The organism is Candidatus Microthrix parvicella Bio17-1 (genome assembly GCF_000299415.1).
In the GTDB taxonomy this organism is placed as follows: Bacteria; Actinomycetota; Acidimicrobiia; order Acidimicrobiales; family Microtrichaceae; genus Microthrix; species Microthrix parvicella.
The window spans coordinates 1-57189 of the sequence record NZ_AMPG01000003.1 but is presented as its reverse complement, the minus strand read 5'-3'; the positions used below and the strand labels follow the sequence as shown (position 1 = coordinate 57189).

The 57189-nt window shown below is 66.9% G+C and carries 53 protein-coding genes and 1 pseudogene (1 of these 54 only partly in view); 25 read left to right on the top strand and 29 right to left on the bottom strand.

All coding sequences use genetic code 11. The annotated features are described in order from the left end of the window. The 4 genes from MPARV_RS22865 to MPARV_RS21390 form a co-directional block, all read left to right on the top strand. Positions 1-1588, top strand: the 3' portion of a protein-coding gene (locus tag MPARV_RS22865; protein ID WP_020378646.1) for a hypothetical protein. It extends 71 nt beyond the left edge of the window; only the last 1588 of its 1659 coding nucleotides appear in the window; the start codon falls outside the window, past its left edge; the stop codon is at positions 1586-1588. Between the two features lie 12 nt (positions 1589-1600). Continuing rightward, positions 1601-2575: an AAA family ATPase gene (locus MPARV_RS0113525; protein ID WP_020378645.1), complete on the top strand. Its 975-nt coding sequence runs from the start codon at positions 1601-1603 to the stop codon at positions 2573-2575. 5 nt (positions 2576-2580) lie between these two features. Then, on the top strand, positions 2581-3456 hold the full coding sequence (locus tag MPARV_RS0113520) for a DUF58 domain-containing protein (RefSeq protein ID WP_012228085.1): 876 nt from the start codon (positions 2581-2583) through the stop codon (positions 3454-3456). Positions 3457-3523: 67 nt separating this feature from the next. After that, positions 3524-8164: a VWA domain-containing protein gene (locus MPARV_RS21390; protein WP_020378644.1), complete on the top strand. Its 4641-nt coding sequence runs from the start codon at positions 3524-3526 to the stop codon at positions 8162-8164. A gap of 99 nt (positions 8165-8263) precedes the next feature. On the opposite strand, the gene MPARV_RS23750 is transcribed toward MPARV_RS21390, so the two are convergent. From MPARV_RS23750 to MPARV_RS21385, 4 genes are all read right to left on the bottom strand, one after another. After that, positions 8264-8539, bottom strand: coding sequence for a type II toxin-antitoxin system RelE family toxin (locus MPARV_RS23750; protein WP_012228082.1), 276 nt, complete (start codon positions 8537-8539; stop codon positions 8264-8266). Continuing rightward, positions 8536-8820, bottom strand: a complete 285-nt coding sequence (locus MPARV_RS0113500) for a type II toxin-antitoxin system Phd/YefM family antitoxin (RefSeq protein WP_238538872.1) — start codon at positions 8818-8820, stop codon at positions 8536-8538. Before MPARV_RS0113500 ends, MPARV_RS23750 begins: the two co-directional genes overlap by 4 nt. Before the next feature lie 221 nt (positions 8821-9041). Beyond that, the gene (gene ccsA / locus MPARV_RS0113495) at positions 9042-10886 is read right to left on the bottom strand and encodes a cytochrome c biogenesis protein CcsA (RefSeq protein WP_020378642.1); all 1845 of its coding nucleotides are present in this window, start codon (positions 10884-10886) and stop codon (positions 9042-9044) included. Between the two features lie 262 nt (positions 10887-11148). After that, positions 11149-13350 (bottom strand): DEAD/DEAH box helicase, encoded by a 2202-nt coding sequence (locus MPARV_RS21385; RefSeq protein WP_081582353.1) that lies wholly within the window; start codon positions 13348-13350, stop codon positions 11149-11151. A gap of 502 nt (positions 13351-13852) precedes the next feature. On the opposite strand from MPARV_RS21385, the gene MPARV_RS24830 reads away from it, so the two are divergent. Together MPARV_RS24830 and MPARV_RS0113470 are read left to right on the top strand one after the other, a co-directional pair. Continuing rightward, a complete protein-coding gene (locus MPARV_RS24830) occupies positions 13853-14212 on the top strand; it encodes a hypothetical protein (RefSeq protein WP_020378639.1) in 360 nt (119 codons plus the stop codon). Further along, positions 14205-15425, top strand: a complete 1221-nt coding sequence (locus MPARV_RS0113470) for an AI-2E family transporter (RefSeq protein WP_020378638.1) — start codon at positions 14205-14207, stop codon at positions 15423-15425. Before MPARV_RS24830 ends, MPARV_RS0113470 begins: the two co-directional genes overlap by 8 nt. Before the next feature lie 53 nt (positions 15426-15478). On the opposite strand, the gene MPARV_RS0113465 is transcribed toward MPARV_RS0113470, so the two are convergent. Continuing rightward, complete coding sequence (locus MPARV_RS0113465; RefSeq protein ID WP_031278603.1) at positions 15479-16315, bottom strand: dienelactone hydrolase family protein; 837 nt, start codon at positions 16313-16315, stop codon at positions 15479-15481. A 101-nt stretch (positions 16316-16416) separates the two neighbouring features. Here MPARV_RS0113465 and MPARV_RS0113460 point away from each other — a divergent pair, with 101 nt between their 5' ends. Next, positions 16417-17619: a cytochrome P450 gene (locus MPARV_RS0113460; protein ID WP_012228069.1), complete on the top strand. Its 1203-nt coding sequence runs from the start codon at positions 16417-16419 to the stop codon at positions 17617-17619. A gap of 19 nt (positions 17620-17638) precedes the next feature. Here MPARV_RS0113460 and MPARV_RS0113455 read toward each other — a convergent pair whose 3' ends face one another. From MPARV_RS0113455 to MPARV_RS0113440, 4 genes are all read right to left on the bottom strand, one after another. Next, a complete protein-coding gene (locus tag MPARV_RS0113455; protein ID WP_012228067.1) occupies positions 17639-18373 on the bottom strand; it encodes a sulfite exporter TauE/SafE family protein in 735 nt (244 codons plus the stop codon). A gap of 38 nt (positions 18374-18411) precedes the next feature. Further along, complete coding sequence (locus MPARV_RS0113450; protein WP_012228065.1) at positions 18412-19911, bottom strand: carboxylesterase/lipase family protein; 1500 nt, start codon at positions 19909-19911, stop codon at positions 18412-18414. 131 nt (positions 19912-20042) lie between these two features. After that, entirely contained in the window at positions 20043-20612 is a 570-nt protein-coding gene (locus tag MPARV_RS0113445) for a TlpA family protein disulfide reductase (RefSeq protein WP_012228063.1), read from the bottom strand. 60 nt (positions 20613-20672) lie between these two features. Continuing rightward, complete coding sequence (locus MPARV_RS0113440) at positions 20673-21077, bottom strand: hypothetical protein (protein ID WP_020378636.1); 405 nt, start codon at positions 21075-21077, stop codon at positions 20673-20675. A gap of 98 nt (positions 21078-21175) precedes the next feature. Here MPARV_RS0113440 and MPARV_RS0113435 point away from each other — a divergent pair, with 98 nt between their 5' ends. The 4 genes from MPARV_RS0113435 (at position 21176) to MPARV_RS0113420 (ending at position 24121) form a co-directional block, all read left to right on the top strand. After that, positions 21176-21631 (top strand): RNA pyrophosphohydrolase, encoded by a 456-nt coding sequence (locus MPARV_RS0113435; RefSeq protein WP_020378635.1) that lies wholly within the window; start codon positions 21176-21178, stop codon positions 21629-21631. A gap of 143 nt (positions 21632-21774) precedes the next feature. Continuing rightward, a complete protein-coding gene (locus MPARV_RS0113430; RefSeq protein WP_012228054.1) occupies positions 21775-22179 on the top strand; it encodes an SHOCT domain-containing protein in 405 nt (134 codons plus the stop codon). Positions 22180-22309: 130 nt separating this feature from the next. Then, positions 22310-23215, top strand: a complete 906-nt coding sequence (gene surE / locus MPARV_RS0113425; RefSeq protein WP_012228052.1) for a 5'/3'-nucleotidase SurE — start codon at positions 22310-22312, stop codon at positions 23213-23215. A gap of 42 nt (positions 23216-23257) precedes the next feature. Then, complete coding sequence (locus MPARV_RS0113420; protein WP_020378634.1) at positions 23258-24121, top strand: mycofactocin-coupled SDR family oxidoreductase; 864 nt, start codon at positions 23258-23260, stop codon at positions 24119-24121. 32 nt (positions 24122-24153) lie between these two features. On the opposite strand, the gene MPARV_RS0113415 is transcribed toward MPARV_RS0113420, so the two are convergent. Beyond that, a complete protein-coding gene (locus MPARV_RS0113415; protein WP_012228048.1) occupies positions 24154-25020 on the bottom strand; it encodes an ABC transporter permease in 867 nt (288 codons plus the stop codon). After that, entirely contained in the window at positions 25017-26009 is a 993-nt protein-coding gene (locus tag MPARV_RS0113410; RefSeq protein ID WP_012228046.1) for an ABC transporter ATP-binding protein, read from the bottom strand. Before MPARV_RS0113410 ends, MPARV_RS0113415 begins: the two co-directional genes overlap by 4 nt. Positions 26010-26399: 390 nt before the next feature. Between MPARV_RS0113410 and MPARV_RS0113405 the strand changes: the two genes are divergently transcribed. Beyond that, positions 26400-26612, top strand: coding sequence for a hypothetical protein (locus MPARV_RS0113405; protein WP_020378633.1), 213 nt, complete (start codon positions 26400-26402; stop codon positions 26610-26612). Positions 26613-26900: 288 nt separating this feature from the next. Here MPARV_RS0113405 and MPARV_RS0113400 read toward each other — a convergent pair whose 3' ends face one another. Together MPARV_RS0113400 and MPARV_RS0113395 are read right to left on the bottom strand one after the other, a co-directional pair. Next, on the bottom strand, positions 26901-27218 hold the full coding sequence (locus tag MPARV_RS0113400) for a type II toxin-antitoxin system PemK/MazF family toxin (protein ID WP_020378632.1): 318 nt from the start codon (positions 27216-27218) through the stop codon (positions 26901-26903). Further along, positions 27215-27466: a ribbon-helix-helix domain-containing protein gene (locus tag MPARV_RS0113395; protein WP_012228038.1), complete on the bottom strand. Its 252-nt coding sequence runs from the start codon at positions 27464-27466 to the stop codon at positions 27215-27217. The genes MPARV_RS0113400 and MPARV_RS0113395 overlap by 4 nt, the downstream gene beginning before the upstream one ends. Positions 27467-27931: 465 nt before the next feature. Between MPARV_RS0113395 and MPARV_RS0113390 the strand changes: the two genes are divergently transcribed. Next, positions 27932-28258 (top strand): alkylphosphonate utilization protein, encoded by a 327-nt coding sequence (locus MPARV_RS0113390; protein WP_012228034.1) that lies wholly within the window; start codon positions 27932-27934, stop codon positions 28256-28258. Positions 28259-28575: 317 nt separating this feature from the next. Here the strand turns inward: MPARV_RS0113390 and MPARV_RS0113385 are convergent, their stop codons facing one another. Further along, complete coding sequence (locus MPARV_RS0113385; protein ID WP_020378631.1) at positions 28576-29694, bottom strand: IS1380 family transposase; 1119 nt, start codon at positions 29692-29694, stop codon at positions 28576-28578. Between the two features lie 772 nt (positions 29695-30466). Between MPARV_RS0113385 and MPARV_RS25390 the strand changes: the two genes are divergently transcribed. Together MPARV_RS25390 and MPARV_RS0113375 are read left to right on the top strand one after the other, a co-directional pair. Continuing rightward, positions 30467-30868 carry an amino acid permease gene (locus MPARV_RS25390; protein ID WP_202948841.1) on the top strand — a complete coding sequence of 134 codons (402 nt, stop codon included), beginning with the start codon at positions 30467-30469 and terminating at the stop codon, positions 30866-30868. A 172-nt stretch (positions 30869-31040) separates the two neighbouring features. Then, positions 31041-31940: an SMP-30/gluconolactonase/LRE family protein gene (locus MPARV_RS0113375; RefSeq protein ID WP_020378630.1), complete on the top strand. Its 900-nt coding sequence runs from the start codon at positions 31041-31043 to the stop codon at positions 31938-31940. 40 nt (positions 31941-31980) lie between these two features. Here the strand turns inward: MPARV_RS0113375 and MPARV_RS0113370 are convergent, their stop codons facing one another. The 3 genes from MPARV_RS0113370 to MPARV_RS0113360 all read right to left on the bottom strand — a co-directional run bounded on the left by MPARV_RS0113370 (position 31981) and on the right by MPARV_RS0113360 (position 35349). After that, positions 31981-32940 (bottom strand): FKBP-type peptidyl-prolyl cis-trans isomerase, encoded by a 960-nt coding sequence (locus tag MPARV_RS0113370; RefSeq protein WP_202948840.1) that lies wholly within the window; start codon positions 32938-32940, stop codon positions 31981-31983. Positions 32941-33006: 66 nt separating this feature from the next. Further along, on the bottom strand, positions 33007-34110 hold the full coding sequence (selD, locus tag MPARV_RS21375; protein WP_081582308.1) for a selenide, water dikinase SelD: 1104 nt from the start codon (positions 34108-34110) through the stop codon (positions 33007-33009). A gap of 54 nt (positions 34111-34164) precedes the next feature. Beyond that, positions 34165-35349, bottom strand: coding sequence for a phosphotransferase family protein (locus tag MPARV_RS0113360; RefSeq protein ID WP_020378627.1), 1185 nt, complete (start codon positions 35347-35349; stop codon positions 34165-34167). Between the two features lie 164 nt (positions 35350-35513). Between MPARV_RS0113360 and MPARV_RS0113355 the strand changes: the two genes are divergently transcribed. Next, positions 35514-35885 (top strand): glutaredoxin domain-containing protein, encoded by a 372-nt coding sequence (locus MPARV_RS0113355; RefSeq protein WP_012228023.1) that lies wholly within the window; start codon positions 35514-35516, stop codon positions 35883-35885. 183 nt (positions 35886-36068) lie between these two features. Then, the gene (locus tag MPARV_RS25385) at positions 36069-36710 is read left to right on the top strand and encodes a hypothetical protein (RefSeq protein WP_020378626.1); all 642 of its coding nucleotides are present in this window, start codon (positions 36069-36071) and stop codon (positions 36708-36710) included. Positions 36711-36723: 13 nt separating this feature from the next. On the opposite strand, the gene MPARV_RS0113345 is transcribed toward MPARV_RS25385, so the two are convergent. Next, entirely contained in the window at positions 36724-37635 is a 912-nt protein-coding gene (locus MPARV_RS0113345) for an SDR family oxidoreductase (RefSeq protein ID WP_031278592.1), read from the bottom strand. 116 nt (positions 37636-37751) lie between these two features. Between MPARV_RS0113345 and MPARV_RS0113340 the strand changes: the two genes are divergently transcribed. Both MPARV_RS0113340 and MPARV_RS0113335 read left to right on the top strand, forming a co-directional pair. Beyond that, on the top strand, positions 37752-38090 hold the full coding sequence (locus MPARV_RS0113340; RefSeq protein ID WP_012228017.1) for a hypothetical protein: 339 nt from the start codon (positions 37752-37754) through the stop codon (positions 38088-38090). Continuing rightward, positions 38083-38595: a hypothetical protein gene (locus MPARV_RS0113335; RefSeq protein WP_020378624.1), complete on the top strand. Its 513-nt coding sequence runs from the start codon at positions 38083-38085 to the stop codon at positions 38593-38595. Before MPARV_RS0113340 ends, MPARV_RS0113335 begins: the two co-directional genes overlap by 8 nt. Before the next feature lie 4 nt (positions 38596-38599). Here the strand turns inward: MPARV_RS0113335 and MPARV_RS0113330 are convergent, their stop codons facing one another. The 4 genes from MPARV_RS0113330 to MPARV_RS0113315 all read right to left on the bottom strand — a co-directional run bounded on the left by MPARV_RS0113330 (position 38600) and on the right by MPARV_RS0113315 (position 43037). Then, entirely contained in the window at positions 38600-39412 is an 813-nt protein-coding gene (locus tag MPARV_RS0113330; protein WP_012228013.1) for an SDR family oxidoreductase, read from the bottom strand. 109 nt (positions 39413-39521) lie between these two features. Further along, on the bottom strand, positions 39522-40757 hold the full coding sequence (locus tag MPARV_RS0113325) for an acyl-CoA dehydrogenase family protein (protein WP_012228011.1): 1236 nt from the start codon (positions 40755-40757) through the stop codon (positions 39522-39524). Between the two features lie 30 nt (positions 40758-40787). Next, positions 40788-42068 (bottom strand): S-layer homology domain-containing protein, encoded by a 1281-nt coding sequence (locus tag MPARV_RS0113320; protein WP_172636585.1) that lies wholly within the window; start codon positions 42066-42068, stop codon positions 40788-40790. Between the two features lie 129 nt (positions 42069-42197). Continuing rightward, positions 42198-43037, bottom strand: a complete 840-nt coding sequence (locus MPARV_RS0113315; protein ID WP_012228006.1) for an enoyl-CoA hydratase/isomerase family protein — start codon at positions 43035-43037, stop codon at positions 42198-42200. Positions 43038-43048: 11 nt separating this feature from the next. Between MPARV_RS0113315 and MPARV_RS0113310 the strand changes: the two genes are divergently transcribed. Next, complete coding sequence (locus MPARV_RS0113310) at positions 43049-44596, top strand: phytoene desaturase family protein (protein ID WP_202948839.1); 1548 nt, start codon at positions 43049-43051, stop codon at positions 44594-44596. 15 nt (positions 44597-44611) lie between these two features. Here the strand turns inward: MPARV_RS0113310 and MPARV_RS0113305 are convergent, their stop codons facing one another. Next, positions 44612-47053 (bottom strand): CocE/NonD family hydrolase, encoded by a 2442-nt coding sequence (locus tag MPARV_RS0113305; protein WP_238538871.1) that lies wholly within the window; start codon positions 47051-47053, stop codon positions 44612-44614. A gap of 67 nt (positions 47054-47120) precedes the next feature. On the opposite strand from MPARV_RS0113305, the gene MPARV_RS0113300 reads away from it, so the two are divergent. Next, entirely contained in the window at positions 47121-47882 is a 762-nt protein-coding gene (locus tag MPARV_RS0113300) for a DsbA family oxidoreductase (RefSeq protein ID WP_020378620.1), read from the top strand. A 448-nt stretch (positions 47883-48330) separates the two neighbouring features. Here MPARV_RS0113300 and MPARV_RS0113295 read toward each other — a convergent pair whose 3' ends face one another. From MPARV_RS0113295 to MPARV_RS0113270, 6 genes are all read right to left on the bottom strand, one after another. Further along, on the bottom strand, positions 48331-49062 hold the full coding sequence (locus MPARV_RS0113295; protein WP_012227991.1) for a TlpA family protein disulfide reductase: 732 nt from the start codon (positions 49060-49062) through the stop codon (positions 48331-48333). Continuing rightward, a complete protein-coding gene (locus tag MPARV_RS0113290; protein ID WP_012227990.1) occupies positions 49055-49648 on the bottom strand; it encodes a disulfide bond formation protein B in 594 nt (197 codons plus the stop codon). The genes MPARV_RS0113295 and MPARV_RS0113290 overlap by 8 nt, the downstream gene beginning before the upstream one ends. Positions 49649-49766: 118 nt before the next feature. After that, on the bottom strand, positions 49767-50921 hold the full coding sequence (locus tag MPARV_RS0113285; protein WP_031278587.1) for an acetyl-CoA C-acetyltransferase: 1155 nt from the start codon (positions 50919-50921) through the stop codon (positions 49767-49769). Positions 50922-51047: 126 nt separating this feature from the next. Further along, the gene (locus MPARV_RS0113280) at positions 51048-51434 is read right to left on the bottom strand and encodes a nuclear transport factor 2 family protein (protein WP_020378619.1); all 387 of its coding nucleotides are present in this window, start codon (positions 51432-51434) and stop codon (positions 51048-51050) included. Between the two features lie 195 nt (positions 51435-51629). Further along, positions 51630-51980: a type II toxin-antitoxin system PemK/MazF family toxin gene (locus MPARV_RS0113275; RefSeq protein WP_031278585.1), complete on the bottom strand. Its 351-nt coding sequence runs from the start codon at positions 51978-51980 to the stop codon at positions 51630-51632. Further along, entirely contained in the window at positions 51977-52195 is a 219-nt protein-coding gene (locus tag MPARV_RS0113270; protein WP_012227986.1) for a ribbon-helix-helix domain-containing protein, read from the bottom strand. Before MPARV_RS0113270 ends, MPARV_RS0113275 begins: the two co-directional genes overlap by 4 nt. 328 nt (positions 52196-52523) lie before the next feature. Here MPARV_RS0113270 and cysD point away from each other — a divergent pair, with 328 nt between their 5' ends. The 4 genes and pseudogenes from cysD to MPARV_RS25600 all read left to right on the top strand — a co-directional run. Then, a complete protein-coding gene (gene cysD, locus MPARV_RS0113260; RefSeq protein ID WP_012227976.1) occupies positions 52524-53519 on the top strand; it encodes a sulfate adenylyltransferase subunit CysD in 996 nt (331 codons plus the stop codon). Beyond that, on the top strand, positions 53519-55438 hold the full coding sequence (gene cysN / locus MPARV_RS0113255; protein ID WP_020378616.1) for a sulfate adenylyltransferase subunit CysN: 1920 nt from the start codon (positions 53519-53521) through the stop codon (positions 55436-55438). Before cysD ends, cysN begins: the two co-directional genes overlap by 1 nt. Before the next feature lie 148 nt (positions 55439-55586). Next, positions 55587-56891: an HNH endonuclease signature motif containing protein gene (locus tag MPARV_RS22855; RefSeq protein WP_081582352.1), complete on the top strand. Its 1305-nt coding sequence runs from the start codon at positions 55587-55589 to the stop codon at positions 56889-56891. Positions 56892-56943: 52 nt separating this feature from the next. Then, positions 56944-57189, top strand: a pseudogene (locus MPARV_RS25600) (site-specific integrase); the annotation flags it as partial.

Below are 57189 nucleotides of genomic sequence, written 5' to 3'. Positions count from 1 at the left end.
CCGGCTCGCCTGGGTGGCGGCGCTCTGCACGCTGGCCGGGGTGCTGACAGCCCGCTGGGTGGCGTGGCAGCCGATTGAGTTGCTGGCCCTGCTGGTGCCCGTGGTGGTGCTGGCGGCCTGGGTCGCCTGGGCGGCGACCCGTCCGATGCCCGAGGCCGCCGTTGCCCACGTGGCCGATCACGGCCTGGGCAGCCACGACGCCCTGGCCGCCTACCTCGAATTCGCAGAGGGTTCACCGCAGTTCAGCGAGCGGATTTCCGAGCGGGCCTCGAGGGTGGCCGGGTCGGCCGAGCTGAAGCGCGCGGTGCCGGCGAGCCTCATCGGTCCCCGACACGAGGTGGGGCGGTACCTCGGCGTCGCCGGGCTGACCGTGCTGTGTGCGGCCGGGCTGGCATTCCTCGACAATCCTCAGGATTCGGCCCGGGAGCAGCGCCGACGGGAGACGGCTGCGGTGGAGCGCGCCCAGGACGACCTGGAGGCCGCAGCCGACAAGCTGGGCGACGATGCTGCGGCAGCCGACAAGCTGAATGCCCTGGCCCAGGACCTTGACGGCCTCGATGCTGCAGCTGCCACCGAGGCGCTGGTCGACGCCGAAGCCAAGCTGCAGACCGACGCCGGAGCAAACCTCGACTCGGCGCTGGCCGCGACGGCCGGGCTGGACGCCTCGCTGGCCGCCCGCCCGTTGCCCGGAGCCCAAAAGCCTGGTGACGGGGCCCCGCCCGGTGAGACGCCGAGCGATGCTGCCGGCCGGCTGGCGGAATCGGCCGGCTCGTTGGCCTCGCTCAACGCAGACCAGAAGGCCGAGCTGGCGAAGCGGCTGGAAGACCTGGCGGCCACGCAGGCAGCCGGGGCGCCCGAGGTGGCCGAGGCCATGAAAGCGGCGGAGGAGGCCGTCAAGGCGGACGACCCCGGCGCCGCCGCGACGTTGGAGGCTGCGGCTGCGGCTCAGGCGGCACAGGCCAAGTCGGTGGGTCAACGTGGCGAGGCCCGGCAGGCCGCCGGTGCCACCGGAGCGGCGCGGGCCGATGTGGCTTCGGCCGCCAACCCCAGCGCCAACTCCGGTGATGCCCGCGCACAGGCGGCACCCGGCGAGGACCAAGGCAAGGGCCAAGGCAAGGGCCAAGGCAAGGGCCAAGGCCAAGGCCAAGGCAAGGGCAAGGGAGGCGCCGGCAAGGGCGCCGGCGCGGACGGCAGCCCGTCCGGCACGGTGGGCGCCGGCAAGCGCAACGGCGGCGGTTCAGGCAAGGGCGGGAAGGGCCGGCCGGGTGATGCAGGCCAGGGCCTGGGCACCGACGCCAACAAGGTCGAGGCCACAGTCTCCGACGTCTTTGCCCCCGAACCGTCCGGATCGAGCGATGCCGAGGGTGCCCAGCAGGGCAACGGCGGCGACCTCGACCAGGACGTCGGCAAGGGCCAGGCACCCTCCCAACGAGGCGCGGCCCGGCTGCCGCTGAGCGACGCGGTTGCCCGCTACAACGACGCGGCCACCCGGGCCCTCGACGACCCACAGCTGCCGCCCGCCTCCCGTCAGGTGATGGCCGACTATTTCGAACAGCTCTCGGGGTCGCCGACGATCCCCTCCAACTAAGAGGAACGCCAGATGGATCCCGATCACTTCGCCCACGTCGCCAAACTGCTGCACGAGCAAATCGGCACGGTGATCGTCGGCCAGAAGGAGCTGGTGCATCAGGCGATGTTGTGCCTGTTCACCGAGGGCCACCTGCTGATCGAGGGCGTTCCCGGCCTGGGTAAGACCCAGCTGGTGACCGTGCTGGCCAAGGTGGTCGGCCTGGATTGGAGGCGCATCCAGTTCACCCCCGACCTGATGCCCGCCGACATCGTGGGCACCCAGGTGCTGATCAGCGATCAGGCCGGCGGACGGTCGTTCGAGTACCAGCCGGGTCCGGTGTTCACCAGCCTGCTGCTGGCCGACGAGATCAACCGTGCCACGCCCAAGACCCAGTCTGCCTTGCTGGAGGCCATGCAGGAACGTCACGTCACCGCGGGCGGCGAGACCCGGCCGTTACCCCGCCCGTTTTTCGTGCTGGCGACGCAGAACCCGATCGAGCAGGAGGGCACCTATCCCCTCCCCGAGGCACAACTCGACCGCTTCATGTTGAAGGCCCAGGTGGGCATGCCGCCCGCCGAGGAACTGGCGGCGATCATCGAGCGCACCACCGGCGACTCGCCGCCCCAGGCGCAGGCGGTGACCGACACCGACGAGGTCCGTTCGATGATCGAGCTCACCCGTGCTGTGCCGGTGCCCTCCCACGTGGTGCGCTACGCCGCCGAGCTGGTGACCGCCACCCACCCCGGTGTGGGCACGCCCGACCTGGTCACACAGTACGTGCGGGCGGGGTCGAGCCCCCGCGGCGCCCAGGCGTTGATCCTGGCCGCCAAGGCCACCGCGTTGATGGACGGCCGCCCGTCGGTATCGATCGACGACGTGTCCGCCGTGGCACGCCCGGCGCTGCGCCACCGCCTGGCCATGGGGTTCGAATCCGTCATCGACTCGATCGACCCCGACATCGTGGTCGACGCGGTGGTCCAGTCGGCGCCCACGGGGGAGATCTAACCCCCGTGGCGACCGCCGCCGCCCCGTTGGTGCTCGCCCCCGACGAACTGGCGCGGGTCGAGCGCCTGGCGATGCACCTCGACCGGCCGGTGAGCGACGGGTTCGCCGGCGCGCACCGGTCGCGCCGGCGGGGCCGGTCGCTCGACTTCGCCGACTGGCGGGAGTACCAACCCGGCGACGACCCACGATCGATCGACCAGCAGGCGTGGGCCCGGCTCGACCAGGTGTTGATCCGCCTCTACGAGGCCGACGTGGACCTCAGCGTGCAACTGGTGATCGACACGTCGGCCTCGATGAAGTTGGGCGACAAGTTCGCCCAGGCGCTGCGCACTGGCGCCGCCATCGCAGCGATGGCCCTGGTGCGCAACGAGTCGGTCAGCGTTGCCACCCTGGCCGACCGCACGCCCCGCCGCTACCGGGGCCGCGGCGCCATCCCCCTGCTGCTGCGGACGATGGCGGGATGGACCCCGGCCGGACCCACTCCTCTGGCCGAGCTGGCCCGACATCTGATGGTGATGCCCCGGCGGGCAGGCCTGCTGGTGGTGATCTCCGACTTTCTCACTCCCGATTGGTCCGCCGCCCTCGACCAGTTGACCGCCCGCCGGGAGCAGCTGATCGCCATCGGCGTCTCCTCCGTCGAGGACGATCACCCCGACCTGGCCGGCGAGGTACAGCTGGTTGATGTCGAGACCGGCCATCGGGTGGATGTGGACGTCAACCCCCGGCAGGTGGCGGCATTCACCCAGCGGCGGCTGGATCGGCGGGCGGCGCTGGAGCGTCACGTGCTGCGCAACGACGGCCGATGGGTGCACGTCGACGCCGCCGACGACCTGCTCGGCGCCGTGATCCCGGCCCTGATGGGCACCGGGGTGGCCCGATGAGGGTACCGGTGCTGTCGCTCCCCTTCCGCGGAGTCATGCTGAGCGTCGGTACCGCAGAGGTTTCGCAGTGAGCTTTGCCAACCCGGCGGGATGGTGGCTGGCCACCCTGGTGATCCCGATCATCGCCCTGCACATCCTGAAGGCCCAGCGCACGCAGGTGGAGGTGGCCTCCACCCTGGAATGGGAGTCGATCGACCGGCCGGTAGCCGCCGCCAGGCCCTGGCAGCGGCTGCGCTGGTCGATCCCGCTGCTGCTGCAACTACTGGCGGTGGCGCTGCTGGCCGCCGCCCTGGCCGGACCCGCCCTGAACACCGGCCGAACGTCGGCCGAACATGTCGTCATCATGGTGGACACGTCGTCCTCGATGGGCGGCACCGACGGCAGCCCGACCCGCGTGGACGAGGCTCGCGGCCAGGTGTCCAAGGTGGTCGACGGGCTGGGGGCAACCACCCGGGTGTCGCTGATCTCCACCGGTGCACCCGCTCAGATCCTCGCCGGCGAGACTCCGGCGACCGACATCGGCGGTCGCCTGGACGCCATCAGGGCATCCGAAGGCGGTTTTGACGCCGCTGCCACCGGGTCGCTGGCCACCAGTCTGGAGCGTCCCGACCAGTCCGTGGAGCACGTGCTGATCTCCGACGGGGGCCTCGACGACTCGGCGATCCGGCAGCTACCGGCAGGCACCCGTCTGGTCGGGGTGGGGCGATCGGACGTGAACGTCGGCGTCACCAACGTGGTCGTCACGCCCCGGGGCGCCTCGCTGCATGTGCAGGCGACGCTGACCAACTCAGGCGACCGGGACGCCACACGGGTGGCCCGCTTCGACGTCGATGGGCGCACCCGGGGCACCACCTCCACCAAGGTGACCAAACGGGGCAGCGTCGAGACGGCGCTGGACGTCCCGGTCGGCAAACGCATCGAGGTGCTGCTCGATGGCGACGATGTGTTGCGTCTCGACGATCACGCGTATGCGGCCGGACCATCGGAATCGTCGCTCGACGTACTGGTGGTCGGGGCAGCCAACCCGTTCGTCGACGCCCTGCTGTCGTCCAACCCGCAGGTGAAGGCCACGCGGACCAGCCCGGAGAAGTTTGCAGCGGCCACCGCTGCTGCCGGTGCCGACCCCAAGGCCGGGGGCCCGCTGGCCGGGATCGACCTGGCGGTGTTCGACCAGGCGCCGGTACCCGCCAACATCGCCGTGCCCTACCTGGCCATCGCCCCGCCCGGCGGCACACAAGCGGTCCGCGTCGGCGACACCGTCGAGGACCCGGTGCCAACCCTGATTCGTAGCGACGTCGACCTGCTGGCCGACCTCGACCTGCGGGGCCTGGCATTCGCCTCGGCCCAGCGCATCGACGCCCCGGCCGCCTCCACCCTGATCGCCGCCGAGGGTGCACCGCTGCTGGTCCAGGGCCGCGACGCCAACGTCGGGTTCGTGTATCTCGCCGCCCCGCTTTCGCAGACCAACCTGGGACTTCTGCCCGCCTTCCCGGTGCTGGGCGACCGCGTCATCGCCACCCTGGGTCGCACCGACCTGGTGGGCGGCGACCTACACGTCGGGGACGCACTCAACCTGGCCGTGGGCGCCGACGCGGCGGTGACCTCACCGTCGGGCAGCGAGACCACCGTGCGGCCTGGCAACCCGGCGCCGATGGTGGATCGCACCGGTTTCTGGACGGTGCGCACCGAGGACCAGGGCGAGCGCACCGTGGTGGTCAATGCCGACCCGGTCGAGACCCAGGTGGCCCCGACCGACCAGTTGGCGATCCCCGGCATCCGAGGCGACCGGGGCGGCGAGGGCGAGCCGGTCACGAAGTCGCTCGTCGGAGCGTTGATCCTGACGGCGCTCCTGGTGATCGCCGTGGAATGGTTGATCGGTCGACGTCGGCGTGGCGTTCCACAGCGCCAGTGGCGCCGCTCGGAATACCTGCGCATCGCCATTGTGGTGCTGTTGTTGGCGGCACTCTGGGCGCCATCGTTCCACCGCTCGTCCGACGCGGTGGCAACGGTGTTCGTCGTCGACACCTCCGACTCGCTGGCAGCCAGCCGGGACGACGTCGTTGGCACCGTGCGGGAGGCCCTGGCCAAACAACCGTCGGGATCGGTGGCGGGCGTCGTGGTAGTCGGCGCCCAGGCCCGGGTGGACGCTGCGGTGAAGGCCGACCTGGCTTGGGGCGCGCCCCGCACCGAGGTAGATGGTTCGGCTACCGACCTGGCATCGGGCCTGCGGGTCGCCGGGGCGATGGCCCCGCCCGACCATGCCCGGCGCATCGTGGTGATCTCCGACGGACGCCAGACCACCGGCGAGGACCTCGGCATCGAGACCGCCCGCCTGAAGCGGGCCGAGGTGGCAGTCGACTCGGTGGAGATCGACCCGGCGTTCGGCGCCGATGTGTCGGTCGTGTCGGTCGACGTGCCGTCACGGGCCCGGGCCACCGACCAGCTCACGATCGACGTCAACGTCAACGTCACCGTGGCACAGCAGGCCAACGTCACGCTGCTGCGCGACGGCAAGGAGGTCGACTCCAAGCTTTCCGACCTGTCGGCGGGAAACTCGTTGGTCAGCTTCACGCAACCGGCCGGCGACGAGGCCAACATCGAATGGACCGCCCGGGTGGCCGGGCCCAACAACGGCGTGTTCGAGAACGACGAGTCCCGGGCATCCACCCGGGTGGAGGGGCGGCCGTCGGTGCTGCTGGTGGAGGGCTCCCCCGGCGGCGCCAACACCCTGGCAGCTGCACTCAACGCGGCCGGAACGGCCACCAAGGTGACATCCCCTGAACAGCTCGGTGGCCTGTCCGACCTCGCCGGTGTGGACGCGGTCGTGCTGGTCAACGTGGCTGCCAAGCGACTGAGCAGCGAGCAGACCGATGCGATCAGCTCCTCCGTTCGCCAGTTGGGCACCGGACTGCTGGTGATGGGCGGCACGTCGAGCTACGGCGCAGGCGATTACCTGGGCAGCCGCCTGGAGGAGTTGCTGCCGGTGACGTCGGAGGCCAAGGATCCCAAGCGGCGCTCCAAGGTGGCGCAGGTGTTCGCCGTGGACGTGTCCGGATCGATGGGCGCCTGCCACTGCGCCGACGACGCTGACGGCAGCAACTCTCGCCTGGAGGGAGGTGTCACCAAAACCGACATCGCCCGCGACTCGGCGGTTCGATCGTTGGAGGCGTTCAAGCCGGAGGACGAGGTCGGCGTGCTGGCGCTGGACGACCGGCAGCGATGGCTGCTCGACCTCGGCCCGGTGGGTGACGGGACCAAGGCCAAGAAGCAGATGAACGACATCACGCACTCCGAGCAGCTCACCAACCTCGACCCCAGCCTGACCATGTCGGCAGAGCGACTGCGAAACTCCGATGCCTCGCTGCGCCACATCGTGCTGTTCACCGACGGCTTCACCGATACCACCAAGCTGCGGGCCCTGGCCGCTCAGGCCAAGCATCTCCGCGACGAGGGCATCACCGTGTCGGTGATGGGCACGGGCGAGGGTGCCGCCGAGGCGCTGCGTGGCATCGCCGACGCCGGGGGCGGCCGCTACTACGCCGGACGCGACCTGAAGGAGCTGCCCGACCTGCTGTTGGAGGAGACCAAGGTGGTGGCCCGCCGGCTGATCGTGGAGGGCAACTTTCTTCCCGAGATCTCCTCCAATGCCCCGGTGGTCGCCAACCTCACGTCGGCCCCGCCCATCAGCGGGTACCTGGCCACCACGCCCAGACCGAGCGCCACCCAACACCTCCGCATCGGCGACGAGAAGGACCCGTTGCTGGCCACCTGGCGGGTGGGACTGGGCCAGGTGTCCTCATGGACGTCGGACTCCGGTGAGCGCTGGTCCAGCGCGTGGAAAGGGTGGGACGGTTCCAGCCGGTTCTACTCCGACGTGATTCGCGCCATCCTTCCCGCCCCCGCCGGATCGGCCCAGATGCGCTTCGACGGCGCCTCGGCCACCATCGAGGCCGCCTTCGACGAGCCGGTGCCCGATGGCGCCACCGTGACCGCTCAGGTGGTCGACCCCGCCGGGAAGGAGCAAGCCGTCACGATGGTGCGCAACGACGACCGCACGTTCACCGGCACCGCCGAGACTGGCGCCGCCGGCACCTACGGCGTTGGTGTCACGGCCGCTGCCAACGGCACAACCAACGGGAAGAGCGACGCCGCCATCTCCACCACCGCCGAGTTGGGCTACTCACGCGAGTATCTGTCCCAAGGCGCCGACACCGAGACGCTGAAGTCGCTGTCCACCCAAACCGGCGGACGCGGACTCATCCGGGCCACCCAGGCGTTCGACGCCGACGGCCTTACCCCCGGGAACCACCGGGTCGATCTGCGGCGCCGGCTGCTGCTGGCCGCCGCGCTGCTGTGGCCGATGACGATCGCCATGTCCCGTCTGCGTCGATCCGGCGCCGCAACCGTCGTGGAGTCGCTGCGTCAGCGCACCGGCCTGGACGAAGTCACCTCGTTCATCACCGCCCGCCGAGCCAAGGGGGCAGTGCCTCCGGCGGCCACCGCCAATCCGGGCCCACCCAGACCCGATCCAATGAGTCCCGGCGCTCCAGCCAAGTCACCACCGCCCGCTGCGCCGTCTGACCGCGCCGTGGCGCCGCCCCGTCCGGAGGCCAAACCGAAGGCACCGAAACCTCAGGCCGGCTCCGGGTCCGACTCGACCCTCGACTCGCTGCTGGCCGCCAAGCGCCGCCGCCGGGATCACAACTGACTCAGGAGTCTTCAGTGAGGAGAGATTCCAAATGGGCGGCTGCCGGCGGAGTCCCCAGACACTGAGCCCTCCCACCTGGTGCTGCCGGTCTGCGGTCACCTACTGAGGTCGATATACGTCACTTCGGTGCTGAATGATCGCGACCCTGACTCGACGTTCCTCGTCATCAATCTCGTAGATGACCCGGAAGTCGCCGCGGCGGGCGCTGTAGGAACCCTCCAAGTCGAATCGGAGTGGCTTACCAACCCGGTGGGGATTGTCCAACAAGCCACCATGGACGAACCCCACACATGCAGCCACGACCTTCTCAGGAAGTCGATTGAGTGACCGCTTGGCGCGGGGGGACCACTCCACCTCAAATCGACGCTCACTCATTCAGGCGTGACCTGAGCGAGAACCTCTTCGTGGGTGAGCACTTCGCCCCGGCCAGCGGCAAGTTCGGCACGGCCTTCCCGAATTTCGTCCATCAGCTGCTGATCGCTCATGATCTCTAAGGTCTCCTCCAGCGACTCAAGGTCCTCAACACTCAGCATTACGACTGCGGGTCGGCCATGCTTCGTGACGACGACGCGCCCATGCTCCCGTTCCAGCTGGTCCACGACTTCGGAGAGCCGGTTCTTCACGTCCGCTAGAGCAAGGTGTTCCTGAGCCATCATGGCCATAAGTATGGCCATATTTGAGCGAGGGTTCAACCCGTTCTCCGGATCGAATGAGGCTTCATCGCTGAAGCGCTGGCCACAAGCCCGGCTGCGTAGCACCGGTGGCGAGTCGTTGGTCAGGGATGAGCGAGGCCCGCATGGAACACGTCGGGGCTGTGCGTGACTCAGCGGTCGCGCCGAAACCCTGGCTGCCCTGTTGCCTGGGACATCCTCGACTGTCAGAGTTCCGACGAAGGCTGAGCCGTTGAGCCGCGACGACCCGAAACCAAAGGCGTACGCGCCCTTCGTGTCAGTGCGCTGATACCAGGTTGCTCACCATCATTTGGACCATCGCCTTCCGTCCGACGCCGACGGAGGGCGGTCGCTGCGGTGACCGCCAGGCCGGTCGCCGCGAGTAGGCCGCCGGCCCACACCTGACCCAGGCCTGGGTGCCGACGCACCTCCAAGCCCACCCGATCGTCGTCGATGTAGGCGGCCACCACCTCGGTCTCTCCTCGCCAGTCCAGCGTTCGGCTTGGCCGGGCACGGGTTCGGTCGAGGTCGGGATACCGGTCGATGCGCGACCGATAGGTCGAACCGCCAAGGGTCACCGTCACCTCGACGCGCTGCAGGTCCAGCCGATCGTCGCTCACCCGTGGGCTGCCCACCCTGACCCGCTCCCCACGGAGTTCGGTCTGCCCATCAACCGGTACCACGGCGAACTCGCGCCAGTCCCCCAGCGACGCGATCACGCCTACCGCGAATACAACCACACCCACGTGGGCCAGCACCATGCCAACCCATCGGGGGGCACGCCAGCCGTACGCCATCAGCCCCACCAGCAGCGTCATACCCGCCGGGATCATCAACCGACCGACCAACCCGCCATCCAACGCCACTCGGCCGGCGTTCGCCCCCGACGGGCCCGCCCCCAGCCACCCGGCTCCCAACGACATCGCAGCCAGTTCGCCGGTGACCACCACCATCACCACCCACATCGTGGCAGCACCCACGATCATCCCCACTTGGCGTCGAGCGAGATCGCCCGGTGCAACCTCATGCTCGAACCCGGGTGTGGACCCGTGGCCCCGGGCACGGTTGGCCACCCCGGTTTCGGTGTCGGACAACACCGCCCGCAAGGTCAGCCCCAACACGGCGACTCCGGCTAGGCCGATGAACACTGCGGGGCCCGCGTTCGAAGCGAAGGCGTGCACCGAAGAGGCAAGGCCGGATCGCGCCGCCGCCACGCCAAGCAGCACCAACCCGGCGGCCGCCTGCACCCAGCGGAGCCGAGCTACGACCGAGGAGGCGTGCAGCGAGGCGATCAGCGCCGCCAACGGTGCCAAAGCGGTGTTCTCTACCGGATCCCAGGCCCACCATCCGCCCCAGCCCAACTCGTCATGAGCCCACCAGGCCCCAATCAGCGTGGCGAGCACCAGTAGTGCCGCCGCACCCGCCACTGGCGCCCGGCCAGGCCACTGCCTCCGCCCGTTGTTGGCGCCCAAGGTGGCCCAGAGCGCGGCGAAGATCACGGAGGCCTGGGCCAAGTACAGCAGCGGCGGGTGAATCAACATCGCCGGGTGCTCCAAAACCGGGGACAGCCCGCGGCCGTTGACCGGAACAGCCGTAGCCAGTCGGAACGGGTTGGCGAAGACCGCCAGAACGATCGCCCCAACGACGCTGACCAGCCCGGCCAACCTGGCGGCCAAGTCGCGGCCCACCCAATCGGGCCCGGGACGAGACTGCCGTTCCTGGGCGGCAGGTCGGTCCCGAGTTGCCGGGCCGCCACGCGGGGATGCAAGCACGACAGCGGTGACCATCAGGGTCATCCACAGGAGGAGCGAGCCGGACGGGCCCGCCCAGGCACCGGCGCCGCGCAGCCACGATGGCAGTTCGGCGCGTGAGTACGCCGCCACCTCGGCCAGACCAAGATCGAGGGCCACAAACCGGGTGATGAGGTAGGCCGTCGCCAGCCACCAGACGGTCACCATCACCAGGCGGGCAGCGCGAAGATCGGTGCGCCACGCCGACACGGCACCGGCCACCGCTGCCATGCCCAGCAGGCCGAGCGCCACGACGTTCACGTTGAGAGCGTAGGGCCGATCAGGTCACGACCAGCACCGGCCAGGATCGGCATCCCGAGGCACCAAACTTGCTGAGGACGCGACAGCACGCGCCCATCGACCGGCTTGAGGGCAACACAGCGATCGCACCCAAGGTGGATCTGGGTGTGATCGCTGTGACCCGGTCCGCAGTGATCACACCCAGATGTGGCATGGGTGCGATCACTGTGAGGTTCGACTGAGGCGAGGCCGGGCTGGGACGCCCGCTCCGGTGCCGAACGGCTTAGGAGTCCCGTCGACCGCCGCCGCGATCGTCGCGACCTTTGTACCCGCCACGATCGGGACGATCGCCACCGCCACCGCGGCCCTGGTAGCCACCACGGGAGTCGCCACCGCCGCCGCGGCCCTGGTAGCCACCGCGGGAGTCGCCGCCACCCCGATCGGAGCGACCCTGGTAGCCGCCGCGGTCAGGACGGTCGCCACCCCGGTCATCGCGACCACCACCTCGGCCCTGGTACCCGCCTCCGCCCGAGCGGCCGCCGCTGTCGTCACCGCGGCGGTCCTCCCACTCATCGGAGCCCGCCTTGTCGAAGCGCACCGTCGGGGTCTCGCCCCTGATGGTGGTGGCCCGCAGCGCGGTGATCACCTCGCGTGCGTTGCGGTCGGGCACCTCCACGATGGTGAAGTTGGGAGCGACGTTGATCTTGCCGATATCGGGGCCGTCCACGCGTGTCTCGTTGGCGATAGCACCCACCAGGTCGCCCGGTCGCACCCCTTGGTTCTTTCCCACGCCGACGAAGATGCGGGCCATGTCGCCATCCGGCTTGCCCCGTGAAGCGCCCCGATCATCTCGGCCGCGGTCATCACGGCCACGCGGGCCACCGCGTTCTCCTCGCTCGTCGGCGCGCGATCCCCTGTAGCTGCGCTCGCCGGACCCACGCTCGCCCGAACCTCGGGAATCGCGGTCACGGCCACGGGGGCCATCGCCCCGCTGGTTGCGGCCGCCCTGATCGCGCTTGACCTTGGTGCCGCGGGCGGCGACGTCGGGGATCTCTTGGTCGTCAGCGACCACCCCGCTGACCTCCTGCACCAGCTTGAGCGCCGCAAGGAGCACCAGGCGCTCGGAGTAGTCGGCCTCAAGAGCCTCCACCACCGGAGCAAACGCCTCCAGCTCGGGGGTGTCAAGCTCGCTGCCTTCCAGCCCGGTTTCGACCCCGGCGTTCTCCAGGGTTGACCGCAGCGTCTGCGCCAGTTGCTCCAACTGGCGGGACCGGCGCTGGGCGGCGCTGGGCACCTTGGCCATCTCCATGCGGCGCCCGGTGAGGCGCTCAATATTGTCCAGCTGGCGGCGCTCGCGGGGCTCGGACAGCGTAATGGCCACACCCTCGCGGCCGGCACGACCGACGCGGCCGATGCGGTGCACGTACGTCTCCGGTGCCGACGGCACGTCGTAGTTGACGACGTGGGTGAGGTGGTCGACATCGAGACCACGAGCGGCCACGTCGGTGGCCACCAACAGGTCGGCGATTCCACCGCGCAGGCGGCCCATCACCTTGTCGCGCTCCTGCTGGTTCAGACCGCCGTGCAGAGCCTCGGCCCGGTAGCCACGGCCGTTCATCGTCTCGGTCAGCTGGTCAACCTCCACACGGGTTCGGCAGAACACCAGCGCCGCCTCGGGCGACTCGACGTCGAGAATCCGGCCGAGCGCAGCCGCCTTGTGTGCCCGGTGCACCACGTACACCCGCTGCGACACCAGCGGGGCCCCGCTCTCCGAAGGTGCGGCATCGCCGATGCTGATGCGCACCGGGTTACTGAGGTGACGTCCAGCCAGACCCTTGATGCGAGCCGGCACGGTCGCCGAGAACAACACCGTCTGGCGGTTGCCGGCGCTGCCGCCCAGCAACTCGTCGAGGTCGTCGGCGAAACCCATGTCGAGCATCTCGTCGGCCTCGTCGAGCACCACCATCTTGAGGTCATCAAGCGCAAGGGAACCGCGATGCAGGTGATCGACCGCTCGGCCGGGCGTCGCCACCACCACGTCGATGCCACGGTTCAGACGCGACAGCTGCCGCCCGATGGGCTGGCCCCCGTAGACCGGCAGCACTCGCACACCCAGACCACGGCCGTACTTGTAGATCGCCTCGGATACCTGCACCGCCAGCTCGCGGGTGGGGCACAACACCAGGGCCTGCGGCGTCTTGCGGGCCCCATCGGACAGGTCGATGCGGCTGAGGATCGGCAGGGCGAACGCTGCAGTCTTGCCGGTACCTGTGGCCGCCTGACCGATCAGGTCGTTGCCGGCCATGATGGGGGGGATCGCCTCCGCCTGAATCGGGGTGGGTTCCTCGTAGCCGAGTTCGCTCAGCGACTTGAGGAGTTCCCGAGGAAGATCGAGGGCCTCGAAGCCCGTCAGCTCGGGCTCGGGCTCGGGCTCGGGCTCGGGCTCGGCGGCAACCTCGGGCTCAGGTTCGGGCGCAGCCTCCAGCTCGGGCTCAGCCTCTGGTTCGGGCTGCACTACCGCTTCGGGCTCGGCGGCAACCTCGGGCTCGGGCTCAGGCTCCACAACCGCTTCGGGCTCGGGCTCGGCGGCAACCTCAGGCTCGGGCTCCACAACCGCTTCGGGCACAGCCTCCAGCTCGGTAATCGGTTCGGGTTCGGGGTTGGGGTCCGCGGTCAGCACCAACTGCCGCTGGCCGGCGGGCTCGGGCTCGGGCGGGGCGGGCTCGACCGGAGCCGATTCGACCGGAGTCGGCTCAGTCGCCTCGGCGACGTCGGCATCCGGGTCGACGGCAGCATCATGTCCGGCGGTTTCGGGGGTCACAGGATCGTTCAACACAGCTCTCTCCATACGGGGCGACGAGCAGCGGCATCGCCCCAACGGCGAGAGGTGGCTCGGTTCGCGTGAGCGACCATGATAACCGCCCGTCATGACTTGACGCGAGGCGGGCCCCGGCTGCTTCGTTCACCCTCCGGTAACGTGCGCACCCATGAGCCATCCCGTGGAACTCGAAGAACTCGCCGTTGCACTGGATCGATACGGTAACCATGCCTTCCTGTTAACCACGAGCGACGACCTACGGCCACACATCAGCCACGTCACCCTGAAGCTGTCCAACGGAGCGCTGACCTGTGCGGCAGGCCGGACAACCGGTGCCAACGCCACCGCTCGTTCGAACGTCAGCCTGCTGTGGCCTGCGCCGACCGAGGGCGAATTCAGCCTGATCGTCGACGGCGATGCAACGTTGCACGGAGAGACCCTGCGTGTCGCCCCCACCGGCGCCATCCGCCACCGCCCGGCATCCAACCCGGACTGCACCGTTGACTGCGAGCCCCTCGCCAATGGATAAGGGCACGACCCAGCCGATCGAAAGCGAAGACGAGCGGCTGACCCCTCGGTGGCTACGCCGCTCGTCCGCCTGGGCGTGGCAACTTGGGCTGTTGTTGTTGGGCATGATCGCCGTGTACTGGCTGGTCACACACTTCCTGGTGGTCACGTTGCCCTTGATGACGGTGGCGGTGCTGTCCACGCTGACCATTCCGCCGCGCGACGCGCTGGTACGCCGCGGCATGAAGCCCAGCATCGCGGCGTCAATCGTGGTGCTGGGATCGATCGCAGTACTCATGCTGGGCGTCGCAGCATTGGCGCCCAGCTTTGCCAACCAGTTGGGCGATCTGGGCCCCAAGATGGAAGACGGCTACGAGTCGGTCCTGGACTGGGTGGAATCGGGACCGATCGGCTACGACCGCGACGAGCTCAAAGACTTTGGATCGCGCCTGGGCGACTCACTGAGCTCGGGCAATACCGGCGTGGTGGAAAGCGTGGTCAAGGGTGCCTCGACCGCATTTGAGTTCTTCGCCGGGCTTGCCCTGTTGGTGGTGGTGCTGTTCTTCGTGACGAAGGACTCCGAGGATCTGATGGCCTGGGCGGACGATCGGTTACCGGCGAGCTACCGCTCGACCGCCACGGCGTTGGGATCGAGGGCGTGGACCGCACTGTCGGGTTATGTGCGGGGCACCGCAACCATTGCGCTCATCGATGCCCTCGGCATCGGCCTGGCTCTGCTGGTGCTTGGCGTCCCGCTGGTGATCCCGCTGACCATGCTGGTGTTTCTCGGCGGATTCCTCCCGGTGATCGGCGCCACGGTGGCCGGCCTCGTGGCGGTTCTGGTGGCACTCGCCGATGGCGGCCCCTTGACCGCCCTGTTGGTGCTGGCCGCGGTGATCGCCGTGCAGCAGTTGGAGGGCCACATCCTGCAGCCGGTGATCATGCGCCGGGCCGTGTCGCTTCATCCAATCGTGATTCTGGTGGCCCTCGCCACCGGGTCGGCGATGCTGGGCATCGTCGGCGCGTTCCTGTCGGTTCCCGCGGCTGCGGTGATCTCGGCGGTTGGAAACGAGCTGCGGCTGCGTTCCGAACGCAATCTGTTGTCGGACGACACCCGCACCGATGCGCCGCCGGAACCACTCGGCGGTCCTGGCAAGGCCGAGGTGCCCCTGGCCGAGGTTTGCGCTGACGGCGCCAACGAGCCCACGGACGACGCGGCGGACGAGCCCGGGTGACCTGCCGGGCTACCCACTGAACCCTCGGCTACGGGCCAACCCTGCCAGGTTGCTCAGGCCAGGTTGCTCAGGCCGGCGGCTTCTCGGCCCGCAGCGGGCAGCAAACGATCGGCGAGGAAGTCCAACACCCGGTCGAGCGCATCCCTGGTGGGGTGGCCCGGCTCATCGACGAGGTGCTCGGTGAGCACCGAGTGCGCGCCGTGATCGATGCCGTACGGGTTGCCTTTCGACGAGTCGATCTCGATCCCAATGAAGTTGTCGCCCAAGAGCTTCTTCATCGCGTCGAAGCGACGCTTTGGCACCAGAGGATCGTCGGTGAAGCGGGCCGCCATGACGCACACTCCGGCGTCGGCCCGGGCCTTCACGGCAAGACGATCCTGTGGGCTGAGGTGAAGGCCCGCCCGCCGCTTCCTGCCGAACCCCAGCGGCAGCGACGGCTGGCTGAGCACCGGTGCGACGACCGATTCCTCCACCATCATGCCCAACGCAAACCCACCGGTGAAACACATGCCCACGGCGCCCACACCGGGCCCGCCGCAACGCTCGTGCTCGGCAGCAGCCAGCGCACGCAACCACGATGAGATCGGTGCGGTTCGCTTGGCGGCGAAGGCGGCGAACTCGGAGGCCACACACGCCTTGGTCACCGACTTGGTGATGTAGCCGGGGCTGGGTGCTCGGCCCGGGTCACCGAACAACACGGGCAACGTCACCGAACAGCCAAGCTCACGAACACGTCGAGCGAAGTCGGCCACGAGCGGCGTGATGCCTGGTATCTCGGCCATCACGATGCAGTTGGGCCCCTCCCCGCTGCGGTACACCTCCCGGGTGACGCCCTCATCGGTAAACGGGCTTCTGTCGAAGTCGTAGAGCGGGTCGTTTGACGATGCCATGCCTGCCAGTCTGCCAGGCACTCCGCCAGATTGGGCGTTACCATGCCGACCTCTTGACCAAACGGTCAAGTTCTTGCCGACAGGTACCAGTTGGAGCGCTCATGACCACCGCAACCGGCCCGCTCCAAAACCTGAATCTGCTCGATCCTGAGTTGTACCAAACCGATCCACAGGCTTTGTGGGCCGAACTGCTGGCCACCGATGAACTCGCTCGGGATGTCAACGGGCTGTGGGTGGTGGCGCAGCACGCTCACCTGAGGGAGGCCGAGCGACGAAACGAGGACTTCACGTCCGGGCCCGGGTACCGCTCGCTGTTATCGCCGGGCGAGAACAACATGATCGCCCTCGATGACCCCGAGCACCTGCGCCAACGCCATCTGGTGTCGAGCCGATTCACCCCCAAAGCCGTGCGCAGGCACGAGGACTGGCTGCGGGCCACCATCGGCGAACTGCTCGATGCGGCGCTGACCGGCGGGACGGACGGCCGGGGTGACCTTGAGGTGATCGACGAGTTGGCGTCGCAGCTGCCGTGCCGCCTCACCGCCCGGCTGCTGGGCTTTCCCGAGGAGTCCTGGCGGGACATCAAGGAGTGGTCCGAGGCACTGATGCGTATCGACGCCGTCGAACACGACCAGGTCGCCGCACAGGACCTGTTCAACGCCATCGTGGCCTTCAACGGGGTGCTCCAGCCGCTGGCGAAGCAGCGCAGAACGCAACCGGCGGACGACCTGGTGTCGGTGTGGGCCAACGCCGACATCGACGGCTTCACCTACGACAGCATTCGTTTGTACCACGAGGTGGGTCTGTTCATCGCCGGTGGCGCCGAGACCACCCGCACCGCCATCAGTCACGGCCTGAGAACGTTCTGCGATCACCCCGACCAGTGGAACCACCTGGCAGCGCATCCCGAGGCCATACCCACCGCCGTCGAGGAGGTGATCCGCTGGGTGTCTCCGCTCAACAACTTCTTCCGAAACGCTGCCGCCGACACCAGCCTGGCCGGGGCCGATCTGGCCGAGGGCGACCGCCTCATCCTGCTCTATCCGGCAGCCAACCGAGACCCACGCGTGTTCGACGACCCCAACCGTTTTGATACGACCCGGTCGCCCAACCCCCACCTCGGATTTGGTCAGGGCACCCACTTCTGTATCGGCGCCAACCTGGCCCGCTACGAGCTGGCGATTCTGTTTGAGGAGCTGACCAAACGGATCACCGGTCTCTCCCCGGTAACCGAGCCGGATGTGGAACCCAACATTTTTGCCCGTGCGGTCCGGTCGTTTCATCTGGGGTTCACATTGAGGTAGGTCCGGTTACGGTCGTTCGCTACCCGGCGATGGCGCCGTACAACGCCAGCCCGGCGCTGATGGCCACCATGACCAGGACCAGGGAGCGAAAACGTGACTCGGGCACTCGCTCATGGATCCGGTCGCCCAGCCAGTAACCCACGGGCAACGCAGGCAGGCTGACCAGTGCGGCGGCCAACACCACCCGGTCAAACTGACCCGCCCCGGCGAACAAGACCAGCGACACGAAGTTGATCACAACGATCACCGTCGCCGACGTGGCCCGAAACGCCGCCTTGGCCAACCCACGCCCCTGCAACAAGATCACCACCGGCGGGCCGCTGACACCAACCGACGTCTTGAACATGCCGGAAACGAACCCCACGCCCACGTCGGTCGGGGAGTTTGGCCGGTGAAGCTGGATACCGAGCGCGAGTACCCCCGCCGACGCCAGCACCGCCACGCCGATCAGCACCTGGAGCGGCTTGGCGTCGAGCTTGCTGAGCGCCACCAACCCCACCGGCATACCCAGCAGCGCCCCTCCGAGGAGCCGGCCACCGATGCCCCGCTCGATGTCGCCGCGACTCTGCCAGGCCACCGTGCCGTTGCTTCCGACGCTCATGACCGCCGACAACACCACGGCCTCCTTCGGGCCGATCACCAAGGCCATCAGCGGCACGGTCAGCAGCGAAAACCCAAACCCGGCCGCGGCGTTGAGCGTGGAGCCCAGCACGACGCCCAGCGCCAGCGCCACGAACCCGACGACGCTGGGCATCACTCAGGCTCCGGTTGGTTCAGCCCGGGGTGACAGGATCAGCCCTCCCACGCCGCGTCGACGACGTCATGGACATCGAAGATCGGCCGGCACAGTTCGTTGAGGTCCATGGTGTTGGGTGCATCGCTGCGCCACTCGCTCCACTCCGGGCCGTCCGGCAGCGTCGCCGTGCCGGACTTGGCGAAGGCCACCCATGCGCCGTGCACCGCGTTGGACAACACCTGCGGGGCGTCCGGGCCCACCAGCACGTCAATGCCGGGCGCGTGGGCCAGATCGAACACGAACGGCAATTCCATGGCATGCGCCGCACCCAACATGCCGCCCATCGACGGGCTCTGCCACGAAAACCGGTAGGCGAAGGTGGCTCCGTGGCCTTCCTGAGCGGCCAACACCTGGGCGGCCGGACGACGAAACAGCAGGTCGGTAAACGCGAAGTTCAGCAGGTCCTTGGCCGAAGCGTCCGGGTTGACCGTTCGATAGGCACTGGCCAAGGGCGCACCGTTGCCGCTCACCAACTCGAGGCGTCGCTCCAATGCCGCGTCGTCGATGGCCGAGGCGTCCATGAGCGCAAACAGGTTCCACTCCTCGGCGTTGTACCCCACCAAAACGTCGATGCCGGTGGCCGAGCCGTTTGCAATGGTGGCCAGCGGGTCGTGGGGAACCAGGTCGCCGTCGGTCACGGGCCGGAACGGCAGAAAGGTCAGCGGGTCACCTCCCGCCTCGATCGTTGCCTCCACGTCTGCGAAGCGTTCCATGAGCACCTTCGACTGGACCCCAAGCAGTTCCTCGACGGACAGCGCCACCAACCCGGCCACGTCGTCCACACCCGAACCGGCCAGGTACTGGGCCGCCAACGTGTGGGCCGCGTCGGGATCGGAGGCTGCGTTCACGCCACCGGATTCGCAGATCGCCCGATGGAACAGACCGCTCACGGCATCGGAGGCCAACAGCAGGCTGACCGACATCGAGCCGGCCGACTCGCCAAACACGGTGACGTTGGCGGGGTCTCCTCCAAACGTCGCAATGTTGTCGCGCACCCATTCGAGCGCTGCGATCTGGTCGCGCAAACCGTTGTTACCGCTGCCCGCGTAGCCCGGATCGATGGCGCCCAGTTCCATGAAACCCAGCTCACCCAAGCGGTAGTTGAGGCTGACCAGCACCACACCGTCGCGGGCGAAGGCCTCTCCGTTGTAGATGGGCGACGAGCCCGAGCCGATCTGAAAGCCACCGCCGTGGATCCACACCATCACCGGCGCCGACCCGGCAACGTCCGGGGTCCAGACGTTGAGGTACAGGCAGTCCTCACCCTGCGCCTCCGGTTGGGCGCCGGTGATCGCATCCATCATCGACGGGTTTTGCGGGGCGATGGGCCCGAACTCGGCGGCATCGCGGACACCGTCCCAACCCGTCGGAGGCGCCGGCGGCCGAAAGCGAAGCGCTCCCACCGGGGGCGCCGCATAGGGGATACCGAGAAACTTCGTTCCGTGATCGGTGGCGCTGCCCCGGAGGACGCCCTGCTCAGTGCTGACTTCTGTCATCGATACTCCCCAAAATGGTCGTGCCATCGGATCGCCAGGGTCATCGGGCGATCAAGGTGGCAAGTCTGCCACGATGATGCACCGTCTTTGTCAGGCCTCGCCGATTGTGCCCGGTCGGGCCTCGCTCCTGCTCAGTTGGGCTGCGCCGGGCGGATGCCGTGGTAGGGGCTGCCCGCCCCCTCCCACTGGCCGTACAGGTCGAAGAATGGCTGACCAAACGGGTCGTCACCCACCAGTGGCATCGCCGCTCGACGAATGGTGAAGTCGAACGGAGCCAGCGCGCCGGCGCGTGCGAAGCGTTGTGAGGCACCCTCGTCGTCACCCAAATCCCGCAGGTGCACGGCGAGACGAAACCACAGCCGGGCAGCCTCCTCATCGGCGCTGAGATCACCAATCGTCGCTGGATCCACCGCCAGTTCCTCGGGAACGTCACCCCTGGTCACCCAGCCGCGGATCGCATCGAGCGCCGGACCCGATTTCATGCCGTGAAAGTCGGTGAACAGATCGTTGGAGAACGCAACCCAGTTGGGCACCACGATGCGGTCGGCCTCGTCCACCCACACCACGGTGGGCACGTTGGACACGGCAAGCGTTTCGCTGAGCACGTGATGACGGTCCAACAAGACGGGTAGTTCGATGTCGGTCGCGAACTCGGCCACGTCTTCGGCCGAGTCGTCGAGGGCCACGGCGACGAACACCACGTTGTCGTCACCCAGTTCGTTCTGCAGTGCCTGCCAACCTGGCAGGTCGTATCGACAGCCTCACCAACTGGCAAAGACCACCAACACCTTCTTCTTGTTTGCCCACGTCGACGAAGGCGTCGGCGTGCCGCCCAGGTCGGGCAGTTCGAAGGGCGGCAGCTGGGCTCCTTGCAACGCAAGCGCCCGCTGCGAACGCTGCTCGCCCATCACCACGGCCTGCGCCTCGGCATCGATGATGACCGGCGCATCGAGCGCCGCTGCCACGCCGTGTGGCCCCACGCGCCCGTTGGCCCCGACGCCGGAGCGGTTGGGTACACACAGATCGCCCCGGCAGAACCCGGACTCGTTCAACTCCCAGCCGGTGGCCTGGCGCAACGCCGCCAGGTCCAGCTCGGGCGAACCATCGACCCAGGTGGCGTCCACCACCGACGTCCCACTCGGTGAAATGAACGTGGTGGCAACCATGTGCGCTCCCGGATCGGCGTCATCGGACCCTACCTGCCGCCTCCAGGCTGAGGCACCCGCCACCTTGAGGGGCGCGCCGCTCCGATACGGTCGCCGGCGTGGCAAAGGCAGCAACCTTCCGGGCAAACGTCGGCATCGTGGTGGCTCGCAGCGACGGACGTGTGGCGTGGTTCGAACGGACCGATCACCCCGACAGTTGGCAGTTTCCTCAGGGCGGCATCAACCGCAACGAGCGCCCCGAGGCTGCGGCCCGCCGGGAACTGGCCGAGGAGACCGCTTTGGGTGAGGGGCAGGTGGAGTGGGTGAGCGAACTGGACGAGTGGCTGCCGTATGCGTTTCCCGGCACCAACCCCGGAAGCCACCTGGGCCAGATCCAACGCTGGTTTTTGGCCCGAACGGTCGGCGATGCCGAGCCCGACCTGGAGGCTGCGGTCGATGCCGAGTTTGCGTCGTGGCGATGGGCCGAACCCGATGCGCTGGTCGACCGGGTGGTCTACTTCAAGGCCTCCGTGTACCGGCGGGTCGTCCACTGGGTTTCCGCCGAGTTGGGGTAGCCGGAGGGTGCCGCCGCAATCAGCCCGACGGGTCGAGTCCCGCCCTGTCCACCTGGAAGAAGGGTTGCGCTAGATTCCATCGCCGCCTTCGACCGAAGGCAGGTCCCACAGCGGCGGTGCCGCCAACAACGAAAGGGGTTGCCTTGCAACTCGCAGCCGAGTTCGGAACCGGTCAGGTCCTCTGGTCCATCATCTGGTTCTTCCTGTTTTTCATCTGGATCATGCTCATCTTCCAGATCTTCGGTGACATCATCCGCAGTGACAAGTCCGGGGTCGCCAAGGCTCTGTGGTCGGTGCTGATCATCTTCCTGCCCTATCTCGGGGTTTTCGCCTACCTGATCTTCAACGGATCGGGCATGGCCCAACGCCAGGTCAAGGCGGCCGAGGACAACCAGGAGGCGATGCAGGCCTACATCCGTGACGCCGCCGGTACGAGCGGAACCGGTGGAACCGCCGAGGAGTTGACCAAGTTGGCCGACCTGCACAACAGCGGCAAGCTCGACGACGCCGAGTTCGCCGCTGCGAAGGCGAAGCTGATCCACGGCTGAGTTCCCTCGCCTGAGGGTTGAAGGTTTCACGCTTCGACGGGCCCGGACGCAACTGCGTTCGGGCCCGTCGAAGTTCCGGCCCCGATGGTGACGGCGCCCGATCAACCACACATTTGGCTACGGTGCTGACGTGCGCATTCAGGTAACCAACGACGACGGCATCTCCTCTGAGGGCCTTCAAGAACTGGTGCGGCATCTGGCCGACACCGATCACGAGATCGTGGTGATCGCCCCCGACAGCGATTGGAGCGGCGCCGGCACGTCGCTGGCCAACTCCAGTGACAGCTACGTGAACCTGGGGGAGATCCGATCCGAACGGGTGACCATCGACGGAGCCGAGCACGTCGAGGCCTACGCCGTGGCCGGTGCCCCCGCCTACACGGTGGTGGTGGCCCGGCTCGGCGCTTTCGGGCCGCCACCCGACCTGATCGTGTCGGGAATCAATGCCGGGGCCAACACCGGTCGGGCCGTCCTGCACTCGGGCACGGTTGGCGCCGCGCTGGCGGGGCAGAACTTTGGGCTGTCGGGATTGGCGGTCAGCGCCGCCGAGACCGCCGACGACCACCCCTGGTACTGGTCGACCGCCGCGGCGTTGGCGGTAGAGATGTTGGACCTGCTGATCGAAGCGCCCAGCCGCACCGTGTTGAACCTGAACGCGCCGGCGTGCGACCTGGACGACTGCCACGGTGTGCGCTGGGCCCGCCTTGCCCCGTTTGGCACCATGCGTGCAGCGATCACCACCGACGACAACGACCGGCAACAGTTCGAGCTGCGACCCAGCGACGCAGTACCGCCCCCGGATACCGACGTGGCGCTGTTGCTGGAGGGTTTCGCCACCATCACCACGGTGGTCGGGGTCACCGAGGCATGGGCCGACGACTCACTCGACGTGCAGATCGACACCGACGACCTGGTGCCCAGCGTTCGGCCGGGTGCCGACCTGCAGCCGGTACACCGGGTTCCCGACGCTTCGGCGCCCCACACGCTGCGGCGCCCCGAGAACGTCGACGATCCAACCCGGGCCGAGGTGTCCTGACCACATCGGCACATCCGCCGACATCCAACAAGGGGACCAACCATGACCACAGCATCCGTACCCACGGAGCAGGGCCGCCGCCGATTCGAAGACAAGGTGGTGTTGATCACCGGCGCCGCCCGGGGGCAGGGCCGCGAGGCCGCAGTCCGCTTTGCCGCCGAAGGCGCCAACGTCATCGGCGTCGACCTGGCCGCCCAGCTCGAATCGATCCCCTACCCGATGGCCACCCCCGAGGACCTTGCCACCACGGTGGCCCAGGTGGAGCAGGTGGGGGGCGCCATGGTTTCCCGAGTCGCCGACGTGCGGGACCTGGCGGCGTTGGAGGGCGCTGTCGCCGAGGGACTCGAACGGTTCGGACGCCTTGACATGGTGGTGGCCAACGCCGGGGTGATGGCCACCTCGCTGTTCACCGAACTGTCGGAAGCGGCCTGGGACGAGATCGTCGGCACCAACCTGACCGGCGTCTGGAAGACCGTGCGTGCGGCCGCCCCCGCCATCATCGAGGCCGACCGGGGCGGCTCGGTCGTGGTGACCTCGTCGATCGCCGGGCTGAAAGGCATGTGGGTGTCGGCGCCCTACGTCGCCTCGAAGCACGGCGTGACCGGTCTGATGAAGACGATGGCGCTCGAACTGTCGCCAAACAACATTCGGGTCAACAGTGTTCACCCGTCGTCGGTGCGCACGCCGATGATCGAGAACGAGTACTTCACGGGCGTGATGCGCGGTGACCTCGAAAACCCAACGTTCGAGGACGTGGCCGACGTGCTCAACCCCATGCAGGCATTGGATCTACCGTGGTTGGAATCGGCCGACATCGCCAACGCTGTGCTGTGGCTGTGCAGCGATGAGGCGCGTGGTATCACCGGCGTCAGCCTGCCGGTCGACGGCGGCAACCTGTTGTTGTAAAGGCGCTCGAACCAGAGCGCCCATCGGCATCGCTACGCCATAAACACCTTGGCATCATCGACCCGAAAGAAGATCCGGGCGATCACGCCGAACACCACCGAGAACACCAGGAGCATTCCCACCGACGACGTCACGTCGCCCACACCTCCGCCGCCGATGATCACCGCCTGGTATCCCTTCATGGCCCAGTAGCTGGGCACCGCCGGCGCGATGGCCTGTGCCCAGCCCGGCAGGGTCGCCAAGGGTGTCAGCGCCCCACCCAGGCCGCCCATCAGTATCGTGCCCACGTTGACGATCGAGTTCAGTTGCATCACGGTGCGACACACTGCGGCCAGCGCAAGGCCCAGCATGGTGAGGCACACCGCCAGTGCCAACGACACGGGGATGAGCGCCCATACCGACCCCTGCACGGTCAGGCCGTACAGCGGTGCGCCCACGCCGAACAAGACCGTCAGTTGCAGCACCGACGACAGCACCGGCGTCAGGATCTTGCCCGCCAGGATCTCAGAGGTTGACGCCGGCGAGGCCCGCAACCGCACCCAGGTGTGCCAGCCATGCTCGCGAAAGATCACAAACCCGACGTTCCCCACGAGAAAGAACGAGAACGTCACCGCGGTGCCGGGCACCACCTGTTCGGAGCCGTTGGCGTTGGGCACCCCCAGCTGGGCCATCGCCGGGGCGAACGCCCCCTTGAGGAAGGCCATGGCAACCAGGGGCATCAGCACCATGATGATGAGGAAGCTCGGGTCGGCCTTCACCATGCGAAGATCCTGCAGGGTGACCGCCCAGATCCGGCCCAAGGAGCCACGGCCGGCAACTGCGGCGCCGGGCCGCTCCGTTCGGCCACGAACCACCCCGGGTGTTGTCACGTCGCCGGCCGGGTTGACGTGCTCGGTCATGGTCGTTCCTTCTCAGGCACCGGCCCCGAGCCTGAGGTGACCCCTTCGGCGGCCCCGACGACCTCGCCCACTTCGATGCCCTCGACGTCGTAGCGACGTCCGGTCAGCGCCAGAAACAGGCTCTCCAGGTTGGGCCGGAGCAACTCCACCGATTCCAGACGCGCCACGTCGTCCCCGAGGGCGGCCATGACCCCAGGCAACTCGCCGGCGGGATTGGGGGTGGAGACAACCAGCACCGTCCCCTGCCGGACGCACTCCAGACCGCCAACCGATGCAGGCGCCTCACCGTCGAAGCGCAGTTCGATGGCGGCTTCGGCCTGCCCGGCGATCAACTGGGTGGGGTCACCCCGAGCGATCACCCGGCCTTCGTCGAGGATGGCGACGCTGGCCTCCAGCGCCTCCACCTCCGGCAGGTAGTGCGTGGAGTAACACACAGCGCTGCCCCACTCGGCCGCCAGCGCTTTGATGGTGCCGAGCAGCCGAACGCGTGAGCCGACATCCACGCCGGTGGTGGGTTCGTCCAACAACAGCAGCGGCGGTCGGTGCAGGATGGCCATGGCCGTGTGCAGGCGGCGCTGCTCGCCACCGGACATCCCGTGTGCCTGCCGATCGAGCTTGTCATCCATCTCAAACGCCTCGGCGACCTCGGCGATTCGACCACCGAGCGCCTTCCCCCACAGACCAACCAACTGACCTGCAAACCGGAGGTTGTCCCGCACCGACAGCGACGGATAGATCCCGGTCTCCTGCGGAGCCAGGCCGATCAGTTGTCGGGCCTGGTTGCTGTTGCGGAGGGCATCGTGGGGGCCCACCCGAATGCTGCCCGAGTCTGGCCGGAGCAGCCCGCAGATCACCGACACCAGGGTGGTCTTCCCTGCGCCGTTGGGGCCCAAAACGCCGCAGATCTCACCGGCCTCGACGTGCAGATCCACTCCGGCCAACGCCACATGATCCCCGTAGGACTTGCGAAGACCTTCAACGTGGAGCACCTCAAGTGTCTAGCGCGCACCATCCCGCGGGTTCAGGAGACGCCAACGGCCGAGATGCGAGTGAGATTCAGCGCATTGGGTGGTCCCGGGTTCTAGGGCCAGATCCCCTGCAATTGCAGGACAAATGGCAACTGAGTGGCACTGGGCATCACGACCACTGCGGGAGTTCAAGTCCCCCCTCCGACACAACAGGTGCCGTACCAGGCTCCCGCAGTCCCACTTCGGCCACGGTGACGCGGAGCGGCGGTGCTCCAATGACGTTCACTTGCATCTGGGCTCGAAGCTGGGTTGCCGGTGGACCGGTATGTGCGGGGCGATTGCCTCGATCGAAGATCCTCTAGGCTGGACCGTTCTCGAGGAAACATCTGAGATCGAACTCGAGGAGGGAAAATGACCGTGATGGTCAAGTACATGTATCCGGTCTACGCCGAGGTCGACTTGGTCGAGGACGCGGTCGTTCGAGTGGCGGTCGACGACGAAGCTTCGAGTCAGGCGGTCGAAGTGCTCGACGGTGCCCTCGATCCAGTTGGACCCGACGTCCGGGACGCCACCCTGCGGGTAGCGGAATCGACGTTGTGGCCGAGCTGGGACTACGGATGGTGACGGCCCGGCATCCCGCTGGGCACGACCGATCGTGATCCTTCAGCGGTATTCTCTTCATCTGTAGCGAGTTCTGCCCGCTCATCGAGACACCGGACACTGAGCGCCAGAAGTTGTCACTCCATCGCTGCGATTTGACCCCAGGCATGGGCACCAACCGAGATCTGTCGAATCGTCAACGACTCCGGGAAGAACCCGGTGGCATGCAGGGGCGATGTCCCTGACTACTCGAACATGATGCGCTTGTCGAACCGGCCGAGATCGCCGAGAAAGAAGCCCCTGGTCTGATGATCAGCGGTTGCCGCAGCCGAGTGCGTCGGCCAGTCGGTCGCAGGCGTCGTCGAGTCGCGTTGGGCGTAAGACTGCGACGCGTCGACGAAACGACGATTTCGGTAGCGTGTGGAGGTTGTCGAAGGAGACGACGCAGTCCCGTTTGAGTCCGTCGACGGGGCCCAGCCGGAGTTCCGACGTCAGGCCGCGAATCGTCGTCGTCAGATGGGCCACCACGACTGCGCCAATGCGGTCGGCGACTGGATCGCGGGTGAGGACGAGAACGGGACGTTCTCCACCTCGACCCACATCGGCAAACCAGATCTCGCCCCGCTTCATTGGTGGAACACTTCGGTCCAGTCGGTGTCATCGTCTGGCCACGCTTCGTTTGGCCAAGCCGCTGTCTCTGTTGGCGTGAGCGGGTGCAATGCGTAGCGCTCGGCGTCGCGCTCGCATCGAAGGCGGTAGAGAAACTCACGGATGGCCTGGTTCAGCAATTCACTCCGCGGAACACCTGCCTCGGCCGCAGCAGCATCGAGTTCCCCGGCGAGCGAGGGGTCAGCTCGGAAGCTCAAGGTCTGCGTCATACAGAGAGTATACGCCATGCATGCGAATGTAAGTGAGCGATCCAGGCCGGAGTGGCCGGTGGGAAGACAACGGGCTCGAACACTGCCCCTCCGGGCTGTTCGCCGCCGACGAGGCCTGGCTCGCGTGTGCGGTCCTCGCAAACGCCGGATGCGACCATCGAACGATCACCTTCCCTGGTGCGAGAGTATTCTCACCTCATCGTGTAGGCGATAACAGTGAGGGTGACCGTGTCACAACATCGAGACGGCTGGCCGGCCACCCATTGCCTACGAAGAGCCCCCCTGGGTCATCGACCGGGATGTGCCTTCGTCTTGCCGCAGCGTTCATCGCAGAAGGAGCTGCCGAGTACCGAGCCCGACACTACTTAGCCCTCACCAAGACCAACCGGACGTGACCGTGGCACGGCATGAAGGTGACGAAACATTGCCAGGCAAACAGCTCCGTCCTGCGGCTAGAAAGTTGAAGTGACCGAAGCTCCTCAATGCCCGATCTGCACCACGCCCGAACCACTCATCGCCGAGGATGGTTTTGAGTGTGCCGCCTGTGGCCACGCCTGGTTGCCCGAGCTTTCTGACGAGGTGCACGAGGTGCGCGACGTCAACGGCGCCGTGTTGGTCGCTGGCGACGACGTGGTCGTCATCAAGGAGTTGAAGCTCAACGGGAAGTCGGGCGGGGTGAAGATCGGGACCAAAATCAAGTCGATACGCCTGGTTGCGGGTGACCACCCGATCGAAGGCAAGGTGAACGGTCGCAACATCATGATCATTGCCGACAAGGTGAGGAAGGCGTAGCTCCTCTCAGTCGACACGAAGGCCGGTACGGTCCGCGCCGCCGCCTCGCACCCTGGGGTCGATGCCGCTGTTCGCTGGATGGCAAGCCTCCAAAGGAATAGCAGCGCCGGGTCACCGGGTTACTTAACCTGAATCCACCGATCGGATTCTTGACCGAGGGTAGTGAGGGATGTTCGAGTTGGGTGGGGTCGTCGGCCCGGTGTTGGGCCTGTTGGTCTGGATTTGGGGCGCGTGGGACCAAGGGGTTCGTGGCACCGGGCTGGGTTGTGAGCGCACGGGTGGTCGGTGTGTGGGGCGCATCCCACCGGGCCCGTGGGTCAGGGTGGTCCGGCGGTGGGGAGTGCTCTGATCGTGGTGAGCGCAGCGTGGAATTGGTGGGCCCATGGCCAGTCGGTGGGGAGCCGGAGGGTGGGGGTGCCGGATCGGTTCACGAGAGCACCGGCGAGGGCGATGATCCGGTTGCGGATGGTGCGTGCGGTTCGGATTGGGCCGTCGAGACCGATGATCCCTGTCCAGCGGGTGAGGTTGTGTGCGAGGACGGCGCATGCGAGCCAGGCCCCGTTGGCAGCAAAGCTGCCTGATGGGCAGTGTTCGAGTCCGTTGTCTTTGAGTTCGCGGATGGCGAGCTCGACGACAGTGTGGTTGCGGTGGAACCGGTCGGCTTCGACGGTGGTGAGGGCGTTGTTGCAGATGAACGCGTGGTGGCGCCAGGTTGGCCACATCGCAGCCTGGGCGGTGTCAGCGAGTCGGGTGCGGCGCACGACCAGCCGGACGTGGCGGACCTGTTTGCCTTTCCCGGTGGTGTAGATCGTTTCGGCGACCTGGGCGTGACCGCCACGGGTGTAGTCGATCGTGGTCCAAGCCTCTTCAGGGATCGCAGCGATCGTTGTCTTGATTTTGGGGACAAGGCGGACCGTGATCGACCAGCCAACACCGGCCTTGGTGAGTTTGTCGATGAGTTTCCAGGACCAGAACCCCGAATCGGCCCGGACCGTGACCGGCCCGCACACCCCGGCCCGGCCGATCGTGGCGAGGACCTCGCCGATGAACCGGAGAACCCCACGGGAGGACCCGGCGGCGCCTTTACGCATCCTCGATCCAAGGACCTCACCGGTGCCGGCACGGGTGGCGATCAGCGGGTGATAGCCCAACACACCGGTGTAGCCGTAGGAGGCGCCCTGCTTTTGTTTGCCGTAGACCTCGGTGACGGTCGAGTCGAGATCGACCACCAACTCCTCGTCCGGTTTCGGTCCGGCACCCGCAGCCCACGCGTTGGCCAACAGGCGGCTGTTCACCGCGTCGAGCTGGCGGACATGACCGAACTTGAACGAGCGGAGGAACGTCCCGATCGTCGATGGCGCCAACGGAACGAACCCGAGGGCTTTGCGTGTCGATCCGTTCGCCGCCCGCCAGTACGCGTCCATGCGGTTCCGCATGGCCTCCGGGATGGCTGCCAGGTGGTGACGCCACGCCCTTGCCCCGCCGACTCGCCTGCACCGCCGTCGTGGTTCGACATGCTGCCTCGCTTCCGCTTGGGATGCGGGTCACCGAGGTCCGGAGCAACACCGTTCGATCGCCCGCACGAAGATCACTTGATCTTGCCCGGCCAAGCCACAGTACCTCCGACCCAACACGCGCGATCGGCAGGCGGGTCGCATGACGGCCGGAGCCCCAGCGGGCACACCACTCGGGGGACTCTCGACCAGATCGCTGGCACCCTCGCCGCATCACGGAGCAGGGTGCCACGTCTCGTCAGGTCGGGCTCTGGGGCGTCGTATCCATCGGCGTCGGTGGGATGGTCGGTGGGGGGATCTCCGCGGTGCTCGGGTTGTCCGTGCAGATCACCAGTGGCGGTGCGCCGATCGCGTTCCTCGTGGCCGGCGGCGTGGCTCTGCTGACGGCACGGCCCTATGCGCTGCTGTAGAAGTCGTACCCACGCAAAGGCGGCACGGTCACCTTCGTCAACGAGGCGTTCGGCGGCTCTGCGGCGAGCCTGCTGCCCCACGGGATCCGAGCCGGCACGAAACACCTGTTTCTGAGTGCCGCAATAGTCCTCATCACGCTGCTGAACGTCGCGGCAGCGTCGACGGTGGCCCGCGCCGAACGGATCGTGGTGGTGATCAAGCTCGTCATCCTGGTGCTCTTCGTGGCGGTGGGCATCTCGGCATCGCGGCATCGCGGCTGGCGCCAGGGCAGTGGAGTTCTCCGGTGTCGCTCGTGGCCGGCGGGATGATCGTGTTCCTGGCCTATGAGGGATTCGAGCTCATCGCCAACGCGGCCGAGGATGTCGCTGATCCGGGCCGCACGCTGCCGCAGGCCTACTACATCTCGGTGTTGTTCGTGATCGTGCTGTACCTGCTCATGGCGGTGGTTTCGGTGGGATCGGTACCGGTGGCCCAGTTGGTGCAGGCCCGGGACTACGCGCTCGCCATCGCCGCACGGCCTGCACTCGGCGGGGTCGGTTTTAAGATGATTGCGATCGCGGCCATGCTCTCTACGGCCTCGGCGATCAATGCCACCTTGTACGGCACCGAGCGACTCAGCAACACGATCGCCCGCAAGGGGAACTGCCCGAACGTCTGGATAAGCCGATCTGGCACCGGCCGCTGATTGGACTCTTCATCCCGGCCGCCGCCACTCTCGTGTTGGCCAACGTCCTCGACCTGGCCAGCATCTCGACCATGGGCAGCGTCGGGTTCCTGATCATCTTTGGGGTGGTGAACGCGGCGGAACCGCGTACCTCGCAGGTACGAGATTCTAGCGCCCCCATTAGCGTGGGCCGATGGCACATGAACTCAGCACCCTGACCACCGGCGGCAAGTTCTTCGAGGGCCCCCGGTGGCACGACGGCGCCTGGTGGGTGTCCGACTTCTACCGACACGGCGTGTTCACCATCGCCCCCGATGGAACAGAGACCCAGGTGTTGGAGGTCGACACCCAGCCATCCGGCCTCGGCTGGCTGCCCGACGGGCGCCTGCTGGTGGTGTCGATGAAGGACCAGCGGGTGCTGCGTCAGGAGACGGACGGCACGCTGGTCACCCACGCCGACCTGTCAGGTTTGATCACCGGCATGGCCAACGACATGGTGGTCGACGACAACGGCCGGGCCTGGGTGGGCGGTTTCGGATTCGACCTGATGGGCGGTGAAACGCCGGTTGCCAGCCCATTGATCCGGGTGGATCCCGACGGCACCCTCAGCGTGGCCGCCGCTGAACTGATGTTCCCCAATGGGTCGGTGATCACCCCTGACGGCTCCACCCTGATCGTCGGGGAAACCATGGGCTGCCGCTACAGCGCTTTCACCATCCAGCCGGACGGCACCCTGTCGGACCGGCGGGTATGGGCTGAGCTGGCGCCCACCCCGGCCCTGGGTTCGTTCGAGGACACCATCGGCATGGTCACCGTCGGCCCCGACGGGTGCTGCCTTGACGCCGAAGGTCAGATCTGGTTTGCCGACGCCATTGGCGCCCGCTGCGTGCGGGTGGCCGAGGGCGGCGAGATCACCGACGAGATCGCCATGCCGGAGGGCCTGGGGGCGTTCGCCTGCATGCTCGGTGGTGACGACGGCACCACGCTGCTGATCTGCGCCGCCCCCGACTTCTTCGAGCAACTGCGCAGCGAGGCCAACGAGGGGGTGCTGCTGACCGCAACCGTCGGCGTGCCCCACGCCGGCACGCCCTGACCCACGATCAGGCTTCCCAAGCGGGCAGGATCACCAAACCTCAGCCGATGCCCACCAGGTCGACCACGAACACCAGCGTCTCGCCGGGCTTGATGTCATCGCTCGGGGGCGTATCGCCGTAGGCGAGCTCGGGTGGGATCACCAGCGTGCGACGCCCACCGACCTTCATGCCCACCAGGCCCTGGCCCCAGCCGGGGATCACCTCGTTGAGGGTGAAGGTAACCGGTGCACCACGTACCCACGACGAGTCGAACGGCTTGCCGGTTGAGGCGCCGACGCCGACGTAGGCCACGGTGACCTTGTCTCCCGCCTTCACCTCATCACCTGTACCCACCACGTCGTCGGTCACCATCAGTTCGACCGGCAACTCCTTGGGCACCGTCACCGTCGGCTCACCCCGCTTCTCCACAGCGGCCTGGGCCTTTTGATCGACCTTGGGGCCGGCTTCATCGATGCCCACCAGGTCGACATCGAAAACCAGGGTCTCTCCGGCCTTGATGTCGGGGCTGGGGGGCGTGTCGCCGTAAGCCAGGTCCCCAGGAATCACCAACCGTCGGCGCCCACCGACCTTCATGCCCACCAGGCCCTGACCCCAGCCGGGGATCACCTCGTTGAGCGAGAAGGCTGATGGTTCGCCGCGATCCCACGAAGAGTCGAACTGTTTGCCCGATGCCTGACCGACGCCGGTGTAGTGGGCCGTGACGGTGGCACCGGCACCCACCTCGTCGCCGGTACCCTCGACCAGATCGGTCACCTCCAGCTTGGTGGCGGGCTGATCGGGAACTTCAACCTTGGGTGCGCCCCGTTTCTCGATCTCCAGCAGCACCGGGTCCTTTGCGACGGTGCTGGTCGTTGCCCCCTCGCCGGCGGCATCGTTGCCCGAACCACCGGCCGTGCCGGTGTCGCCGTCGTTGGCGCAACCGGCCAGCATCACAATGGAAACAAGCGCCGCGCCTGCAACTCGAACGCGGCGGGATGAGGTCAGCCTGAGGGGAAGCACGGGGGTGAGGCTACCGGGGCAACCCGCGCCGCCGGCCGTACCTGACGCCACGCTCAGGAGCCGACATCACCCATCGAGAACCCTGACCGAACCCGCCACGGCGCCACCCTCGGCCTCCAGCGCCCCAGCTTCAACCACCCCACCGATCACGGCCGCACGATGGCCGGAGGCCACCAGTTCGACCACCATCGCCGCCGCCCGGGCCGGCGGCAACGACACCAACAACCCCCCGGAGGTTTGGGGGTCACCAAGCAGTGCCCGCCTGGCACCGGCCTCCCGGGCGGAGCCCTCCACGTGCAACGCATCCCCCACCCAGCCCAGGTTTCGTCCAGTGCCTCCCGGCTGAAACTCGGGCACGAGCCGCGTCACTCCATCCAGCAGGGGCAGGTCGGCCCAATGCAGTACGGCAGCTGCGCCGGAGGCCACCATCATCTTGTGGAGGTGGCCGGCGAGCCCAAAGCCGGTGACGTCGGTGGCAGCCCGCGCCCCCGCTCGGCGAGCCACCAGCGCCGCATCGCGGTTCAGCCGGGACATCTCGGCGATCGCCTCCGCAACCAGCGGTCCGATCCGTCCGGCCGGTGCAGCGTCGGCCACCTCGAGTCGTTTGATGGCGGTGGCCACCAGGCCAGTGCCCAGGGGTTTGGTCAACACCAACGCGTCACCGGGCGCAGCCGCATCGTTGGTCATGAGGTCGTTCAGATTCAGCTCACCGGTGACCGCCTGGCCGTAGAACGGCTCGGGTGCATCGATGGTGTGGCCGCCCGCCACCACCCACCCTCCCTCGGCCGCCGTCGCCGACCCGCCGGCCATCACCTGCCCCAGGAGTTCAGGATCGAGGTCGGCGGGCCAGCCCACGATATTGACGGCAAACAGCGGCTCGGCACCCATGGCGTACACGTCGGACACTGCGTTGGCCGCCGCGATTCGCCCCCAGGTGGCGGGATCGTCGACCAGCGGCGCGAAGAAGTCCACCGTGGAGACCAGGGCGCGTCCGTCCGGCCGGCGCCACACGAGGGCGTCGTCGCCATGATCGATGCCAACCACCAGGTCGGGATCGTCGGGTGTCGGCAAGTGGCGCAGTACCTGCGCCAGGGCCTCGGGGCCCAGCTTGCACGCTCAACCGGCGCCGTGACTGGTGGCGGTGAGGCGAAAGGCCTCGTTGCCGTCCATGGCCGGGCACCCTATGGCCTCCCGCCACCTCGGCGCCTCTGCGCCGCTTGCGTGCTACAGCGCGAGCGTTTGCCAGTAGGTCCCATCGAGCATGCCGGAGAGGGTTGCCCGATGGATGATCATGTCGTCGGCATCGGCGGGACGCTCCGCCTCGCCAAACAGCACGCCGCGCTCGGTGACCCGCCGCATGATGACACCGTGGCGCATGGCCGCGTAGGCAATGTGCCAACGGAGATCGCCCACGCGTCGCCCCGAAGCGGCCTCGTAGGTGCTCACAACGTCCACCGGGCGCATGAACTCGGCCATGCCGTCAGCGCCAAGGTCGGTGGTGATGTCCTGAAAGAACCGGTGCAGGTACACCATCCAGCCAAGATCCACCTCGGGCGGCGCTACAGACGCCATCTCCCAGTCGAGCACCGCCGCCACCTCAAAGTCGACAAACATCATGTTGCCGATGCGGGCGTCGCCCCAGCTCAGCCGGGGCGCGCCGGTGTCGCCTCCCTCCTCCGGCAGGTTGGCCCGAAGCCAGGCGAAGCACTCGTCCAGCAGGGGTGAACGATCGTCGGCGGTGGCCCATTCCAGGTAGTCCTCCCATCCCCCCAGGTGCCGTTCAAGCGACGTGGCACCTGGCTGATCCGGCACCAGGAAGTCGAGGTCGTGAACTTCCGGGGTCACCTGGTGGATGCCCACCAACGCCTCCACCGCCGAGCATTGCAACCGCATTTGGTCTGCCGTCGACGCATGGCTCAGCCAACAGCTGTCCGGGAAGGTGTAGGGCATCACGTCGGGCGGCACCTCCCCTTCGGAGCGGGCCATGACAAAAAAAGGCGCGCCGATCACGGCGCCGTCCGCTTCGAACCACAGCACCTCCGGCACCGGCGCTTCGGTGGCCGCTCCCACCAACGCCATCACGTCAAACTGCAACCGCAGGTCGTAGCTGGGGAAGATGGGAACCTTGTCGAGTTCCGGTTCGATGCGCGCAACAAAGCGTCGTTGCACCGGCGTGCCGTCCTCAATCCACCGGGCGCTGTACAGCAGGGTCTCCGACGACATGCCGTTACCTTCGGGCTTTGCGACGTCGTACACCTCGGCGGTGGTGCCCTGTGGCAGCCACGCCGTCATCCACGCCCCGATGCGCCGCCCCAACTCATTGGGATCCCGGGTGGTGGTGGTGATCTTGTCCGTCGACAGCTTGGCGGCGCCGCCCACCCGCTCGGCGTCGATCGTTCCGTCAGCCATGGTCCCCCTCGGTTGGCCGGATTCATTTTCTAGCCCATCCCCCACCACTGTGACGGGCCGATCCTGGGAATGATGTGCCGAGCGTTGGGGTTGCGTTGATACCAGCAGGCTGCCGCATCCCGACGATGACGGCCTGCACCTCCCCTCCCCCAAGGACCCCTCCTATGAGCGATCACCATCCCCCGCACGCAGAAGCCCAGTCGCAGGATCCCGCCGAGGTCGATGACACCGAGCGATTCGTCGAGTTCTACTGGCGGCCCGGCTGCCCGTTCTGCATGTCCCTGAAGCACGGGCTCGCCCGGGCGGGCATCGAGATGTTGCCCTTCAACATTTGGGATGATCAGCGCGCAGCCGACACCGTGCGTTCTGCTGCCGGGGGCAACGAGACCGTGCCCACCGTTGGCTTTGGCGGTGACTTTCTGGTGAACCCTCGCCCAGCCGAGGTGCTCAATCTGATCGCCACCCACGACCCCGAGTGGGCCGCCGAGCTCCTCGGCGCCGAAACCTCCAAGCGACGATGGTTCAAACGGGGCTGAAATCGTCGACGCCGGCCGGCGGGTCGAAGCCCCCGATGTCTCATGGCCACGTCTGCAACGCCCGGTCAGGGAAACCATCGATTTGGTCGACACGGGTGGGGCCGGATCGGCAAAGATGCTCTGAGAGACGCATCCAGCCGACGTGACCCCTGAACCGGCCACGCCACCAGAACGGGAGGGTTCGTGACCAAGCACTCAGACAAGCCCGGCTTGCCCGATGACGCCCGAGCCGGCCATCCGTCCCGCTCTCACCCTGGGGACTACGCAGTGGATCCCAACCCGGATGATGTGCTGGACGCCGAAGTGGTCGAGTTGGTGTTGCGGGAACTCGGGGACTCCGCCGCCGAGCCCGACGCTCAGGGGGCCACGTTGCACTCGCTCGGTCTTCCGTCGCCGGTTGACGGGGATGGCGACGAGGAGAGCGACCAGGGCGGCAGTGGGGGCGAATCCGCCGAGGTGTACGACTACGAAGGTGTCGACACCGCCGGCGTCCGGCCCGACCAGGGCGATCGATTGAACGACGAACGTGTCGAGTCCTCCCACGGATCGATCGCGTCGGTGGGGTCTGCGGGCTCGATCGCCGCCACCGGTTCGGTGGGATCCATCGCATCCACGAGGTCGGCCGGGTCGATCGCCAGCGCCCTCTCTGCAGGGTCGATCGGCTCCCTGGGTGCCATCGGATCGTTTGGCTCGATCCTGTCGATCGGTTCGTTCCGCTCGATACTGTCGATCGGCAGCCGCAACTCCGTCCTCTCAATTGGCGCGGTGGACGGCTTCCTCACCATCGGCCGCGGGCCGCACGCCAGGTCGTTCGGGCGCCGCTGATCCGGCTCCGGGGCTACCCCGCGCCGTACACCGGCGTCGGCGTCTCAGCAGCATCGATGAGTCGCCCGACCACGTCGCTCAACTCGGCCGCCTCCCAGCGGGCGCCCTTGTCCTCCGACGGGCCGTGGCGCCAGCCCTCGGCAATACCGATCTTGCCGCCCTCGGCCTCGAACACCCGGCCGGTGACGTCGCCCGACAGGTCGGAGCCCAGCCATGCCACCAGGGGGGACACGTTGGCGGGATCCATGGCATCAAACTCATCACCCTCGGGGCGGGCCATCATCTCGGGGAACGCCTCCTCGGTCATGCGGGTTCGCGCCGATGGGGCCAACGCATTCGAGGTGATGCCGTAGCGACCCAGCTCGGCGGCCTGCACCAGGGTGAGGGTGGCGATGCCCGCCTTGGCCGCAGAGTAGGCGGCCTGCGCGATCGACCCCATCAGCCCGGCGCCTGAGGATGTATTGATGATGCGCGCCTGGCGTTGGTTGCCTTCCTTCGCCTGTGCCCGCCAATAGTTCACGGCGTGCCGCGCCGGCGCGAAGTGGCCCCGCAGGTGCACGTGCATCACTGCGTCCCACTCGTCCGGCTCGGCCGACACGAACATCCGGTCCCGCACGATGCCGGCGTTGTTCACCAGCGTGTCGAGGCCACCAAACGTCTCGACCGCGGTGTTGATCAGCGACGCGGCGCCGTCCCAGTCGGCGATGTCGTCGGTGCTCGGCGCCGCCTTGCCGCCGGCGGCGACGATCTCGTCGACCACCTCTTGGGCGGGCGTGGCGCTGGGGTCGGACCCATCTTGAGCGACACCGACGTCGTTCACCACGACGGCCGCGCCCTGACGGGCGAACTCCAGCGCGTGGGCACGGCCGAGGCCACGACCCGCACCGGTCACCACAACTACTCGTCCTTCGCAAATACCTGACATTTCCGCACGCTCCAAGGTGTTGTTGCCGAGAACTGACGACCCGTCAGGTTACGCCCGACTGCCGTGCCGATCCGATTCGACAACCACGAGGAGGTCCAGCGCCGTAAGCTCTCAATGTGCCCATCATCCTTGACGTTCTGCCTCTCAATGATGACGTGCTCAACTCGGACGCGGAGATCGTCGGCCCGATGGAGTCGTACTTCTATGCCACCTGGGACCGGGTCGACGAAGCAATCAAACCGCTACCTCACGTTGGCGTCCGGTATAGGTGGACAACCGACTCAACCGATGAGCTAGCGCTCTTTATCGAAATTCCGGTCCAGGGTGACCCTGGGGTCTCAGAGATGATCGATGCGAGGGATCGAGTGCGCCAGGCACTCGTGGAACTCAACGGTGATCGCCCTGCCTACATCCACTTCGTCGACAGCGACACTCCACAGGGTGTCGATGCCTGACATCTCGGTCCAACATCTGCTCAATCGGGCCGAGAAGTCGCAGCCAAGCAGGGCTGGAGCGCCTAGACAGGCCGACCTCCGCCGGGGAGTCTCGGATGCCTACTACGCACTCTTTCACCGGCTCACTCAGGCGGTTGCCCAACAGGCTCTCCGCAAGGTGGACCCAGCCGCCGTCCAGCGATTTCGTCGAACGCCGAGCCACTCGACCATCAAGGCCACCTGTCAGAAGCTGCCCTCAGGGAAGGGGCTCCACCCGCAACCACTCTCCAATCAGGCGATGAAGAGCCAGGCAGTGCGAAGCGTGGCTCAAGCGTTCGTGGACTTGCAGGAACAGCGGCACTCAGCTGACTACGACCACGCCGACGCATTCGATGCCAAGCGCCTCGCTGAAGCGCTTGAGACTTCGAAGCGAGCCATCAAAGCGATCGGCTCAAACAAGAGCGACGCAGCGATGTGCGCGTTTCTCAGCTTGCTGGCACTCAAGTCCGACTGGGCGAGTTCCTGAAATCTCAAGCGAGGCCGGGGATCCAGTGGCCGCAGTTGACCGGAATGGCGGCGCCGGTGATGGGCCTGGCCATCGGCGAGGCCAGAAACACGACGGTGCCGGCGATCTCGACGGGGGTCGGCAGATAACCAAGCGCCGTCTCGGAGGCCACCTCGGCATACACGTCCTCCGGGGTGATTCCCTCCCCGCGTGCCTCGGCCTGCATCTCGAAATAGATCCGCACCGAGTCGCCATAGATGTAGCCCGGATGCACCGAGTTCACCCGGATGCCACGAGGGCCAAGTTCACGCGCCATCACCTGCGTGGCCCCGGCAAGCCCGCCCTTGGACGCCACGTAGGCCCCCGAGCCCGACTGGATGTGTTGGATCGACATGGTGTTCACCATGACGATGCGGGCATCATCGAACTCGTCCACGGCGGCGTCGAGCAGCGGCAGCATCTTCTGCGTCACCGCCAGGCCGCCCCACAGGTTGACCTCGGTGATCTTGCGCCACTTGTCCAGGTCTGCGTCGGCGAACGTGGTGAAGTCCCCGCTGCGAAACGCCGAGTTGATCAGGATGTCGACCCGACCGTCGAACACCTCGCCAACCTCAGAGACCATACGTGCGACATCTTCGCCGTCGGCAATATTGGCGACGATCACCGGTGCACGGCGGCCCATCGCCTCGATCTGTGCCGCAACCTCGGGGGTCACTCGCTCGGACCGGGCCACCAGGGCCACGTCGGCGCCCTCCCGGGCCAACGCCAGCGCCACCTCGGTGCCCAGGCCGGGCCCCACACCGGTGACCAGCGCACGCTTGCCGTCCAGCATTCCCATGTCGGTTCCCCTCACGATTTCGGATTCGTCGGATCATCCACCGTCGGCCGGGCCGAGCCGGTCGACCGCCGCTCTTGGTCTGGGACTGTCACCTCTTGGTCTGGGACTGTCACTTCTTGGTCTGGGACCACGGTAGGTCGAGGTCGCTTCGCTGTTCCCGGGGCAGGCCGAGCGCCTGCTCGGACAGGTTGTTGCGGTGCACCTCTTCGGTGCCGCCTCCGATGCGGGCAGCGAACTGGTTGAGGCATTGGTACTGCCAGAACCCGCCACCCTCGGCGTCGTCCCACAGCATGCCCTCGGCACCTTCCAGATCGACAGCAAGCGTCGTACGGTGTGAGAGCGCCCGTGTGAATGCGTTCTTCAGCAACGAGCCGTGCAGCATCTGGTCCCATCGCTCGTGGGCGATGGCGCTCTGTAGGCGGAGCTGCAGGTATTTCAGGATCGCCTCGTTGCCCCACACCCTGGCCAGTTCCTGGCGCACCGTTGGATCATCGGTGCGGCCAACCCGACGTGCCGTGGCGAGCACATTGGGGAAGGTGTTGGCCTGGCCTCCTCCCGAGATCATCTGCGACTCGTTACCCAAGGTGGTGCGAGCCACCTTCCACCCATTGCCCAACTCCCCCACCAGGTTCTCGGCCGGTACCAGAACCGAGTCGAGGAACACCTCGTTGAAGTGGGCCACGCCCTGCGCCTGAATCAGTGGCCGCACATCAATGCCGGGCGTGGCCATGTCGACGATGAAGAAGCTGATGCCATGGTGCTTGGGGACGTCCGGGTCCGTGCGGGCCAAGAGGATGCCGAAATCGGCATGTTGGGCGCTGGAGGTCCACACCTTCTGGCCGTCCACCACCCAGCCATCAGCCGGGTGGTCGGCAGCCACCGCCCGGGCGGCCAGGTTTGACAGGTCCGATCCCGCACCGGGTTCGCTAAACAACTGGCACCACACCTCATCGCCGCGCAACAGCGGGCGAACGTAGCGCTCCTTCTGCGCCTCGCTGCCCCACTTGATCAGCGTGGGGCCCACCAGCGCCTGGGCGGCACCGATGAACCCTGGCGTCACGTCGTATCGGGCCGCCTCCTGACCGAAGATGATCTGCTCGGTGCGGGTGCCGCCACGGCCACCCCACTCTTTGGGCCACGTGATGCCGGCCCAGCCATTGTCGTACAGGGTGGTCTGCCACTCGCGACAGCGGCGCCGATATTCGGCGGCCCGCTCGGGATCGGTGGTGGCACCCCATCGGGACCAATCCCGATCGTCGCCGCGCTTCAGTTCGGCGTGTTGATCGAGAAAGGCCCGTGCCTCGGCACGGGCCTTTCCCTCCACTGCTGAGTCCTCAAAGTCCACGAGGACAGACTAGAACAGGTTCTTGTTTCGTCAGGTCAGCAGTGCTCCGCAGCTGCGCTTGTAGAGGAACACGGCCATGTCGCGTCGGATGATCGAAGCGTTGGGCGAGAACGTGCCCGGGCCGGTGCCGCCCGTGATCCCCTGCTCCGCCATCCACGTCACCGCATCGGTGTAGTACTGATTGGCGGGGATGTCAGTGAAGAGGTTGGCCCCGGTAGGTGCGGGTGAACCCTCCGCAGTCCAGATGAACACCGCCATGTCCTTGCGCTTCACCGGAGCGTTGGGTGAGAACGTGCCCGGACCGGTACCACCGGTGATGCCTTCGTCGACCAGCCATGAAACTGCGTCGTTGTAGTAGTCGAGGGCAGACACGTCGTTAAACCCGTTGTCAGGAGCGCCGGTTGGAGAGTCGGCATACCTCCAGAGGAACATGGCCATCTGGCCCCGGGTGACCTTTTGGGTCGGCGAGAACATTCCGGGGAGGGTTCCATCGGTGATGCCCTTGGCCACCAACCAGTCGATCGGCAGGGAGTAGTACTGCCCGGGGGCCACGTCGATGAAGCCGGCCGGTGGTGGGTTCAAGCACAGGTTGACCGGCTCTCGCACGATGGTGAAGCTCAAGTCCTTCGCGGCCACATCGAACCCGGCGTTGCAGTCGGACCTGTTGCTGGAATCGATCTTGAGGTTCGTCACATCGAACACCGCCGTGTTCGGGCTGCCGGCGCTCATCGTGAAGGGCCCGGCGGTCACGCTGAAGTCGTTGACGTATCGGACCGCTCCGCCGGGATTGGGAACCCCGGCCACGCCTGTTGCGGTTGTCAGCGGGCTGACCGACGCATTCTGCACGCTGAGTGTGGACGTCAGGGCCGATGTTGAGCCTCCAGCGTGGGTCTGAGAGAAGATCTCGTTACCGAGGGCGGTGCCGCTGGTGGCGTTGAAGGTGACCCTCACCTGGTCGCCGTTGGCGAACGTGGAGCCGTTTGGCGCATCGGCCCAAGTGGCGCCGCCGTCCTTACTCATCTGCCACACCGTGTTCCACCCGTCGAGGTGATAGCGGTAGTCGACCGGCAATCCCGTACCGAGAAAGCCGTTGCACCAACCCACGCTGCCCGCGGCCCCGTCGCCGTCACCGGTTTTGTTGATCTGTCCTTGGGTTCCGCTGTCGGCGGTCATCGCGCCCGCAGGCCCGGAGGTGGCGACGACGCCAACGAGGCCCATCAGCAACATCAGGGTGGCGAGCAAGGCCGTCGTTGCTCGCCGTCGAGGCCGCATCGCCTCGACGGCGGCAGGTGCTTCATGGTGGGAATTCACTGGTCCTACCTCCTGGTTGATCGGCAAGAACGTGCTCGCCGCCCCGTCATTCGACGAGTCCACAAACCCTAACCAACGAATTATCTTCATGTCCGGTGAACCGGGTCCCCGGGGCCGGTCGGCCTGCGATCAGTAGCCGCGCCAGACCGGATCGCGTCGCTCGCGGAACGACGCCATGCCCTCGGCGAAGTCTTCCGAGTGGGTATTGAGCTCCACGGCGATGGCCTCGTTGCTCATCATCGTGGCGCGATCCACGTCGAAGCTCTGGTTCAACAGCCACTTCGACAGGCCAAGTGCCTTGGTGGGCCCGGATGCAAGCCGCCCGGCCCACTCCCCCGCGGTCGCCGCCAACTCGTCTCGGGGCACCACCTTGTTGACCAGACCCAGCCGCTCAGCTTCGGCCACCGGCAGGTCGTCGGCGAACAACACCAATTCCTTCGCCTTGTGGAGGCCGATGGTGCGGGGCAGGAGGTAGGCACCCAGGGCGTCGACCACCAAGCCCCGACGGCTGAACACCTCGATGAACTTGGTGCCTTCTGCGGCGATCACCAGGTCGCAGGCGAATGCCAGGTGTGCGCCCATGCCGGCAGCCGTTCCGTTGACCGCGGCGATGATCGGCAGCTCGCTGTCGAGGATGGCGGGAAACAGCGTGTACTGCCCGTCGAGCATCATCCGGCGTGCGTCGCCAACCGCTCGCTCGGGCACACCTTCGGGGCGCTCCGAAGGAACCCGGTGGCTCAGGTCTGCGCCGGGGCAAAAGAGCTTGTCACCTGCGGCGGTCAGCACGATGGCGCGGGCGGCGTAGCTGCCGTTGAGCTCATTGATCAGGTCGCGGATGCGGTCGCGACACGGCGGCGAGAGTGCATTGCCCTTCTCGGGCCGATCGATGGTGATCCAGGCCACCTGGTCGACGATCTCCAGCCGAACCTGCTCGTCAAGGGGGCGGTCGGTGCTGCTGGCCTCGGCCATGGGGTACTCCTGTGGGTCGATCGAACCCGGTGGGCTTCACGCCCAAGCCGGATCTGACGTTGTATCAGGAACGGCGGGACCTGTGTGACAACGGCGCCGGGCGGGCACACTGGTGGCGTGACGGTGCCGATGTGAGAGAACGCTGGGATGTGGTGGTGGTGGGCTCCGGCCCCAACGGTCTGGCGGCCGCAGTCACCTTGGCGGCGGCGGGCCGCAGCGTGTTGGTGCTGGAGGGCAACGCCACCCCGGGGGGAGGCACCCGCACCGAGGCGCTGACGCTGCCCGGGTTTCGTCACGACGTGTGCTCGGCGGTCCACCCGCTGGGAGGCGGGTCGCCGGCATTCTCCCGGTGGCCACTGGAGCGCCACGGGCTCCGCTGGCTGCACCACGACATTCCCCTTGTCCATCCCCTGGACGACGGTCGAGCAGGCGTTCTGCGTCACTCCCTCGAGGAGACCGCCGCCGGGCTCGGCGCCGACGGCGACGCGTACCGGGCCATGATGGGCCCCCTGAGCGACAACTGGCCCAAGCTTGCCGATGCCTTTCTTGGTCCGATGCTGCGGGTGCCTCGCCATCCGGTCGTTTTGGCCCGCCTGGGACTGGCCGGCATCACGCCCGCGACCATGGTGTCCGATCGCTACTTCGCCACCCCGGAGGCCGGTGCGCTGCTGGCCGGTAACGCCGCCCACTCGTTCCTCCCGCTCAACCGGCCGCTGACCACCGCACTGGCCCTGGCGTTGATGGCCCCGGCGCACCAGAGCGGCTGGCCAATTGCCGCGGGTGGTTCCGCCGCCATCAGCGCAGCGCTGCTCGGTTACCTCCATGAACTGGGCGGCGAGATTCGGTGTGACACAACGGTGCGCACGCTGGGCGACCTCCCCCCGCACGACGTGGCCATCTTCGACACCGACGCGGCTGCGTTGGCCGCCATCGCCGGGGCGGCGATCCCCCGACGGGTGCGTCGCTCCTTCGCCGGGCGCCGACGCGGCCCAGGCGTGTTCAAGGTGGACTGGGCGCTCGACGGCCCGGTGCCGTGGACCAATCCCGACGCCCACCTGGCCTCCACCGTCCACCTTGGGGGCACGGCCGCCGAGATCGCTGCCGCCGAGGCCGAGGTGGTGCGCGGTCGCAACCCGGCGCGGCCCTTTGTACTGGCCGCACAGCCCGCGACGGTCGATCCCACGCGCGCACCCGCCGGCAAGGCGGTGCTGTGGGGCTACTGCCATGTGCCCAACGGTTCCACCGAGGATCGCACCGACGCCATCGAGGCCCAGATCGAGCGCTTTGCACCCGGTTTCCGCGACCTGATCCTGGCCCGCGCCGTGCGCTCACCCCATGACCTGGCCGCCGACAACCCCAACCATCCCGGCGGCGACATCACCGGCGGATCACTGGCCGGGCTCGGGTTGATCGCACGGCCGCGGCTCACCCCGCATCCCTACGCCACCGGCAACCCGGGCATCTGGTTGTGCTCCGCCTCGACGCCGCCAGGAGCCGGGGTGCACGGAATGTGCGGCTGGAACGCCGCCCAGGCGGTGCTCGCAGGAACGCCGGCCTGACCGACCCGCTCGCCGCTACTCGCCGGCAGGGGTGTTTGAGACCTCGATGTAGTCGCGGCAAGGTTGACCCCGCAGCGTGTTGCATGCGGGCAGACCTTCAGGAATCTCCAGGCCGTCGACCTTGGGCATCACCAGGCTGGTGGCGTGTTCGCCACCTCGGCCGATGGTCACCTGCGTATCGGCGGGCGCCTCGGGATTGACGAACGACCACAACGGTCGGCTTCGGCCGGGACTCTGCACGCTGACGCGCAGCCTGGAGCCCTTGCGGAAGATGTGGGTGACGCCCATGATCGGCACCCGTCGATGCACCCATTCGTCCGGCTTGAGCACCTCCCGGTCACGTTGAATGAAGGTGTACTCCACCTGATACTCATCGGTCAGCTCGGCATACTCCCCGGCGTGTTGCAGGGCGAGCCAACCAGACTGGACGTAGGTTTCCTCGCCATCGGGACGCACCTCGGTGAGATCCACCTGCACTGCGCCGTCGTCAGCGCCCGGCTTCACCCACATGTCGAGGTAGCCAGGGCCGGCCAGCACCAGGTCGTTGGTCAGCTCTGGTGTTGCGTAGGCCACCAGGTTGCCCTCCGGGGCCTGCTCATAGTGAATGGGTAGCTTCGTCTGAGAGTACTGAAAGTCGGTGGAGCTTGCGGAGGTGGTCGCCAGCCTTCCGGAATCCGGTTCGTATTCGAAGCTGTCTGCGCCCTCCCCGGACGGCGCAGCATCGCTGAGTAGCCGATCGTCGTCGAAATACCAGGTGGTCTTCTTGGCATCCTTGGGTGGATACTGGTCGAAGTCCCAGCGCACCCGCTCGCCCGTGGTACCGACCGGGTTGGTGTCGGCGCCTGACTCGACCAGCACCTGCACCGGCGACTCGGCGTCGTAGGCCGCCTTGGCACCCTCGAAGTCGTCCGGCAGATGATCGGCGAAGCGGTTTTCCCCGAAGTTTTGATCGATGCCGAAGTTCTCCTCGAACACTGAGCCTGATGCCTGACGGATCCCGTCGGCGATGTTGGGGATCTCGCCGGCGACGTAGAAGGACAGGAACTCATACCAGTCGGTGATCAGCATCGGGCTGTACCCATCGGGGTGGTGCCCGTTGTAGAGCTTGAAGCGATGAAACGTGTCGGGGTCGAACTTGTTGAACAGATAGGGGAATCGTCCGCCGGTCTGTTCATCCTGATACCCGCCGGTGAGGAACGTTGGCACTTCGATACGCGGCACGAGCAACTGGAGGAACCGGGCCGCCGCCGAAGGCGGGAAGTTCACGAGCGCCTTGCCGAACTTGCCGAAGTCCAGGTTTTGGCTGCGGATCAACTGGTTGGCGCCACAGGTCTTGTCGCCTTTGGCGATGCGCTCGCCATCCCAGGACTGGCCGCCGGCTTCGGCCTGCCTGGTGCGCTCCTCCAACCACTGCTTGGTGAACCCGCCGTTGTAGACGCCTCCCGGCCACTGCTCGCGCCAAGGGTCGTCGATCACCGACTGCGGTGCGATGGCCGCCAGGTGAGGCGGCCTGGTCGAGGCCACATACAACTGGGCGATGCCCGCATAGGACAGTCCCACCATGCCCACCTTGTTACCCTTCACCCAGCTTTGGGCGGCAATCGCCTCGATTGCGTCGTAGCCATCGGCCTGCTGGGCCGGGTTGAACACCTCGAAAACGCCACCCGAGCAACCGGTGCCCCGCATGTTGACACCGACGGTGGCGAACCCGAGGAGGCCCGCGATCATCGAGCCCGGTTGGGGTTCATCGGGCTTGGAGGGTGAATAGCCGCTGTATTCCACCACGGTCGGATAGGGACCGTCTTCAATCGGGCCCGGAAGAGACACGTCGACCGACAGCGTGACCCCGTCGCGCATCGTGACGTAACCGAACCCGTCGCCAAGCTTCTGCTTTGCGTAAAAATCGTCGCCTGCGACCTCATCGACGCCCAACACGCGCACGTCGGCGCTGATTTTGCCACCAAACCGGACCCGATAGATACCGGGGAACAGCACATCGCCATCGATCGTCGGAAGGTCACCCTCACCGGATTGCACCGTCAGGGGTTTGTCTGGGATGTAGGCGAAATGCGCCTGGCCCTCGTCGTCGGCCAGCAGCGTCAGGATGACCTGCCCATCGGAGTTCTCCAGCGCCACCGCCGCCGACTTCTTGGCGCCGGTCACGGTCAGCGTCTCCACCCCGGGGGTGATCGTCAGTCCGGTCGCCTCGTCCTCGTGTGGGCCCAGTTCGGCCGCGCTGGGGGCAGCCATGCCCGGGGCGGTGCGCACGAACTTGGCAACCGGGTCACCCGCCGGCGCCTTCTTCGCTGCGGCGTCATCATTGCCGGAGCAAGCGGTGAGCGCGGACCCCACCAGTAAAGGTACGGCCGCGAGCATCGCCAATCGACGCCTGTGCAACATGTGGATTCCCCCTGGGATGCCGAAGTGAGCCGTGTCACCGTAGGGTGCGTTGTGCAACGCGTTCCACTCCTCAGACCGCTCGGCTCATATGAAATATCACTCACTGCCAGGCATCGGACCTGATGTGACCGGCTCAAACCCCACTGGCGCCGATGCCCTCGACGTTCGCATCTACTCCGATGTGGTGTGCCCGTGGTGCTATATCGGAAAGCGTCGATTTGAAGCGGCACTGGCGCTCCCCGAGTGCCCCCCGGTGCGGGTTCGCTGGATGCCGTTCCAGCTTGACCCTGGCGCGCCGGCGCAGGGCGAGCCGGTCGCCGAGGCATACGCCAAGAAGTTCGGCGGCGCGGCCCGGGCCCAACAGATCATGGCGCAGGTGACCGAAGCCGCCGCGGGCGAAGGCTTGGAGTTCCACCTCGACCGCGCCATCCGCTCCAACACCTTTGACGCCCACCGGCTGCTGTGGTGGGCGGGCTCCGTCGGAGAAAACCCTGAGACGAGCACGAGCACAGGCTCGGGCTCGGGCTCGGGCTCGGGCTCGGGCTCGGGCTCGGGCTCGGGCTCGGCGAGGTTGCCGGGTCAACATAGCGCCCTGAAGGAGTCACTGCTGGCCGCCTACTTCAACGAGGGCCTGGACGTGTCCGACCACCGCGTGTTGGCGGCCCGGGCAGCCGAAGTGGGCCTGGACACCGACCAGGCCACCGAGGTGTTGGCATCGGGAACCGGCACGGACGAGGTGCGATCAGAACTGGCGGATGCGATGGCACATGACGTGACCGCCGTGCCGACCTTCATCCTGGACGGCCGCCTCGCCATCCCCGGTGCGCAGGACCCGGCCACGATCGCCCGCCACCTCGCTCGAATCGCTGCATCAACCACCCAGTAGCGGGCGGAGGAAACACGGCGCTGAAACCACCCCGTCGGCTCACACCGCTTACGGACATGCCTCTGCATCAACCGAAGGTCAGGTCGAACAACGCTCGCTTTAGTGGATAAACGAATGTGATTTCAGGTCTATCCTCAGTACCCGGACTCACCTACTGACAGAAGGAACCCTCTAAACAGCACACGTCAGGCCGACGGCTGCGGGCAGCCCAACCAAGCACAACGGCAACCTGCGGTCCGTGCGAGCCACGACGAGCGGCGACTCCGGCAGGCGGCATCTTCGGTACGTCGGCGTCGGGCGCCCTGTGGTGGAACCGCGACAACGTCTGGCTCGACGACAACCAACGGCTGGTACCCCTGTGGGCGTTCGGTTCCTCGGGCAGATGGAAACCGACCCGAAGAGATGCTGGTCCTGGTGGTGCCAAGCCACTACCAGGGTAGGACAATGCCTACTTGGCGCTTGGGGCGATCTCCGACAGGTACTGCTCGATCTGTGCCTGGGGCAACTCGCCCGAGGCACGGTGCGTGACGTTGCCGTCGGCATCGAGAAACACGAAGTAGGGAAACCCCGAGAGACCGTAGGCCGTTGCCGCATCGCTCTGGGCGCTGTCCACCAGCACGGGGTCATCCCAGCCGGTGGATGCCACCCAGGCGGTCGGGGGCTCGGAGCCGGCGTCCTCCTTGACGCCCGTGGACACCAACGTGGCGCTGACTCCCTCCGGGAGCAGGCCACCGTCGATCCACTGGGTGAGCTTGGGCACCTCGCGCTGGCAGTGCGGACACCAGTGAGCACCAAACACGACCATGGCCGGACCGTCGCCGACGGTCACCGGATCATTGACAAAGTTGGCACCCGTCAGCTTGGGGGCGGCCATGCCGATCGCCGCGTCGCCCTCGGACTGCTCGAACGCCGGCAAGGCCTCGCCGTCCACCTTCACCGGACGGAACTCCGAAGTCGCCTTGTCGCCGTACGCGGCGTCCGCCGCCTGGGCGCTGTCCTTGCTCCCCGCAGCACTTTTTTCGTCGCCGCCCGACGCGCCCAGAGCGATGCCGGCGGCGATCACGATCACCACCACAACGCCGGCGATGATCGCCCACACCGGAACCGAGCCGGTCGACTCTGGCTTCTGTGTGTACCCGGGGATGGCGGGACGGCCGCTCAGCTTGGGACGATTACTCATGGGAACCTCGTGGGGTCGCTGGTGACGTTTGGGTATCGGAGCTGGTGGCCTCGGCGTGTTCTGAGCGAGGCGCCATCGCCACCAATGTGGCGATCAGGGCCATCGTCGTGAAGGCCATCATGGGAATGGAGATGTAGTGCAGCTTCCAGATCCACAGGATCGAGCAGGGCGCCGTCGGGTCGCAACTGCCCCCAACAGTCTCAGGCACACGCTCGTGGATGTAATGCCAGGTGGAGATGCCGGCGCCGATCGCTGCCAGCGGCCACACGGTGAAACGCACGGCTGAGTCGCGCCTGAGCGCCGCCACGCCACACACCACCACAAGCGGGTAGATGGCGATGCGCTGGTACCAACACATGGTGCACGGGGTGTACCCGGCGCCGAGCGACAACTGCAGGCTGCCGAACACGGCGACCGCAGCCACCAGCGTGGCCAGCCAGAGCGCCGCCGGAGCCACCGACTGGCGCAGCTGCGACCACCAAGGCGTGCGGCCCCGAAGCAGCCACAGCGCACCGCACAGCACCAACCCCAGCTGACCTGCGACGGTCAACAGGGCATAAAAGGTGTTGAGCACATCCTGGTTCACGGAGCTTCAGCGGGCCTTCACGTCGGGAATGGCATGGGGGAGACGCCTCCAGTGTGCCGGAGTTCGCGCCGGAGCACGTGTCGCACGGCCGATTGCCGTGAGCGGCCTCAGCCGAGGGTCACGAACCAAGGCGTTCGATGATGGTCACGTTGGCCTGACCGCCACCCTCACACATGGTCTGCAGCCCGTACCGGCCACCGGTGCGCTCCAGCTCGCCGAGCAGGGTGGTCATCAGGCGGGCACCGGTGGCGCCGAGGGGGTGCCCCAGCGCAATGGCTCCGCCGTTGACGTTCACTTTGTCGTGGGGCACTTCCAGGTCCTTCATCCACGCCAGCACCACCGAGGCAAACGCCTCGTTGATCTCAACCAGGTCGATGTCGTCCATGGTGAGGCCGGACTTCTGAAGGGCGTAACGGGTGGCCGGGATGGGCGCTGTCAGCATCCACACGGGGTCGTCGGCGCGCACCGACAGGTGGTGGATACGGGCCCGAGGCGTAAGGCCGTGGTCCTCCACCGCCTGCTCGGAGGCGATCAGCAACGCCGCCGACGCGTCCGAGATCTGGCTGGCCACCGCCGCAGTGATCGTGCCTCCCTCCTCCAAGGGCCGGAGGCTGCGGATCTTGTCCCAATTGGGTTCGCGGGGTCCTTCGTCCGCCATCACCTCGCCAAACGGGGCGATCTCGGCATCGAAACGGCCTTCTGCCCGTGCCCGGATGGCCCGCTCGTGGCTCTCCACCGCGAAGGACTCCATCTCGTCGCGGCTGCAGTCCCACTTGTCGGCGATCATCTGCGCCGAACGAAACTGGCTGACCTCCTGGTCGCCGTATCGCTCCTGCCAACCCAACGAGCCACTGAACGGGTCCGGGTAGCCGAACTGGTCGCCGACCAACATGGACGAGCTGATCGGAATGGTGGACATTTGCTGCACCCCGCCGGCCACGATCAGGTCCGACGTGCCCGACATGACCCCCTGGGCGGCAAAATGCACGGCCTGTTGTGACGACCCGCACTGGCGGTCGATGGTGGTGCCCGGCACGTGGTCCGGCAGCCCGGCCGCCAGCCAGCAGGTGCGGGCGATGTCGCCGGCCTGGCCACCGATCGTGTCGACACACCCGAAGATCACATCCTCGACTGCCCCCGGGTCCACGCCGGTGCGCTCCATCAGCGCCTTGAGCGAGTGGGCACCCAGGTCGGCCGGGTGCACGGCCGAGAGGCCCCCTCCCCGTCGCCCCACCGGGGTTCGGACTGCGTCGACGATGTAGGCCTCGGCCATGGTGATCCTCCCGATCGGCAGGTTGCACAACGGCCAACCTGCTCCTGGTTTGCCCCAGTCTGACGCCTCGTCAGAAACCGGGCCAATGAGGGCGCCCAGCACCACCCGTGGGGAGGCCTTCAGGGTTCAGTCGTCGGCGAGACGCATCTCGGACATATCAAAGTAGGCCCGCAACGTGGTGACACGCGCGTCATCGTCGAAGGTCATGACGTCGATGGCGGTCATCACCATCTGCTGGTCGCCCAACATCGGTCGGATCTCCATGAGGAACGCGACCTCGCCGCCACACACGTTGACCTTGATCAGGCGGAGCTCGATCTCTGGAGCCAGCTCGCGCGAGCCGTCCCAGAACGCGCCGATCGCGTCGAGGCCCTGGTGCTTGGGCGAGCCCACCGGGTCCTCCACCCAGGCGTCATCGGCAAACAACGACAGGTAGCCCGCCCGATCGTTGGTGGAGAAGAACTTGATGTAGCTCTCGACGGCCGAGAGGATGGCTGCTGGATCTGCTGACATGACCGAGACGCTACCGGGGCGGCCTTCAGGCCACACCTGAGTCGTCCAGCGAGTCGTCCCCATCTTTCGCCCACTCGCTCCTGCCGCGACCTTGGAGATCCACCGGGTACGCCTGCCACCCGCTCGCACCCAATGCTCCCAGCGTTGTTCCCCACGGACTGGCTGAAGCCGCGACGATCCCAGATGCGTGCGGAGTCAGAGCGCCAGGTGAAGCCGGAGCGCCTCATCGAGTGCAGCCAGTTGGACACCGGTGACCGTCCCGATGAGCGATCCGACCCGCTCACCCGCGATCGACCGAACCTGTTCGGCCTGCGCCTTGAAGTCGTGAGCAAGACCCGTAGTGGCGCTGGGGAGCAACACCTGAAACGGGTAGACCCGGTCGATGTTCGACGTGACCGGAACCACGGTGATCACGCCGCGGCCCAACCGTGCAGCCGTCGTGTTGGCACCGTCGTTGCTCACAATCACCGCAGGGCGCCGTTTGTTCGCCTCGGCGCCACGACTTGGATCGAGGTCCGCCCAGCGAATCTCTCCACGTCCCATCAGGCGAGACCGTCAGCGGCCGCCGCGTCCCAGAGGGCTCGGTCGTCGCCGTCCGCCCACTCGGTCCACGCGTCCTCGTAGGCAGCACCAAGCTCGGAGGCGCGAAGTAGTCGTACCGCCTTCTGAACCGCAGCTGATCGAGACCCAAGATGTTGGTCCTGCACGTAGGCGTCCAGGTACTCCACATCACTCTCGGGAAGGCTGACACTCAGCTTCATACTTCCATGCTACCGCGGGTAGGAACAGCCACGCACCAGGACGGAATCTGTGGCGTCGTAGCGATGGCAATCGGTGCCGTCAGGTTCACCGGCACCTCGACCCTGCTTGGCACCGCGTTTCGACTCGACTGCGTTGCCTCCCTCGATGACGAGGGGGACACAACGTCATCGGACCCGGAGGTCGCCAGCAGGTCGGCGACGGGACCGAGGTCCCTGCGGAGCCGGTCCTCAACGTTGATCGTCATGTCAGCGCCCTTCTCATCGACAACGCCGCTTTGTGCGCAGGTGTGCCGGAAATGCGTCCGGGGGCCCTAGCCTGGACGTTCTCATGAGCCTTCAGTCCCCCACCACAGAGTCCCCCTACGCGTCGACGGCCGACGAGTCCCTGAACACCGAACCCGCCCGCTCCGAGCCCATTGCCACCGCGCGGCTGACACACTTGCAGCGTTTGGAGGCCGAGAGCATCCAGATCATGCGGGAGGCGGTCTCCGAGTCGGAGAACCCGGTGATGCTGTATTCGGTGGGCAAGGACTCGGCCACCATGTTGCACCTGGCCCGCAAAGCCTTTTACCCCTCGGCTCCACCCTTCCCGCTGCTACACGTCGACACCACCTGGAAGTTCAAGGCGATGTACGAGTTGCGGGACTCGATGGTGGCCGAGGCCGGGATGGAGCTGTTGGTCCACCAGAACCCCGAGTGCATCGAGCGGGGCATCAACCCGTTTGATCATGGCTCGGCGGTGCACACCGACATGTGGAAGACCCAGGGGCTCAAGCAGGCACTGGACAAGTACCGCTTCGATCTTGCCTTCGGTGGAGCACGCCGCGACGAGGAGAAGTCGCGGGCCAAGGAGCGGATCTTCTCGATCCGCTCCGATCAGCACCGTTGGGATCCCAAGGCACAGCGGCCCGAGTTGTGGCGCACCTACAACGTGCGCCACCGGCCTGGACAGTCGCTGCGGGTGTTCCCGCTGTCCAACTGGACCGAGCTGGACATCTGGCAGTACATCCACCGCGAGCAGATCCCCATCGTGCCGTTGTACCTGGCGGCGCCCCGACCGGTGGTGGAACGCGACGGCGTGTTGATCATGGTCGACGACGACCGGATGCCGCTCGATGAGGGCGAGGTGCCCCAGATGCGAAGCGTTCGGTTCCGCACGCTCGGCTGCTACCCCCTCACCGGCGCGGTGGAGTCCACCGCGGACACCCTGACCGCGGTGATTCAGGAGATGTTGTTGACCACCACGTCGGAGCGTCAGGGCCGCGTGATCGACTTCGATGCGTCGGGTTCGATGGAGGCCAAGAAGCAGGAGGGCTACTTCTGATGGCCGATCAAACGATCCAGGACGGTGTCAACGCGTTGATCGCCGAGGACATCGACGCCTACCTCGACGTCCACGAGCACAAGGACATGCTGCGCTTCCTCACCTGCGGCAGCGTGGATGATGGGAAGAGCACCCTGATCGGGCGCCTCTTGTACGAGTCGCATCTGGTGTTCGACGACCACCTGGCAGCACTCGAGGCCGACTCGCGCCGGGTCGGCACCCAGGGCGGCGACCTCGACTTTGCGCTCCTGGTCGATGGCTTGTCCGCCGAGCGTGAGCAGGGCATCACCATCGACGTGGCCTACCGGTTCTTCTCCACCGAGCGCCGCAAGTTCATCGTGGCCGACACGCCCGGCCACGAGCAGTACACCCGCAACATGGTCACCGGTGCCTCCAACGCGGACGCCGCCGTCATCCTCGTCGACGCCCGCAAGGGCCTCCTCACCCAGACCCGCCGCCACAGCTATCTGGTGTCGCTGTTGGGCATCGAGCACGTGATCGTCGCCATCAACAAGCTCGACCTGGTCGACTACTCCCAGGAGATCTGCAACGACATCGAGGCCGGTTACCGGGAGCTGGCCTCCGAGCTGGGCATCGACGACGTGACGTGCATCCCGATCTCGGCGCTCAAGGGCGACAACATCATCACGGCCAGCCCCAACACTCCCTGGTACGGGGGGCCCACCCTGCTCCAACACCTCGAAACCGTCGAGATCGCCGACCGCGGCACGCGCAGTCCGTTCCGCATGCCGGTGCAGTGGGTCAACCGCCCCAACCTCGACTTCCGCGGGTTTTCGGGGCTCATCGTCGGCGGCGACATCGCTGTGGGCGACCCGATCAGGGCACTGCCGTCGGGCAAACGCAGCACTGTCACAGAGATCACCACCTTCGACGGGCCGCTCGACCGCGCCGTCGCCGGGCAATCGGTCACCATCGTGCTCGACGACGAGATCGATGTCAGCAGGGGTGACGTGCTGTGCGCCGACGCCGACCCGCCCACCATCGCCGATCAGTTCGAAGCCCACATCGTGTGGATGCAGGAGGAGGAGTTGCTGCCCGGCCGCCCCTACCTGCTGAAGCTGGGCGCCACCACCGTCGGCGCCACGCTGTCGCCGCCGAAGCACACCGTCGATGTGAACACGCTGCAGCACCTGGCGGCCAAGACCCTGGGACTCAACGAGATCGGCGTGTGCACCATCACCACCGACCGCGCCATCCCGTTCGACCCCTACGAGGTCAACCGCGACATGGGCGGCTTCATTCTGATCGACCGGCTGACCAACGCCACCGTGGGGGCCGGCATGTTGCAGTTCGCCCTGCGCCGCAGCCAGAACGTGCACTGGCAGGCCCTTGACGTCACGGCCGAGTCACGGGGCACCCTCAAGGGTCACGGCGCCTCGGTGCTGTGGTTGACCGGCCTGTCCGGTTCAGGCAAGTCCACCATCGCCAACCGGGTCGAAGCCCAACTGCACGCCCAGGGCGTTCACACCTTCCTCCTCGACGGTGACAACGTGCGCCACGGGCTCAACCACGACCTGGGCTTCACCGACGCCGACCGGGTGGAGAACATCCGCCGAATCGCCGAGGTCACGCGGCTCATGGCCGATGCCGGGCTGGTGGTGCTCGTGTCGTTCATCTCACCGTTCCGGGCCGAGCGACAGTTGGCCCGCGAACGCGCCGGCGAAGGACGGTTCGTCGAGATCTTCGTCGATACCCCCTTGGCCGAGGCCGAGGCACGCGACGTCAAAGGCCTGTACGCCAAGGCCAGACGCGGCGACCTGAAGAACTTCACCGGCATCGACTCGCCCTACGAGGCACCCGATGACCCCGAGGTGCACATCGACACCCTCGCCATGTCACCCGACGAGGCCGCCGATGTGATCGTTCAACGCCTCCGCGAATCCGGCACCATCTCCTGACCCGGGCGATGCGCCACTGGGTGGCCTGATTCTTGACCGCCAGGACATCGTTCCGGTGTGTCAGGTGGTGTTCCGCAGGGACGCTCGGGCTCTGATCGACCCAATCCTGACGTGCTTCGTTGTCACAGGCATTCTTTACGATGGGAACATGAGTTCGAAGGTGCTCTTGACGGGAGCAGCAACCGCCATCGATCAGGCCAACACGGCGTTGGACAGCCTGTTTGCCGCAGGCGTCGCGCCCGCCGACGGCAAGGACGCCATCATGTGGCTCCGCGAGGTCGAGGTGTTGCGTCGCCGGGTCGACTCGGCGGCCACCCTGCTGGTCGGTGTCATCGACCAGCGAGCGTTGCATGTCGATGACGGGCATGCATCTGCTGGGACGATGGCCCAGCATGTCGCCAGGCTGTCCGGGGCAGAATCGTCAGCCCGGCAGAAGACCGCGAAGGCGTGCCGCGATCTCCCCATGCTGGCCGATGCATGGTCGAACGGCGAGATCGGCACCGAGCAGATGCACCTCCTCGGTCGGGTCCACTCCAACGAGCGGGTCGCCCCGGCCATGGAGGCCCGCCAGGACGAACTCCTGGCCGACGCGAACAACATGTCGGCGAAACAGTTCGAAATGAAAACGCGGCGGTGGGAACGGCTGATCGACGAGGACGGTCCCGAACCGGCCAACGAACGCAACCACAAGAACCGCAACGCCACGTTGCGGCCGAACCCATGGGACTCGTCGTGGGACCTCACCGGCTTCTTCGCGTCGTTGCAGGGCGTTGAGATGCGCGAGATCTTCGACGTGTTCGTCGAAGCCGAATTTCAGGCCGATTGGGCCGAAGCAAAAGCCCGGTTGGGCGACGCGGTGACCGGCGCGGATCTGAACCGCACGCCGGCCCAACGCCGCGCTGATGCGTTGTTCCGGATCTTCCAGGTCGCCGCAACCGCACCCGACGGTGCGATCCCGCCCGGGTTCATCCACAACATCCACTGGTCCGCCGCCGCGTTCGAAGAGATGCTTCGCTCGATGGAGCACGACCGGCCACCCAAGTTCGACCCCGACGACTTCATGTGCCGTAGCCAGGACGGCCACGACGTCGATCCGACCGAAGCGGGGGTGACCACCCTGTTCAGTCAGTTCCGGCGGATCGTCGTCGACGCCAACGGTGTCGTCATCGATCTTGGCCGTGCCCGACGGTTCACGGGGTCGGCCCGCACCGCAGCCACCGCCCCCCACACCTGTTGCGTGTGGCCCGGGTGTCACGTTTCGTTGAGCGCGTGTGAGGTCGACCACCTGATCGAGCACTCCCGCAACGGCCCCACCAACCCCTCAAACGCCTCGCCGCTCTGCGGCTTATGCCGCATTCGGCATAAGCCACATTATGCCGAATCCGTGATTATGCCGAACAGTGGTGCGGATGTGTTGGTGAGCGCGGAGTTTGGGTTGTCGTGTTCGGCATAATCCTGGGGTTCTGATCGAGGCTTCCTGTCCGCTATTGGACAGGAGAGTGACGATGAGTGGTCCGTTGGATGTTCGGGTGTGTGGCCCGTTGGTCCCGTTTCGGGATGGTTTCGTTGAGGAGCTGGGCCGGAGTGGCTATACGCCGTTGTCGGCTGCGAATCAGGTGCGTTTGTTCGCGCATGTGAGCCGGTGGATGGCCTCTGGTGGTCTCGATGTTGAGGCGCTTTGCGAAGCTGAGGCTGAGTTGTTCCTGGCTGATCGGCGTGCTGAGGGCTACACGTCGTTTCATTCGTTGAGG

What these genes read in the sequence shown, in the direction of transcription:
- MPARV_RS0113525 (WP_020378645.1), top strand. Translation starts at nt 1,601, where the DNA reads ATGGATCCCGATCACTTCGCCCACGTCGCCAAACTGCTGCACGAGCAA.
- MPARV_RS23750 (WP_012228082.1), bottom strand. Translation starts at nt 8,539, where the DNA reads ATGAGTGAGCGTCGATTTGAGGTGGAGTGGTCCCCCCGCGCCAAGCGG.
- MPARV_RS0113500 (WP_238538872.1), bottom strand. Translation starts at nt 8,820, where the DNA reads ATGATGGCTCAGGAACACCTTGCTCTAGCGGACGTGAAGAACCGGCTC.
- MPARV_RS24830 (WP_020378639.1), top strand. Translation starts at nt 13,853, where the DNA reads ATGAGCCATCCCGTGGAACTCGAAGAACTCGCCGTTGCACTGGATCGA.
- MPARV_RS0113470 (WP_020378638.1), top strand. Translation starts at nt 14,205, where the DNA reads ATGGATAAGGGCACGACCCAGCCGATCGAAAGCGAAGACGAGCGGCTG.
- MPARV_RS0113465 (WP_031278603.1), bottom strand. Translation starts at nt 16,315, where the DNA reads ATGGCATCGTCAAACGACCCGCTCTACGACTTCGACAGAAGCCCGTTT.
- MPARV_RS0113460 (WP_012228069.1), top strand. Translation starts at nt 16,417, where the DNA reads ATGACCACCGCAACCGGCCCGCTCCAAAACCTGAATCTGCTCGATCCT.
- MPARV_RS0113455 (WP_012228067.1), bottom strand. Translation starts at nt 18,373, where the DNA reads ATGCCCAGCGTCGTCGGGTTCGTGGCGCTGGCGCTGGGCGTCGTGCTG.
- MPARV_RS0113450 (WP_012228065.1), bottom strand. Translation starts at nt 19,911, where the DNA reads ATGACAGAAGTCAGCACTGAGCAGGGCGTCCTCCGGGGCAGCGCCACC.
- MPARV_RS0113440 (WP_020378636.1), bottom strand. Translation starts at nt 21,077, where the DNA reads ATGGTTGCCACCACGTTCATTTCACCGAGTGGGACGTCGGTGGTGGAC.
- MPARV_RS0113420 (WP_020378634.1), top strand. Translation starts at nt 23,258, where the DNA reads ATGACCACAGCATCCGTACCCACGGAGCAGGGCCGCCGCCGATTCGAA.
- MPARV_RS0113415 (WP_012228048.1), bottom strand. Translation starts at nt 25,020, where the DNA reads ATGACCGAGCACGTCAACCCGGCCGGCGACGTGACAACACCCGGGGTG.
- MPARV_RS0113405 (WP_020378633.1), top strand. Translation starts at nt 26,400, where the DNA reads ATGACCGTGATGGTCAAGTACATGTATCCGGTCTACGCCGAGGTCGAC.
- MPARV_RS0113400 (WP_020378632.1), bottom strand. Translation starts at nt 27,218, where the DNA reads ATGAAGCGGGGCGAGATCTGGTTTGCCGATGTGGGTCGAGGTGGAGAA.
- MPARV_RS0113395 (WP_012228038.1), bottom strand. Translation starts at nt 27,466, where the DNA reads ATGACGCAGACCTTGAGCTTCCGAGCTGACCCCTCGCTCGCCGGGGAA.
- MPARV_RS0113385 (WP_020378631.1), bottom strand. Translation starts at nt 29,694, where the DNA reads ATGCGGAACCGCATGGACGCGTACTGGCGGGCGGCGAACGGATCGACA.
- MPARV_RS0113375 (WP_020378630.1), top strand. Translation starts at nt 31,041, where the DNA reads ATGGCACATGAACTCAGCACCCTGACCACCGGCGGCAAGTTCTTCGAG.
- MPARV_RS0113360 (WP_020378627.1), bottom strand. Translation starts at nt 35,349, where the DNA reads ATGGCTGACGGAACGATCGACGCCGAGCGGGTGGGCGGCGCCGCCAAG.
- MPARV_RS0113355 (WP_012228023.1), top strand. Translation starts at nt 35,514, where the DNA reads ATGAGCGATCACCATCCCCCGCACGCAGAAGCCCAGTCGCAGGATCCC.
- MPARV_RS0113345 (WP_031278592.1), bottom strand. Translation starts at nt 37,635, where the DNA reads ATGTCAGGTATTTGCGAAGGACGAGTAGTTGTGGTGACCGGTGCGGGT.
- MPARV_RS0113335 (WP_020378624.1), top strand. Translation starts at nt 38,083, where the DNA reads ATGCCTGACATCTCGGTCCAACATCTGCTCAATCGGGCCGAGAAGTCG.
- MPARV_RS0113330 (WP_012228013.1), bottom strand. Translation starts at nt 39,412, where the DNA reads ATGGGAATGCTGGACGGCAAGCGTGCGCTGGTCACCGGTGTGGGGCCC.
- MPARV_RS0113315 (WP_012228006.1), bottom strand. Translation starts at nt 43,037, where the DNA reads ATGGCCGAGGCCAGCAGCACCGACCGCCCCCTTGACGAGCAGGTTCGG.
- MPARV_RS0113295 (WP_012227991.1), bottom strand. Translation starts at nt 49,062, where the DNA reads ATGAGTAATCGTCCCAAGCTGAGCGGCCGTCCCGCCATCCCCGGGTAC.
- MPARV_RS0113285 (WP_031278587.1), bottom strand. Translation starts at nt 50,921, where the DNA reads ATGGCCGAGGCCTACATCGTCGACGCAGTCCGAACCCCGGTGGGGCGA.
- MPARV_RS0113280 (WP_020378619.1), bottom strand. Translation starts at nt 51,434, where the DNA reads ATGTCAGCAGATCCAGCAGCCATCCTCTCGGCCGTCGAGAGCTACATC.
- MPARV_RS0113270 (WP_012227986.1), bottom strand. Translation starts at nt 52,195, where the DNA reads ATGAAGCTGAGTGTCAGCCTTCCCGAGAGTGATGTGGAGTACCTGGAC.
- cysD (WP_012227976.1), top strand. Translation starts at nt 52,524, where the DNA reads ATGAGCCTTCAGTCCCCCACCACAGAGTCCCCCTACGCGTCGACGGCC.
- cysN (WP_020378616.1), top strand. Translation starts at nt 53,519, where the DNA reads ATGGCCGATCAAACGATCCAGGACGGTGTCAACGCGTTGATCGCCGAG.
- MPARV_RS22855 (WP_081582352.1), top strand. Translation starts at nt 55,587, where the DNA reads ATGAGTTCGAAGGTGCTCTTGACGGGAGCAGCAACCGCCATCGATCAG.